At 66.5% G+C, this 56520-nt stretch carries 48 protein-coding genes (2 of these 48 only partly in view); 26 read left to right on the top strand and 22 right to left on the bottom strand.

Features of this window, described 5'->3' with window-relative positions:
* The 3 genes from ACFFJ6_RS03605 to ACFFJ6_RS03595 form a co-directional block, all read left to right on the top strand.
* Nucleotides 1-676, top strand: the end of a protein-coding gene (locus ACFFJ6_RS03605; RefSeq protein ID WP_378384446.1) for a D-alanyl-D-alanine carboxypeptidase family protein. The gene continues 743 nt to the left of window position 1, outside the view; only the last 676 of its 1419 coding nucleotides appear in the window; its start codon lies off the left edge, out of view; its stop codon occupies nucleotides 674-676.
* Between the two features lie 234 nt (nucleotides 677-910).
* Nucleotides 911-2599, top strand: a complete 1689-nt coding sequence (locus ACFFJ6_RS03600) for a long-chain fatty acid--CoA ligase (protein WP_378384444.1) — start codon at nucleotides 911-913, stop codon at nucleotides 2597-2599.
* Nucleotides 2600-2793: 194 nt separating this feature from the next.
* On the top strand, nucleotides 2794-3279 hold the full coding sequence (locus ACFFJ6_RS03595) for a peroxiredoxin (protein ID WP_378384442.1): 486 nt from the start codon (nucleotides 2794-2796) through the stop codon (nucleotides 3277-3279).
* A gap of 134 nt (nucleotides 3280-3413) precedes the next feature.
* On the opposite strand, the gene rnhA is transcribed toward ACFFJ6_RS03595, so the two are convergent.
* The 3 genes from rnhA to ispH all read right to left on the bottom strand — a co-directional run bounded on the left by rnhA (nucleotide 3414) and on the right by ispH (nucleotide 5917).
* Complete coding sequence (gene rnhA, locus ACFFJ6_RS03590) at nucleotides 3414-3878, bottom strand: ribonuclease HI (RefSeq protein WP_378384440.1); 465 nt, start codon at nucleotides 3876-3878, stop codon at nucleotides 3414-3416.
* Nucleotides 3875-4855, bottom strand: a complete 981-nt coding sequence (locus ACFFJ6_RS03585) for a homoserine kinase (RefSeq protein WP_378384438.1) — start codon at nucleotides 4853-4855, stop codon at nucleotides 3875-3877. The genes rnhA and ACFFJ6_RS03585 overlap by 4 nt, the downstream gene beginning before the upstream one ends.
* Nucleotides 4856-4951: 96 nt before the next feature.
* The gene (ispH, locus tag ACFFJ6_RS03580; protein ID WP_378384436.1) at nucleotides 4952-5917 is read right to left on the bottom strand and encodes a 4-hydroxy-3-methylbut-2-enyl diphosphate reductase; all 966 of its coding nucleotides are present in this window, start codon (nucleotides 5915-5917) and stop codon (nucleotides 4952-4954) included.
* Between the two features lie 257 nt (nucleotides 5918-6174).
* On the opposite strand from ispH, the gene ACFFJ6_RS03575 reads away from it, so the two are divergent.
* A complete protein-coding gene (locus tag ACFFJ6_RS03575) occupies nucleotides 6175-6882 on the top strand; it encodes a DUF1013 domain-containing protein (RefSeq protein WP_378384434.1) in 708 nt (235 codons plus the stop codon).
* A 267-nt stretch (nucleotides 6883-7149) separates the two neighbouring features.
* On the opposite strand, the gene ACFFJ6_RS03570 is transcribed toward ACFFJ6_RS03575, so the two are convergent.
* Both ACFFJ6_RS03570 and ACFFJ6_RS03565 read right to left on the bottom strand, forming a co-directional pair.
* Nucleotides 7150-7500 carry a hypothetical protein gene (locus ACFFJ6_RS03570; RefSeq protein ID WP_378384432.1) on the bottom strand — a complete coding sequence of 117 codons (351 nt, stop codon included), beginning with the start codon at nucleotides 7498-7500 and terminating at the stop codon, nucleotides 7150-7152.
* A 495-nt stretch (nucleotides 7501-7995) separates the two neighbouring features.
* Nucleotides 7996-9438: a KAP family P-loop NTPase fold protein gene (locus ACFFJ6_RS03565; protein WP_378384430.1), complete on the bottom strand. Its 1443-nt coding sequence runs from the start codon at nucleotides 9436-9438 to the stop codon at nucleotides 7996-7998.
* A gap of 854 nt (nucleotides 9439-10292) precedes the next feature.
* On the opposite strand from ACFFJ6_RS03565, the gene ACFFJ6_RS03560 reads away from it, so the two are divergent.
* Complete coding sequence (locus ACFFJ6_RS03560) at nucleotides 10293-11573, top strand: sensor domain-containing diguanylate cyclase (protein WP_378384428.1); 1281 nt, start codon at nucleotides 10293-10295, stop codon at nucleotides 11571-11573.
* Nucleotides 11574-11716: 143 nt separating this feature from the next.
* On the opposite strand, the gene ACFFJ6_RS03555 is transcribed toward ACFFJ6_RS03560, so the two are convergent.
* Nucleotides 11717-12361 carry a hypothetical protein gene (locus ACFFJ6_RS03555; protein ID WP_378384426.1) on the bottom strand — a complete coding sequence of 215 codons (645 nt, stop codon included), beginning with the start codon at nucleotides 12359-12361 and terminating at the stop codon, nucleotides 11717-11719.
* Nucleotides 12362-12683: 322 nt separating this feature from the next.
* On the opposite strand from ACFFJ6_RS03555, the gene ACFFJ6_RS03550 reads away from it, so the two are divergent.
* Nucleotides 12684-13958 carry a cyclin-dependent kinase inhibitor 3 family protein gene (locus tag ACFFJ6_RS03550; protein WP_378384424.1) on the top strand — a complete coding sequence of 425 codons (1275 nt, stop codon included), beginning with the start codon at nucleotides 12684-12686 and terminating at the stop codon, nucleotides 13956-13958.
* Between the two features lie 351 nt (nucleotides 13959-14309).
* On the opposite strand, the gene ACFFJ6_RS03545 is transcribed toward ACFFJ6_RS03550, so the two are convergent.
* From ACFFJ6_RS03545 to exbB, 3 genes are read right to left on the bottom strand one after another with little or no spacing between them, the layout of a single operon-like run.
* Nucleotides 14310-15206: an energy transducer TonB family protein gene (locus ACFFJ6_RS03545; RefSeq protein ID WP_378384422.1), complete on the bottom strand. Its 897-nt coding sequence runs from the start codon at nucleotides 15204-15206 to the stop codon at nucleotides 14310-14312.
* Nucleotides 15203-15643 (bottom strand): TonB system transport protein ExbD, encoded by a 441-nt coding sequence (gene exbD, locus ACFFJ6_RS03540; protein WP_378384420.1) that lies wholly within the window; start codon nucleotides 15641-15643, stop codon nucleotides 15203-15205. The genes ACFFJ6_RS03545 and exbD overlap by 4 nt, the downstream gene beginning before the upstream one ends.
* 3 nt (nucleotides 15644-15646) lie before the next feature.
* Nucleotides 15647-16441: a tonB-system energizer ExbB gene (exbB, locus tag ACFFJ6_RS03535; RefSeq protein WP_378384418.1), complete on the bottom strand. Its 795-nt coding sequence runs from the start codon at nucleotides 16439-16441 to the stop codon at nucleotides 15647-15649.
* A 460-nt stretch (nucleotides 16442-16901) separates the two neighbouring features.
* Between exbB and ACFFJ6_RS03530 the strand changes: the two genes are divergently transcribed.
* The 3 genes from ACFFJ6_RS03530 to ACFFJ6_RS03520 are packed head-to-tail and all read left to right on the top strand — an operon-like array spanning nucleotide 16902 to nucleotide 20105.
* Nucleotides 16902-17750, top strand: a complete 849-nt coding sequence (locus ACFFJ6_RS03530; protein WP_378384416.1) for an enoyl-CoA hydratase — start codon at nucleotides 16902-16904, stop codon at nucleotides 17748-17750.
* 3 nt (nucleotides 17751-17753) lie between these two features.
* On the top strand, nucleotides 17754-18890 hold the full coding sequence (locus ACFFJ6_RS03525) for an acyl-CoA dehydrogenase family protein (protein WP_378384414.1): 1137 nt from the start codon (nucleotides 17754-17756) through the stop codon (nucleotides 18888-18890).
* 18 nt (nucleotides 18891-18908) lie between these two features.
* Entirely contained in the window at nucleotides 18909-20105 is a 1197-nt protein-coding gene (locus tag ACFFJ6_RS03520) for an acyl-CoA dehydrogenase family protein (RefSeq protein WP_378384412.1), read from the top strand.
* 116 nt (nucleotides 20106-20221) lie between these two features.
* Here the strand turns inward: ACFFJ6_RS03520 and ACFFJ6_RS03515 are convergent, their stop codons facing one another.
* From ACFFJ6_RS03515 to iorA, 6 genes are read right to left on the bottom strand one after another with little or no spacing between them, the layout of a single operon-like run.
* Nucleotides 20222-21556, bottom strand: a complete 1335-nt coding sequence (locus tag ACFFJ6_RS03515; RefSeq protein ID WP_378384410.1) for a phenylacetate--CoA ligase family protein — start codon at nucleotides 21554-21556, stop codon at nucleotides 20222-20224.
* A 23-nt stretch (nucleotides 21557-21579) separates the two neighbouring features.
* Entirely contained in the window at nucleotides 21580-22137 is a 558-nt protein-coding gene (locus ACFFJ6_RS03510) for a 2-oxoacid:acceptor oxidoreductase family protein (protein ID WP_378384408.1), read from the bottom strand.
* A gap of 13 nt (nucleotides 22138-22150) precedes the next feature.
* Entirely contained in the window at nucleotides 22151-22981 is an 831-nt protein-coding gene (locus tag ACFFJ6_RS03505) for a thiamine pyrophosphate-dependent enzyme (protein WP_378384406.1), read from the bottom strand.
* 1 nt (nucleotide 22982) lies between these two features.
* Nucleotides 22983-24143 (bottom strand): 2-oxoacid:acceptor oxidoreductase subunit alpha, encoded by a 1161-nt coding sequence (locus ACFFJ6_RS03500; RefSeq protein WP_378384404.1) that lies wholly within the window; start codon nucleotides 24141-24143, stop codon nucleotides 22983-22985.
* Nucleotides 24140-25084: a 2-oxoacid:acceptor oxidoreductase family protein gene (locus tag ACFFJ6_RS03495; RefSeq protein ID WP_378384402.1), complete on the bottom strand. Its 945-nt coding sequence runs from the start codon at nucleotides 25082-25084 to the stop codon at nucleotides 24140-24142. The genes ACFFJ6_RS03500 and ACFFJ6_RS03495 overlap by 4 nt, the downstream gene beginning before the upstream one ends.
* Nucleotides 25081-26904 carry an indolepyruvate ferredoxin oxidoreductase subunit alpha gene (iorA, locus tag ACFFJ6_RS03490; protein ID WP_378384400.1) on the bottom strand — a complete coding sequence of 608 codons (1824 nt, stop codon included), beginning with the start codon at nucleotides 26902-26904 and terminating at the stop codon, nucleotides 25081-25083. Before iorA ends, ACFFJ6_RS03495 begins: the two co-directional genes overlap by 4 nt.
* Nucleotides 26905-27166: 262 nt before the next feature.
* On the opposite strand from iorA, the gene ACFFJ6_RS03485 reads away from it, so the two are divergent.
* From ACFFJ6_RS03485 to ACFFJ6_RS03475, 3 genes are all read left to right on the top strand, one after another.
* Nucleotides 27167-27433 (top strand): immunoglobulin domain-containing protein, encoded by a 267-nt coding sequence (locus ACFFJ6_RS03485; RefSeq protein WP_378384398.1) that lies wholly within the window; start codon nucleotides 27167-27169, stop codon nucleotides 27431-27433.
* 175 nt (nucleotides 27434-27608) lie between these two features.
* Entirely contained in the window at nucleotides 27609-28532 is a 924-nt protein-coding gene (locus ACFFJ6_RS03480; protein WP_378384396.1) for a CHAD domain-containing protein, read from the top strand.
* Between the two features lie 28 nt (nucleotides 28533-28560).
* Nucleotides 28561-29349 carry a hypothetical protein gene (locus ACFFJ6_RS03475; RefSeq protein WP_378384394.1) on the top strand — a complete coding sequence of 263 codons (789 nt, stop codon included), beginning with the start codon at nucleotides 28561-28563 and terminating at the stop codon, nucleotides 29347-29349.
* Between the two features lie 199 nt (nucleotides 29350-29548).
* Here the strand turns inward: ACFFJ6_RS03475 and ACFFJ6_RS03470 are convergent, their stop codons facing one another.
* The gene (locus tag ACFFJ6_RS03470; protein WP_378384392.1) at nucleotides 29549-30562 is read right to left on the bottom strand and encodes a CBS domain-containing protein; all 1014 of its coding nucleotides are present in this window, start codon (nucleotides 30560-30562) and stop codon (nucleotides 29549-29551) included.
* Between the two features lie 33 nt (nucleotides 30563-30595).
* Nucleotides 30596-31702 (bottom strand): cyclic nucleotide-gated ion channel, encoded by a 1107-nt coding sequence (locus ACFFJ6_RS03465; RefSeq protein ID WP_378384390.1) that lies wholly within the window; start codon nucleotides 31700-31702, stop codon nucleotides 30596-30598.
* A 373-nt stretch (nucleotides 31703-32075) separates the two neighbouring features.
* On the opposite strand from ACFFJ6_RS03465, the gene ACFFJ6_RS03460 reads away from it, so the two are divergent.
* Complete coding sequence (locus ACFFJ6_RS03460) at nucleotides 32076-32708, top strand: hypothetical protein (protein WP_378384388.1); 633 nt, start codon at nucleotides 32076-32078, stop codon at nucleotides 32706-32708.
* 315 nt (nucleotides 32709-33023) lie between these two features.
* On the opposite strand, the gene ACFFJ6_RS03455 is transcribed toward ACFFJ6_RS03460, so the two are convergent.
* Nucleotides 33024-34634: an ABC transporter substrate-binding protein gene (locus tag ACFFJ6_RS03455; protein WP_378384386.1), complete on the bottom strand. Its 1611-nt coding sequence runs from the start codon at nucleotides 34632-34634 to the stop codon at nucleotides 33024-33026.
* 266 nt (nucleotides 34635-34900) lie between these two features.
* On the opposite strand from ACFFJ6_RS03455, the gene ACFFJ6_RS03450 reads away from it, so the two are divergent.
* The 10 genes from ACFFJ6_RS03450 (at nucleotide 34901) to ACFFJ6_RS03405 (ending at nucleotide 47863) form a co-directional block, all read left to right on the top strand.
* Entirely contained in the window at nucleotides 34901-36031 is a 1131-nt protein-coding gene (locus ACFFJ6_RS03450) for a M20/M25/M40 family metallo-hydrolase (RefSeq protein WP_378384384.1), read from the top strand.
* Nucleotides 36032-36202: 171 nt separating this feature from the next.
* Nucleotides 36203-37144, top strand: coding sequence for an ABC transporter permease (locus tag ACFFJ6_RS03445; protein WP_378384382.1), 942 nt, complete (start codon nucleotides 36203-36205; stop codon nucleotides 37142-37144).
* Nucleotides 37145-37154: 10 nt separating this feature from the next.
* Nucleotides 37155-38045 carry an ABC transporter permease gene (locus tag ACFFJ6_RS03440; protein WP_378384380.1) on the top strand — a complete coding sequence of 297 codons (891 nt, stop codon included), beginning with the start codon at nucleotides 37155-37157 and terminating at the stop codon, nucleotides 38043-38045.
* Between the two features lie 121 nt (nucleotides 38046-38166).
* Nucleotides 38167-39819, top strand: a complete 1653-nt coding sequence (locus ACFFJ6_RS03435) for an ABC transporter ATP-binding protein (RefSeq protein WP_378384378.1) — start codon at nucleotides 38167-38169, stop codon at nucleotides 39817-39819.
* A 152-nt stretch (nucleotides 39820-39971) separates the two neighbouring features.
* A complete protein-coding gene (locus ACFFJ6_RS03430) occupies nucleotides 39972-41480 on the top strand; it encodes a M81 family metallopeptidase (protein ID WP_378384376.1) in 1509 nt (502 codons plus the stop codon).
* Nucleotides 41481-41763: 283 nt separating this feature from the next.
* Entirely contained in the window at nucleotides 41764-42717 is a 954-nt protein-coding gene (locus tag ACFFJ6_RS03425; protein ID WP_378384374.1) for an alpha/beta fold hydrolase, read from the top strand.
* A gap of 160 nt (nucleotides 42718-42877) precedes the next feature.
* A complete protein-coding gene (locus ACFFJ6_RS03420; protein WP_378384372.1) occupies nucleotides 42878-43930 on the top strand; it encodes a hypothetical protein in 1053 nt (350 codons plus the stop codon).
* Nucleotides 43931-43945: 15 nt separating this feature from the next.
* Nucleotides 43946-45055, top strand: a complete 1110-nt coding sequence (locus ACFFJ6_RS03415; RefSeq protein WP_378384370.1) for an AAA family ATPase — start codon at nucleotides 43946-43948, stop codon at nucleotides 45053-45055.
* Nucleotides 45048-46427 (top strand): vWA domain-containing protein, encoded by a 1380-nt coding sequence (locus ACFFJ6_RS03410; protein ID WP_378384368.1) that lies wholly within the window; start codon nucleotides 45048-45050, stop codon nucleotides 46425-46427. The genes ACFFJ6_RS03415 and ACFFJ6_RS03410 overlap by 8 nt, the downstream gene beginning before the upstream one ends.
* Nucleotides 46428-46462: 35 nt before the next feature.
* Nucleotides 46463-47863 (top strand): carotenoid oxygenase family protein, encoded by a 1401-nt coding sequence (locus ACFFJ6_RS03405; protein ID WP_378384366.1) that lies wholly within the window; start codon nucleotides 46463-46465, stop codon nucleotides 47861-47863.
* Nucleotides 47864-47883: 20 nt separating this feature from the next.
* Here ACFFJ6_RS03405 and rsmD read toward each other — a convergent pair whose 3' ends face one another.
* Nucleotides 47884-48447: a 16S rRNA (guanine(966)-N(2))-methyltransferase RsmD gene (rsmD, locus tag ACFFJ6_RS03400; protein WP_378384364.1), complete on the bottom strand. Its 564-nt coding sequence runs from the start codon at nucleotides 48445-48447 to the stop codon at nucleotides 47884-47886.
* A gap of 166 nt (nucleotides 48448-48613) precedes the next feature.
* Nucleotides 48614-50890 carry a pseudouridine synthase gene (locus ACFFJ6_RS03395; protein WP_378384362.1) on the bottom strand — a complete coding sequence of 759 codons (2277 nt, stop codon included), beginning with the start codon at nucleotides 50888-50890 and terminating at the stop codon, nucleotides 48614-48616.
* Between the two features lie 170 nt (nucleotides 50891-51060).
* On the opposite strand from ACFFJ6_RS03395, the gene ACFFJ6_RS03390 reads away from it, so the two are divergent.
* Nucleotides 51061-51507 (top strand): nucleoside deaminase, encoded by a 447-nt coding sequence (locus tag ACFFJ6_RS03390; protein WP_378384360.1) that lies wholly within the window; start codon nucleotides 51061-51063, stop codon nucleotides 51505-51507.
* A 921-nt stretch (nucleotides 51508-52428) separates the two neighbouring features.
* Here ACFFJ6_RS03390 and ACFFJ6_RS03385 read toward each other — a convergent pair.
* Nucleotides 52429-53409 carry a magnesium transporter CorA family protein gene (locus ACFFJ6_RS03385; RefSeq protein ID WP_378384358.1) on the bottom strand — a complete coding sequence of 327 codons (981 nt, stop codon included), beginning with the start codon at nucleotides 53407-53409 and terminating at the stop codon, nucleotides 52429-52431.
* A gap of 371 nt (nucleotides 53410-53780) precedes the next feature.
* On the opposite strand from ACFFJ6_RS03385, the gene ACFFJ6_RS03380 reads away from it, so the two are divergent.
* The gene (locus ACFFJ6_RS03380) at nucleotides 53781-54461 is read left to right on the top strand and encodes a L,D-transpeptidase (protein WP_378384356.1); all 681 of its coding nucleotides are present in this window, start codon (nucleotides 53781-53783) and stop codon (nucleotides 54459-54461) included.
* 543 nt (nucleotides 54462-55004) lie between these two features.
* Here the strand turns inward: ACFFJ6_RS03380 and ACFFJ6_RS03375 are convergent.
* Nucleotides 55005-56033 (bottom strand): extensin family protein, encoded by a 1029-nt coding sequence (locus ACFFJ6_RS03375; protein ID WP_378384354.1) that lies wholly within the window; start codon nucleotides 56031-56033, stop codon nucleotides 55005-55007.
* 117 nt (nucleotides 56034-56150) lie between these two features.
* Here ACFFJ6_RS03375 and ACFFJ6_RS03370 point away from each other — a divergent pair, with 117 nt between their 5' ends.
* Nucleotides 56151-56520, top strand: the 5' end (the start) of a protein-coding gene (locus ACFFJ6_RS03370; RefSeq protein WP_378384352.1) for a fatty-acid--CoA ligase. The gene runs 1259 nt beyond the window's last position; only the first 370 of its 1629 coding nucleotides appear in the window; the start codon lies at nucleotides 56151-56153; the stop codon falls past the right edge of the window.

The raw sequence follows: 56520 nt of genomic DNA, 5'->3' as shown, positions 1-56520 counted from the left end.
GCTCGGCGCCAATTCCGGTCAGGACCGCGCCGTAAAAGCGGCCCAGCTGCTGGAGCGCGGCTTCTCCGCCAACACGCTCGCCTGGCTGACGCCGTCGCTCGGCACCGTGGACAATCTGGCGCCGATCGACGCCACCCCGCCGAACCTGCGCGACGAGATGTGCGGCCCGAAGCGCAAGCGCCCGGCCAGCGACGAGGACGAGCAGGTCGCCGGCGTGATCGCCGCGGGCGAAACCGCGCTGTCGATGTTCTCGCCGCCCGCGCTCCGCCCGGTCGACATGATCGCCGCCGCTCCCGCGCCGACCGAACCGGTCATCGTCTACACCGGCCCGACCCGAACCGGCGCAGCGCTGATCGCCGCGACGGCCCACGACGCCGATCGGCAGGCCGCCGAAGGCAAAAAGAAGAAGACCGCCAAGAAGAAGGGTACCAAGCCCGCGGCGGAAGCCAAGGAAGCCGCCGCCAGCGAGAAATCGAACGGCCGGACTTCGGTGACGATTGATACCACCAAGCCAAAGGCGACCGCGGCGAAGCCGACGGCCGCGAAGCCTGCATCTCCCAAGCACGCCAGCACCAAACCGGAGGCCGGCGCCGACAAGCCAGCCGCCAAGCCCAAGCCCAAGGCGGCCGCGAAACCCGCGGCGAATGCCAGCAGCGAGGCCAAGCCCGGCACGTGAGCGGCGTGCATCGGCCACGGTCCTCCAGTGTTAACTTAGCTTGACGGCCGGCAGCATGCGGCGGCCGGTCAGCTTGCGTTCGTCGGCGGCTTCCCCCAATACTCGCTCAGTAGTATTCGGCTGACATTCGACAGCTCGACTTGCCGCGCCTTTCGGCCAATTCGCCGCGGCAGGGCGATGTGCGACAATCAATAACGCGGGGCTTCGCGCTCCCGGCGATGTGAGGAAAACACCATGGAGCGGATCTGGCTCAAGCACTACCCGCCGGGCGCGCCGGCTGACATCGACGTGACGCGCTATCCGTCGCTGGTCGAGCTGTTCGAAGAGAGCTTCAAGAGCTTCGGCGACCGCAAAGCCTTCATCTGCATGGACAAGGCCATCACCTATCGCGAGCTCGACGAGATGTCGGTCGCGCTAGGGGCCTATCTGCATGGCAAGGGTCTGCAGAAGGGCGCGCGCGTCGCGCTGATGATGCCCAACGTGCTGCAATATCCGGTGGCGATCGCCGCCGTGCTGCGCGCCGGCTTTGCCGTCGTCAACGTCAACCCGCTGTATACGCCGCGCGAGCTCGAGCATCAGCTCAAGGACTCGGGCGCCGAAGCCATCATCGTGCTGGAGAATTTCGCCAACACGGTTGCGCAGGTGATCGGCAGGACCTCGGTGAAACACGTCATCGTCGCCACCATGGGCGACCTGCTCGGCTTCAAGGGCGTCATCGTCAATCTGGTGGTCCGCAAGGTCAAGAAGATGGTGCCGGCCTTCTCGCTGCCGGGCGCCGTCAGCTACAACGACGCGGTCGCGGCCGGTCGCAACCAGAAGTTCACCAAGCCGGCGATCGGGCCGAACGACGTCGCGTTCCTGCAATACACCGGCGGCACGACCGGCGTGTCCAAGGGCGCCACGCTGCTGCACAGCAACGTCGTCGCCAACGTGCTGCAGAACGACGCCTGGTTGCAGCCGGCGCTGGACAAGCCGCCGAAGGTCGATCAGCTCTTCATCGTCTGCGCGCTGCCGCTGTATCACATCTTCGCGCTGACGGCCTGCTACCTGCTCGGCCTGCGCGCCGGCGGCGTCAATCTGCTGATCCCGAATCCGCGCGATATGCCCGGGTTCATCAAGGAACTGTCGAAGTACCAGGTCAACAGCTTCCCCGCCGTCAATACGCTGTACAACGGCCTGCTGCATTCGCCGGGCTTCGACAAGCTGGACTTCTCCAAGCTGAAGATCTCCAACGGCGGCGGCATGGCAGTGCAGCGGCCGGTCGCGGAATCCTGGCTGAAGATGACCGGCTGCCCGATCGCCGAAGGCTATGGCTTGTCGGAAACTGCGCCGGTGCTGACCTGTAACCCGGCGACGGTCACCGAATTCAACGGCACGATCGGCATTCCGGTGCCCTCGACCTATCTGTCGATCCGCGACGACGAGGGCAAGGAAGTGCCGTTCGGCACCGCCGGCGAAATCTGCGCCAAGGGCCCGCAAGTGATGGCCGGCTATTGGAATCGCCCGGACGAGACCGCGCTGGTGATGACCGCCGACGGATATTTCCGCACCGGCGACGTCGGCATCATGAGCCCGGACGGCTTCACCAAGATCGTCGACCGCAAGAAGGATATGATCCTGGTTTCGGGCTTCAACGTCTACCCGAACGAAGTCGAGGAAGTGATCGCCAGCCATCCCGGCGTGCTGGAATGCGCCGTGATCGGCATTCCCGACCAGCGGACCGGCGAGGCCGTGAAGGCGTTCGTGGTCAAGAAGGACCCGGACGTCACGGCCGAGGACATCATCAAGTTCTGTCACACCGAGCTGACGAACTACAAGGTGCCGCGCCACATCGAATTCCGCACCACGCTGCCGAAGACCAATGTCGGCAAGATCCTCCGCCGCGAACTGCGCGACGAGAAGAAGGGCCAGGCTGCAGCGTGACTGCTGCCTCGCAACCGTCATTCCGGGTTCGCTCACTGCGCGAGCGCCCCGGAATGACTGCATTTGAGGCTGTACTCCTTCGCAAGACGACGAAGGCTCAGGGCAAGTCTGAGCCAGCCCGCACGCGTCCCAATGTTGTCAGTGTCATGCCCGCAGGCTAGAACCGGTCGCACCTATTCAGGGAGAGACCGCAGATGACCATCAAGGTTGGCGACAAATTGCCGAGCGCGACGTTTCGCGTCATGACCGAGGACGGGGTTCAGTCCAAGAGCACCGACGACATCTTCAAGGGTAAGAAGGTCGCGCTGTTCGCGGTGCCCGGCGCTTACACCGGAACCTGCCACAAGATGCACCTGCCCAGCATCTTCCTCAACGCCTATGCGATCAAGGACAAGGGCGTCGACAGCATCGCCATCGTCTCGGTCAACGACGCCTTCGTGATGAACGCCTGGAAGCGCGACACCGACCAGCGCGACGAAGCGATCTTCCTCGCCGACGGCAACGCCGAGTTCACCAAGGCGATCGGCATGGAAATGGACGGCTCGGGCTTCGGCCTCGGCACGCGTTCGCTGCGCTATTCGATGCTGGTGGACGACGGCGTCGTCAAGCAGCTCAACCTCGAGCCGAATCCCGGCAAGGTCGAAGTCTCCGGCGGCGACACGCTGCTCGGGCAGCTGTGAACTGAATTAACTACACGAAGTTCGTCATCCTGAGGTGCGCGCGCTCTCGCGCGCGCCTCGAAGGATGAGCCGCGGGCACTCATGTCAGTCATCCTTCGAGGCTCGCTGCGCTCGCACCTCAGGATGACGGCGAACTACTTCACTCGCGCCTTCATCCGGTTTTCCGCCAGCCCATCCCGCGCCAATTGATCGGCGCGTTCGTTTTCGGCGTGGCCGGCGTGGCCTTTGACCCAGTGCCAGCGAACGGTGTGGCTCTTCAGCGCGGCGTCGAGGCGCTGCCAGAGATCGACGTTCTTGACCGGCTTCTTGTCGGCGGTCTTCCAGCCGTTGCGCTTCCAGTTGTGGATCCAGCTGCCGATGCCGTTCTTGACGTATTGGCTGTCGGTATAGAGAGCCACCGTGCACGGCTTCTTCAGCGCTTCGAGCGCCGAGATCGCCGCCAGCAGCTCCATGCGATTGTTTGTCGTTTGCGGCTCGCCGCCTTTGAGCTCTTTTTCGACGTCGCCGAATTTCAGGATGGCCCCCCACCCCCCGGGGCCGGGGTTGCCGGAGCAGGCGCCGTCGGTGTGGATGATGACCGGCTTCGCCTCGTCGCTCACGCCACCGCTCCCGCAGCTTCGACACCATAATCGCGGATGGTGGCGACAGTTTGCTGGAAGCGCAGCTTGCGGACGTATTCCAGCGGATCCTTCGGCTTGACCAGCGCGCCTTCCGGCACGTCGAGATAGTCCACCAGCCGGGTCAGCAGGAAACGCATCGCCGCGCCGCGCGCCAGCAGCGGCAGCGCCGCCTGCTCGGCTTCGCTCAGCGGCCGGGCGCGCTGATAGGCGCTGAGCAGCGCCCGCGCCTTGGTGGCATTGAAGGCGAGATCCGGCTCGAAGCACCAGGCGTTCAGGCAGATCGCCACGTCGTAGGCCAGGATGTCGTTGCAGGCGAACGGGAAGTCGATCAGGCCCGACAGGGTGTCGCCGATGAAGAACACGTTGTCGGGAAACAGATCGGCATGGATCACGCCGGTCGGCAGTTGCTGCGGCCAGCAGCCTTCGAGATGCGCCAGCTCGGCGGCGATGAAGTCGCGCAGGCCGGGCTGAATCTCGTCGGCGCGCGAGGCCGCCATGTTGAACAGCGGCCGCCAGCCGCCGACCGACAGCGGGTTGCTGCGATAGTGCGGGAAATCCAGGCCGGCGAGATGCATCCGGGCCAGCGCCTCGCCGACGCCGGCGCAGTGCACGACGCCGGGGCGGCGCGGCCAGACGCCTTCGAGGAAATTGATCACCACCGCCGGGCGGCCCGACAGCGTGCCGCAGATCGTGCCGTCGCGGGTCTTGGCCGGCTGCGGGCAGCTGACGCCGCGCGCGGCCAGATGCGCCATCAGCGCCAGGAAGTACGGCAGGTCGTCTTCGGCGACGCGCTTTTCGTACAGCGTCAGGATGAAGCTGCCGCGGGTGGTGTGCAGCAGGAAGTTGGTATTCTCGACGCCCTCGGCGATGCCCTTGTAGGACAACAGGTCGCCGAGATCGTAGGGCGCCAGAAATGCGGCAAGGTCGTCGGCGGCGACGTCGGTATAGACCGCCATGGCGTGTCCCGGTGAGCGAGGAATCGTGGCGGCTTGGTAGACCAATGCGGCCGGCAATGAAAGGGCGGGCCCAGGCGGCCGGCCCCTTCCCCACCGCTACTCGGCGGCGGCGTCCGGGCGCAGCACGCGCGGCAGCGGGAAGAACTCGTTCTCCTCCGCGGCCGACACCGTCTCGACGCTGAGTTCGAAACGCTCGGCGAAGGCGCCCATGATCTCCTCGACGATCACCTCGGGGGCCGAGGCGCCCGCGGTGAGGCCGAGGCTGGTGATGCCCTCGAACTGCGCCCAGTCGATGTCGGAGGCGCGCTGCGCCAGCACCGACACCTTGCAGCCCTCGCGCTCGGCGACCTCACGCAGCCGCTGCGAGTTCGACGAATTCGGCGCGCCGACCACGATCATGGCATCGACCACCGGCGCCACCTTCTTCACCGCCGCCTGGCGGTTGGTGGTGGCGTAGCAGATGTCTTCCTTGTGCGGCCCGGAGATGTTCGGAAAGCGATCGCGCAGGATCGCCACGATACCGGCGGTATCGTCGATCGACAGCGTGGTCTGGGTCACAAAGGCGAGATTGTTCGGATCCTTGGGGGTGAAGCTGGCGGCGTCGGCCGCCGTCTCGATCAGCGTCACCGCGCCGGGCGGCAGCTGGCCGAGCGTGCCGACCACTTCCGGATGATGCGAATGGCCGATCAGCAGGATCTCGCGGCCGCGCTTGAAGTGGATCGCCGCCTCGCGGTGCACCTTGGTGACCAGCGGGCAGGTCGCATCGACCGAGAAGAAATTGCGCTTGATGGCGTCTTCGGGAACCGATTTCGGCACGCCGTGGGCGGAGAACACCACCGGGGCGGATGTGGCCGGAATTTCCTCCAGTTCCTCGACGAAAATCGCGCCCTTGGCGCGCAGGCTGTCGACCACGTATTTATTGTGGACGATCTCGTGCCGGACATAGACCGGGGCACCGTACAGCGCCAGCGCACGCTCGACGGTGTCGATCGCCCGCACCACCCCGGCGCAGAAACCGCGCGGTGAGCAGAGCACGATCTTCAGAGGCGGTTTGGCCAGCATTTTACGCGATCCGGGAAGCTTGCCCACATGCCGCCGGCGGCGGCCACCCGGCAACACCTCGTGGCGTTGCGAGTGTTTCGTCTTGGTCAAGGAATTGGGACGGCATTGCGGTCCTGTCAAGGCCGTTGGCGCCAGCACTTTAGCAGGACCATTGCGCGTATCGCCTCAGGCAGCATATATAAGCGCCAATTCCCGTCATCGCCGATGACCCGCCTTGCCTCAGAAGTCCCAGGGGCAAGGGACAAAGGAGATTTGCCATGAGCAACGCACCGCTGATGCCGAAGGCCACCGCCGTCTGGCTGCTCGACAACACGGCGTTGTCGTTCGACCAGGTCGCCGACTTCACCAAGATGCACCCGCTGGAGATCCAGGCGATCGCCGACGGCGACGCCGCCCAGGGCATCAAGGGCATGGACCCGATTTCGACCGGCCAGCTCACCCGCGACGAGATCGAAAAGGGCGAGAAGGACCCGGACCACCGCCTCAAGCTCGCCGAGAGCAAGGTCGTGCTGCCGCAGGCCGCCAAGAAGAAGGGCCCGCGCTACACCCCGGTGTCGCGCCGCCACGAGCGCCCGAGCGCGATCCTTTGGCTGGTCCGCAATCATCCGGAACTCAAGGACGCGCAGATCATGCGCCTGGTCGGCACCACCAAGACCACGATCGCCTCGGTGCGCGACCGTACCCACTGGAACGCCGCGACCCTGACCCCGATGGATCCGGTGACGCTCGGCCTGTGCTCGCAGCTCGACCTCGACTTCGAGGTGCAGCGCGCCGCCAAGGAGAAGCCGACCGACACGCAGTACGGCGGCGCCACCCTGCTGCCGGCCTCCGAGACCACCCGCAAGGACGAGTACGAGCCCTCCTCCGGCAAGAGCGAGGACGACCTCAACGTCGACGCCGTGTTCGCCAAGCTCAAGACCATCGGCGGCAAGAAGCACGACGACGAGGACGAAGAAGGCTTCTGAGCCGGCGCAGCGGGCGCGCCTCCCACCCTCGTCATCGCCCGCACCACCCACCCACGTCATCGCCCGGCTCGACCGGGCGACCCAGTATCCCAGGGCGTCCGCGGCTGAACGCGAAGCCTCTGGAATACTGGATCCTCCGCTGTCGCGGAGGATGACGAACAGAGAGCAAGGCCGCGCCCCATTCGTAGGATGGGGCGAGCGCAGCGAAACCCGTCGCTGCCCGGCGCAGCGCGCGCCTGCCCGCTCCTCGCGATCGTCCCCGCCCGATCACCGCTGCGCCGCGACCGCCTGCCAATGCCGCTGCAACGCTTCGTAGTACGCCTCGATCGCGGCGGTTTCCTCGGCGAGCGGCCAGGCGTTGTGGCCGACGCATTGCGTGGCGTCGGTGCGGCAGCACCGGGCGCGGCGGCAGACCTTCAGTCGGCACCTGCGCCAACCGCCCAGCGAATCCGACATCCGCCGGCGCACCGCGCGTTTGCTGCGCTCACGATCCTCGGCGCGCAGCGCTTGCAGCATCTCGGCCTCGGCGACCGCGCGCGCCCTCTCCGCCTCCCGGTCGCGCCGCGCCAGGAATTCGTCGTCGTAAATCACCTCGACGTCGTCGACATCACCGGCCATCGGCCTCTCCTGTCTTGCTGACGATGTGCTGAAAAGCAGGCACGGCGATGCGTTGTCGGCTGTGCGCCGGCTCGGCCGTCCCGGTTGGCCTCCCCCAAAGAGGGAGGCGGAGCGCCGAAAGGCGCAACCTTGTTAGTAGTGCCGCAGCACTGCGCGCCGGATCGCCGGCGATCAGCGCCGCGAAACGCCTTTCGACGCTCCACCGTGGCGACTTTGCGCCTCAGGGCCGTGCTTCCGGGCACAGGCACGGGTAATCAAACCCGACGGATCCGGCGGGATTTCTCCGCCTTCACCTGTGCCCGTCCAGCCAACTAACAAGTGGCAGACCCCCGTAGTGGGGCCGGACGGCGACCCGAGTGCGCAGGGTGACGTCCACCCCACGCCCGCAGGCGCCACACCCCGCCCCGCGACGACCAGCGTCCCGGATCGCGCCCCTCGATGGGGCGGAGTGACTAGGTATATAAACCTAGGTTGTAAGATTGTCAAGCATGGGGATCAATTGAGGCGCCCGGCGCTCCGTATGAGGAATGGATAGCTGTGCATGATTGTCAATTCCGGATCAAGCGGATTGAAACTACTGAAATTAAGCCTGACAAATTCATCATGAAACTTAGTTATCACCCATCGCCTCCAATCATCGCCCCGATTTTCAACAATATCCTTAAGCGGATTCTGACCGTATAAAACAAAGGCTTGAAAGAGATCAATTGAATCGACCCTATCAACTGCAACACCGGAATAACTGTTACCGATCTGAACGAACCATTTCCTCGGCTTTTCACGTCGCAGGTTCAACGCTTCTGCGAATTGGTTAGTAAACGCCGGCGTCAACCCCATTTGGCACCCCAAGACCATTGGAAAAAGTACCGTTAGTTCGACTGGAATACTCTTGTTCCAGGCAGAACCTATGCTGCGGATTATGTCATAAGACCGCTGAATATCTCTTGGACCAAAAGCAAACTGCTTGAAGCCATCATTTAGATAAGCTTCAAGACCAACATCGAGCGGCAGACAAAAGCGTTCAAGCACGATAGGTTTTCGAACCAGCAGATCTTCCAAGAATGCGCGCTTCTCCGCTCGGTCCAGCGAATAGCTCTGGTCAAAAAATCGATGAAGGTAACGCCTCCCATCAAAATTCACTCCATACACAGCCCCCATAGCTTGGGCCAATTGATCGGCATCAGTTGCAATTACAAATGCCACATCAGGCATATCAAACAGATGCTTGATACGCTCCAACAATTCGATAGCGTAATTTGGCCTGCAACGATCTAGCTCATCCACTAAAATATAGAGTGGCGTCTTGTCTTCAGCCCGAAGCTTAGAGACGAAATCGCCGAGGTGTGATTTGAAGTTTTCGACCGTCTTTTTATTACGCCGAAATTTTTCGAGGAGCGCACTCGCCTCTGCCTCGATAAATTTATCGAAGGTCCGCTCAATTTCCTTACCCGCATCTTTTGCGGATTCTTTCGCGGAATCGCCTAGTATCTGAACCATTTCATCAAGGGCTGCTCCACCAACGTATCTCTTGGCTGTCTGAGCAATTAATCCCTTGGTCCCAGCCACAGCCAATTCACCACCCGCTGCAACCACCTTCCGGAAGGTCCTCTTCGCGGCCTGCGAAACGGACGGGCTACTTGATACGGCACGCTCTATACCGTCCATAAACGCGAGCAACGGATCTTCAGAATAATCGTCCGTCCAGGCGTTTATAAATGCGGCGGCCCGCCCAATTGATGCTAAGTGATTCCGGAACCGCTCAAGGAAGTAAGTCTTTCCTTCTCCCCAGGGAGCATCTAAATTCAGGACAAATGATTTTGGTCCATCCGTTAATCGCCGCTCAGCTAATCGACCGTCAATAAAAGAGATCAGAAATTCGGCCTCGCCTCGCCTTTCGAAGGCATCGCCGCGCCATATTGCGGATATTTCATCCTCCATGATTGCCATCCATTCGCAAAAAACACCCCGGCGAATATGAATCCGCTCGATTAATTTGGAATATCAACAATTCTGTAGTCGACAACCCTTCTCAGCTACCACTTAGCAAGCGTAGCCCGGGTGAGCGTAGCGACACCCGGGGACGACCGCTCCCCGCATGTCGCTTCGCTCATGCGGGCTACGGCGTTCACGGCTCCCTCCTCTATCGTCCCAGCTCGTAGAGCGGATGAGCGCAGCGTAATCCGCCGCCTTCATCGAAGTCACGTATCGCCGGGCTACGCCTTCGACTAACCCGCCCTACGAATTACTCCGGACGAGACTCACTGCTCGCGGCGCCCTGACCCCAGCCCTCTCCCGCAAGCGGGAGAGGGAGCGCGCTGCGGCTTGGGGCGGGATCTATTTCTCTCGCAGCAGGCCCTGGGTCGTCGCGCATGTCCGTTGCCGGAGCGCAGCCCGTCGCCGAGCGCGGCATAACCTCTCCCGCTTGCGGGAGAGGTCGGATCGCGCAGCGATCCGGGTGAGGGCACTCCTCTCCACGAACGCGGACTCACTGCCCGCGTCGCCCTCACCCCCTCTCCCGCGAGCGGGAGAGGGGGCGCGCTGCGGCTTGCGGAAACTGGCGTTTGCCACCTGGCGACCGCGCGGTCCGGCAGCGCGATGCGCGACTTGGCAGTCGAAGAGAGGCTGCGTTTCAGCCGTGCCCGCCCGTTCTGAAGCCGCCAGGACAGGTAGCGGAATTTTAAGTCATGACGCCTTTAATACCCGGATACCTACGCCTTACCCCCCTCAGATAACGCGAGAGACTTCGGACCTGAGCGCTGCGCAGGGGCAGATTCGCGTTCTGGAGATTTGTGATGGATGGCCCGACCGAACTCCAGAACCTCGTCAACAGCATCGAGGCGAGCGTCGCTCTCGTCGGCAGAGACGAAGGGGGAGTTCTCGTCGTTCGCGCGTGCAACGACAAGTTCCTTCGGATGTTGGGACGGGGCCAGCCAGCCATCGGTTTCTTCCCGGTGCCGTTCGACGCCGTGGTCCCGAACTATGCGCGACCAGCCTTCCGCGACAAGCTGCAGGAATGCTTCGCGACGGGCGTGCCGCAGGAGGTGGAACAGGCTTATGACCTGCGCGAAGGCACCTACTGGTGGCGTCTCTCGCTGAAGCCGTTCCATCACACCGATGGCGGGACTGCCGTGACCGAGATTCTTATCACGGGCCTCGACATTACCGCCAAGATGCTGCTGAGACAGGAACTCGAGATATCGACGTCCCGGTTCCGCTCGGTGGTCGACGCCGCCTACGATGCCATCATCACCGTCGACCAGCAGCATAACATCACTCTTTTTAATCGCTCGGCCGAGACCTTGTTCGGGTACCAGGCCGCCGAAGTCCTGAACCAGCCGATCGAGCGATTACTGCCGGAGAAGTTCCGCACCAACCACCGCCAGTATATGCAGCAGTTCACCCGCTCTCCTGTCCATTCGCGCCAGATGGACGAACGCAACCGGGTCTACGGTCTGCACCGCGACGGCACGTTGCTGCCGGTGGAGATCGCCATCTCCAAGATCAGTGTCGGTGGAGTGCAAGAATTCACCGCCGTCATCCGCGACATCACCGATCGCGTGCGCCTGATGGATTTGCTGCAGAAGCAGGCGGTCACAGACGAACTGACCGGACTGCCGAACCGGCGCGAGTTCCTGGAGGTGGTCGGCGACGTGCTCGCCACAGATGCCGACCTGTCCGTGTTCATGCTCGACATCGACCATTTCAAGAAGATCAACGACAACTATGGGCACGATATCGGCGACGACGCGCTGCGCGCCCTCTCCCGCGTGGCGATGGCCTCTACGCGCGCCGAGGACATCTTCGCCCGCTGGGGCGGTGAAGAGTTCGTCGCGGCCTTGCCGGGCGTCGGCTTGGAACAGGCGACGGCGCTGGCCGAGAAACTGCGGCTGAGGATCGCGCACGAGAACGTCCGGCACGACTGGAAGACCGGCGGACCTGTGGCCTTCACCGTCAGCATCGGCGTCGCTGAGCGCCAGCCCAAGGAGCGCGATGCCAACGAACTGATCCGGCGGGCCGACCAGGCGCTCTATCGGGCCAAGCATGCCGGCCGCAACTGCGTCCAGGTGAACTGACGTCGTTGGCCGACGATACGGCTAATCCGGCCGACCATGTGGTCCGGATTCAACTCACTGCCCGCGTCGCCCTCACCCCGGCCCTCTCCCGCAAGCGGGAGAGGGAGCAGGCCGTGCCCGTAGCGGGCTGATCACGTGAGCGGCTACGCCAGCTTGTTGACGCCGGAGGTCGTGGTCGCTGTGGTGGTCGCGGGTGGGTACTTCGTGGCCGGGACGACGAAGGATTTGAAGCCAGACTGGACGATGATCCGGCCGCTCTTGCCGTCCTCGGTCGAAAGCTGCGCCTGGCCGAACATGATGACGTTCTTGTAGACGAGGCCGGTGCCCTCGCGGGTGATGCCGTTGATCGTCGTCGAGACCTTCGCCTCCTTGCCGTCGATCGACAGCACGCGGAAGCTCGACGTGCCCTGGGTGTCGTCGGAGTGACCGCCCCAGCTGCCGACCAGCATGTTGGTCTCGGTCGCGGGCTGCTGCTTCTCGAGAAACGCACTGGCCTTGCCGCCGCCGGCGGAGAACACCAGCGCCGCGGTCTTGCCGTTCTTGGTGCCGATCGTCACGTTGCCGAAGGTGAGCGTGCCGTCCTTGACCGACGCGACGCCGCGCTCGGTGCGGCCGTGATGGGTGTATTCGATCTGCGCGGTGGCGCCGCGGATGTTGATGACCTTGAAGCCGACGTCCTGGCCGTTGCCGGCCCACTTGCCCTTCCACTCACCGACCAGCCGGCTGAGGCCGTACATCCGCTCGGCGGCCGGCGAGATCTGATTGGTGGTGGACGTAATCGCTGCCATGGCGCAATCCGCGCCTCCGCTGAAATCGCTGGCCTGCCGATGCGCCGCGCGGGCCGCATCGCAGGATGGAAACAAACAGAAACAAACCCAGCATTGGTTAACGCGGGTTAAGGAGGGGTTAACGTGCGTTAAGTGCGACGCAGCGCCGCGCCCGGCCCCGGTGAGGCTGAACTGATCGCTGCGGCGACGCGCGGCGGTTTGATCCAGCGCAGGGCGATCGCGGCTGCGGTCGCAAGGATGCGGAAGTGCGGCGGGCCCGCCACGACGCGCGGCTTGTCGTGGCGTGCCATGCGCGCGGGCGAACGATTGGCGGAGACCTGGTTTGCGGGATGCTTCCGGCTGGACGGTGATCGGCGGACAGGCCGGGTCGACGCCGGCGGCGCTGGTCGCCGATGGCGACGGCCGCGCGTGGTACGTCAAGACGCCGCCGAGCGACGATCATGCCCGCAACGAGCTACTCGCCAACCGGCTGTATCGGCTGGCCGGCACCGCGGTGGCGGAGGTCGAGCTGGTGCGGCGAGGCGGCGCGCTGGCGGTGGCGAGCGCGGTGGTGCGCGGCGCCTCGCTCGGCGAAGCGCTGTCGTCCCCCGCCCCCGGCGTCGCCGCCGCGGTGTGCCGCGACTTCGCCGTCGATGCCTGGCTCGGCAATCGCGACGTGCTCGGCGCCGACCTCGACAATGTGCTGGTCACCCGCAGCGGCGCGGTGGTGCGCATCGACCAGGGCGGCGCGCTGGCGTTTCGCGCGCGTGGCGCCGTGAAGACAGATTTCGGACCGGCCGCGACCGAGTTCGACACGCTGCGCGATCCGCGCAGCAATGCGGTGGCGGCGAGCGTGTTCAGCGCGATGACGCCGCACGCGCTGGCGGCGTCGGTCGCCAAGGTGGCGGCGATCAGCGACGCGGCGATCGGCGAGACGGTGAGCGGCGTGCTCGGCGACACGCCGCCCGCGCAGGCGATGACCGCGCTGCTGATCGCGCGGCGGGACGATCTGGCGCGGCGCGTGGCCGAGGCCGGCGCGCCGGCGCCGCGGGCCCGGCGGCTGGCCGGGCTGCGTACCAGCACGACGCATCCGCTGCAGATCGCCGAAGTCCGCGCCAGCCCGGCGCACGGCCGGATCGGCATCACCTTCTGCCCCGGCAAGCACGACGCCACCGCACTGACCGGCGGCTGGGCGCGCGACCTCGGCGCCGATCTCGACGCCATCCGCGATTGGGGCGCCAGCCTGGTGATCACGCTGGTCGAGCCGAGCGAACTCGCGCTGCTACGCGTGCCGCAACTCGGCGAGGAAGTGCAGCGCCGCGCGATGCGCTGGCTGCATCTGCCGATTCCGGACTATCACCCGCCGACCGCGGACTTCGAACGCCGCTGGGCAAGCGAGGGCCGCCCCATCCGCCAACAGCTCCGCGACGGCCACGACCTCGTCGTGCATTGCAAAGGCGGCCTCGGCCGCGCCGGCATGATCGCGGCGCGCCTGCTGGTCGAACTCGGCGTGCCGCCGCTCGAGGCGATCGCTCAGGTCCGCAAAGCCCGCGGCCGCGGCGCGATCGAAACCAGCGCCCAGCAGGCAGTGGTGGAACGCGCGACGGCGATCGATTAGTTGGAGAGAGGCCGTGCCCGCGTCGCCCTCACCCCAGCCCTCTCCCGCACGCGGGAGAGGGAGCGCGCTGCGGCTTGGGGCTGGGGCTATGATCAGCTCGTAGTCACGGGCCTCGCGCCGAGCACGGCGCAACCTCTCCCGCTTGCGGGAGAGGTCGGATCGCGCAGCGATCCGGGTGAGGGCACTCCTCTCAAAGAGTGGCTGAGTCGGTGCCCGGGGCGCCCTCACCCCAGCCCTCTCCCGCGAGCGGGCGAGGGAGCGCGCTGCGGCTTGGGGCGGGGACTCGGGTTACACGACTCGTCATGGCCGGGCTTGTCCCGGCCATCCACGTCTTTCTCCGATGCGGTGCTGTTAGCGCAGTGAGAAGTTCACCGGGACGGTGAAGCTCAGCGAGGACTGCGTCATCTCCGGCGGGAACGATGGCAGCGGCTGGGCGCGCTGGATCATGGCCATCGTTTCGGCATCGAGCGCGGGGTGGCCGGTGCTTCGGGCGAGGCGGCTGCCGAGGACGTGGCCGCTGCGGCCGACGGTGAAGCTGAGCATCGCGGTGCCCTGCTCGCCGGCGGCTTTCGAGCCGGAGGGATATTGCTTGTAGCGCGCCAGATGCGCGGCGAGCCGATCGCGATAGGACGGCAGCGCGGCCGCCGCCGCGGCGCGGCCGGCCTGCGGCGAGGATTGCAGCGATGCCTGACGCTCGGCGAGCGGCGCGGCGGTGGTGCGCGGCGCCGGCGGCTCGCGCGATTCCGGCTTCGGCTCGGCGCGCGCCGGCTTGCGCTTCGGCTCCTCGCGCGCGGTCCGCTTCGCCTCCGGCTTGACGGGCTTGCTGATCGGCTTCGCCGCCTCGGGCTGCTTTACGGGCTCGGCCTGCTGTGCTTGCGGCGGCAGCATGACCTCGGGCGCCGACGCGACCGGGACAGGCACAGCCTGCGGTTCGACCTGCGGCTGCGCTTGCAGCGCGGTCGGCTCCTTGGCGGGTTTCTCCGGCTCGGCCCGCTCGGCCTCCGGCTGCGCCTGCTGCATCTGCGGTCCCGGCGCAAGGTCCTGCGGCTGCAGCGCGGGTGCGGCGGGCGCCGGCGACAGATCGACCATGATGGCCGGCATTTCGACGCCGGGCGGCGGGGCTTGCTGATACCAGGCGAGCGCCGCAGCGATCAGCAGCAGGTGCGCCGCGACGATCGCGATCGCCGACGCCATCCATTGCGAGGCGCGGCCGCGTCCGGGCTCGTCGTGCAGCGCGTACACGTTCATGGGCTGTCACGCCCGTCGAGGCCGACCAGCGCGACCTTGAGATAGCCGGCGTCGCGCAGCAGGTTCATCACCGCCATCAACTCGCCATAGCTGACCGCCTTGTCGGCGCGGACGAAGATGCGCTCGTCCTTGTTGCCGTTCGTCGCGCCCTGCAGCGCGGCGTCCAGCGCATCGCGCGCGACGGGCGTTTCGCCGATCGCCAGCGTCAGGTCGGATTGCAGCGTCAGATACACCGGCTTGTCCGGGCGCGGCTGCGGCGCCGCCGTGCTTGCCGGCAGGTCGACGCCGAGATCGACGGTGGCGAGCGGCGCCGCCACCATGAAGATGATCAGCAGCACCAGCATCACGTCGATGAACGGCGTGACGTTGATCTCGTGCGCGACCGCGAGATCGTCCTCCGCGGCCTGCCGCCTCCTCACGCCGAGCCGCACGCCCATGCCCTACTCCGCGGCCCGCGCCATCAGCCGCGCCGAGCGGCCGCGATCGCGGCTGACCAAGAGCAGCACCTGCGCCGAAGCGTCGCCGAGCAGCGCGCGATAATTGGCGATCTGCCGGACCAGGTAGTTGTAGATCACCACCGCCGGCACCGCGGCGACGAGGCCGAGCGCGGTGGCGAGCAGCGCCTCGGCGATGCCCGGCGCCACCACGGCGAGATTGGTGGTGTGCGCTTCGGAAATGCCGATGAAGGCATTCATGATGCCCCACACCGTGCCGAACAGGCCGACGAACGGCGCCACCGCGCCGATGGTGGCGAGGATGCCGGTGCCGCGCGTGATCTTGCGCGACATCGCCGCTTCAGTACGCTCCAGCCGCAGCGCGACCCGCTCCTTGAAATCGTCGTCGAAATTCCAGCCGGAGAGCTGCGCTTCACGCGCCGCGGTCTGGATCAGCTGCCCGACGCCGTCCTTCGCCTCGGTGCTGCGCAGCTCGGCCAGCGTGGTGTCGGTCTCGAGCTGAGCCAGCGCCGCGCGGGCGCGCGCGGTCTCGCGGCGGAGCTCGATGGTCTTGGACAGCCACACCGTCCAGGTCGCCAGCGAGGCCACGGCGAGCCCGACCATCACCACTTTCACGACGATGTCGGCGGCAGTGAACATACCCCAGGGCGACAGATCGCGCGGCAGCGTCGCCAGCGCGTTCGCCGCCTCCGCGCCCGACGGTGCGATCAGCAGCGCCGCGGCCATGAGGCCGAGCGCGGGCTTGCGGATCATCGGGGCAACGCGGAACTGCGGCATCATCCACTCTTGGCGGGGAACACAGGGCCGGGACCTATCGCACGGATCGGCGCAGCGAAAAAATCAAATCTGGCCGGCGCTTGGCCCGCCCCTCACCTGTCGCATAGCCACGCGGCGTGCGGATTGTTCTGGCTCAAAGCGGGATCGGGTCGTCATCTGGTGCACCCGGCTCAACCCATCCACATGCACCGAGTCCTCATCCTGAGGAGCCCGGCGCAGCCGGGCGTCTCGAAGGATGGGGCCACGCATCCGTTCGCGGCCCATGGTTCGAAACCGCGCTCCGCGCCTCCTCACCATGAGGTTGTGCGTGCGGCGAAAGCTCGAATGTCTTCGCTACTGCGCCGCCGTGCGGAATAAGCTCGCTGTGCCGCATCAGTTCGGATTTGCGGTCGCGCCGCCGACCTGCCAGACTATCCGGAACAACACCCGGCGCACGCCGGCACAACAAGAAACGGGAGGATGCATGGGCGCCTATGAGACGCTCGTGGTCGAACGTCCCGATCCGGCGGTGGCGCGGATCGTGATGAACCGGCCGGAGGCGCGCAACGCGCAAAATCTGCAGATGACCTACGACCTCAACGCAGCGTTCGACGATGCGGTGCAGGACGATACGGTCAAGGTGATCATTCTCGCCGGCGCGGGCCCGCATTTCTCCGCCGGGCATGACCTGCGCGCCACCACCAAGAACGAAGCCGGCATCGACTTTGCGCCGGTCGGCGCCTGGGGCGGCTTCCGCGAGCCCGGCGCACATGGGCGAATGGCGCGCGAGCAGGAGATCTATCTGCAGATCACACGGCGCTGGCGCAATCTCGCCAAGCCGACCATCGCCGAGGTGCACGGCAAGTGCATTGCCGGCGGGCTGATGCTGGCCTGGGCCTGCGACCTGATCGTCGCCGCCGACAATGCCGAGTTCTGCGATCCGGTGGTGACGATGGGCGTGTGCGGCGTCGAATGGTTCGTGCACCCGTGGGAACTCGGCCCGCGCAAGGCCAAGGAGCTGCTGTTCACCGCCGATAGCTGGAGCGCGCAAGACGCGTACCGGCTCGGCATGGTCAATCACGTGGTGCCGGCCGCCGAACTATCAGCTTTCACCCTGGCGCTCGCCCAGCGCATCGCCGCCAAGCCCGCCTTCGCGCTGAAGATGACCAAGGAGGCGGTCAACCGCTCGGTCGATATTCAGGGCCAGCCGGCCGCGATCGATCAAGCGTTCGCGCTGCATCAGCTCTGTCACGCTCACAATCTGCAGGAGTTTGGAATGATCGTCGATCCGTCGGGACTGCATCCGTCGGTGCGCAAACAGGTGAAGGTGTAAGCGATGGATCTCACGCCCAGTGACGAACAGCGGCTGCTGCGCGAAAGCGCCGACCGCTTCATCGCCGAGACCTACACGGCCAAGCTGCGCGAGCACAACGCCAGGGAGCCGTTCGGCTTCAGTGAGGCGATCTGGAAGCAGTTCGCCGATCTCGGCTGGCTGGCGCTGCCGCTACCCGAACAGCATGGCGGCATCGGTGGCGGCGCGATCGAAGTCGGCATCCTGATGGAAGCGTTCGGCCGCGGCCTCGTCAGCGAGCCGTATCTGTCGACCGTGGTGCTCGGCGCCGGCCTCGTCGCCGAACACGGACGCGACGAACAGAAGGCGGCGCTGCTGCCGCAGATTGCCGAAGGCACGCTGCGACTGGCTTTCGCCCATACCGAACGCGCCGCGCGCGCAAACCTGTCGCGCGTCGACACCACGGCGCGCAAGGACGGCGATCACTACGTGCTCAACGGCGCCAAGGTCGCGGTGCTGGACGGCGGGTCGGCCGATCAGCTGATCGTCCCGGCGCGGCTGGCGAACAACGGCAGCGGCTCGCTGCGGCTGTTCCTGGTGCCGCGCGATGCGGCCGGCCTGACGCTCGCCGACTATCCGCGGCTCGGCGGCGGACGCGCCTGCAATCTGACGCTGGAGGATGTGCGCGTGCCGGCCGACTCGATGCTCGGCGCCGACACTGATGCGTATCCGGCGGTCGAGGCCGTGGTCGATCGCGCGCTCGCCGCGATGTCGGCCGAAGCGGTCGGCATGATGCAGACCCTGACCGACAAGACGCTCGACTACACCAAGGTGCGCAAGCAGTTCGGCCGGCCGCTCGCGGCCAATCAGGTGATCCGGCATCGCCTCACCGACATGTCGGTGCAGGTGGACGAGGCCCGTTCGATGGCTCTGCGCGCGGCGCTGAAGGCGGATGCCGACGCCGCCGAGCGCGGCCGCGCCGCCTCCGGCGCCAAGGCCAAGATCGGCAACGGCGCACGCTTCGTCGCCGAACAATCCGTGCAGTTGCACGGCGGCATGGGCGTCACCGATGAACTCGACGTCGGCGCTTACTTCAAACGTCTGCTGGCGTTCGAGACGCTGTTCGGCGGCAGCACCCACCATTATCGCCGCCACGCCGCGCTCAGCGGCCGGCCTGTTTAAGCAAAGCGAGGCATCGATATGGATATGACCTTCGGCGAAGCCGAGCTCGCCTTTCAGCAGGAAGTCCGCGACTTCATCGCGGCCAACCTGACGCCCGACATGAAGCGGGCGGAGTCTTTGAATGCGTCCGTGTTCTCCGAGCCGGAGACCGGCGTGCCGTGGCAGCGCGCCCTCAACGCCAAGGGCTGGGGCGCGCCGGGCTGGCCGGTCGAATATGGCGGCACCGGCTGGACGCCGGCGCAGCGCTGGATCTTCGAGACCGAGTGCGCCCATGCGGGCGTGCCCTCGCCGACGCCGATGGGCGTCAAGATGGTGGGCCCCGTCATCATCGGCTTCGGCTCGCCGGAGCAGAAGAACTACTTCCTGCCGCGGATTCTGTCCTGCGAGGATTATTGGTGCCAGGGCTATTCGGAGCCGGGCTCGGGCTCGGACCTGTCGTCGCTGAAGACCCGCGCGGTCCGCGACGGTGATGAGTACGTCATCAACGGCACCAAGATCTGGACCACCCACGCCCACAACGCCAACATGATGTTCGCGCTGGTGCGCACCAGCGACGAACCGCGCCAGCAGGACGGCATCAGCTTCGTGCTGATCGACATGAAGAGCCCCGGCATCACCATCCGGCCGATCCTCACCATCGGCGGCGACCACGAGGTCAATCAGGTGTTCTTCGACGACGTCCGGATTCCGGCGTCAAACCTGGTCGGCGAGGAAGGCAAGGGCTGGACCTACGGCAAGTATCTCTTGGAATTCGAGCGCGGCTCCGGCATCGCCTCGGCCAAGCTGCGCAAGGCGCTGCACCGGACGGCGGCGCTCGCCGAGTCGGAGGCGACCGGCCGGGCGATCGAGGATCCGGACATCGCGATCCGGATGTCGGAGGCCGAGGTCGATATCGACGCGCTGGAAATGACCGAGCTGCGCGTGCTGTCGGCACTGCAGAACGGCCAGAACCCCGGCGCGGTGTCGTCGATCCTCAAGCTGCGCACCAGCGAGATCTATCAGGCGGTGAGCCGGCTCGGCGTCGACGTCATCGGCACCGACGGCCTGTATGTCGAACCGACCCGCCCGCTGCACCGCCTCAACGCCCCGCCGGCGATTCCCGAGGACGAACTCGCCATCATGCCGACGCACCTCAACGGCCGCGCCTACACCATCTTCGGCGGCACCTCGGAGATCCAGCGCGACATTATCAGCAAGCTGGTGCTGGGGCTGTAACGACCAAGACCAGCCCCACTCCGTCATTGCGAGGAGCGCAGCGACGAAGCAATCCAGCGCAATGCAACTGGGCTTCTGGATTGCTTCGCTCCGCTCGCAATGACGGGGAAAGGTGATCAGATATTCCGCTGATCCTTCACCCGCACCGCCTTGCCCTGCGAGCGCGGGACGTCGCCGGGCGACTTCACCGCCACCCTGCAGGTGACGCCGATCAGCGACTTGATGTGGTGCGTCACCTCGGCGGCCTTCTTGGCGAGCGCCGCCTCGTCACGGGGCGCGTCCGGGGCGATCTCGACTTCGACCGTCATGGCGTCGAGCGCCTTGTCGCGCGTCAGTACGATCTGGTAGTGCGGCGCGATGCCGGGGAAGCCGATCAGCACCGACTCCACTTGCGACGGATAGACGTTGACGCCGCGGATGATCAGCATGTCGTCGTCGCGGCCGGTGACGCGCATGATCCGGAGGTGGGTGCGGCCGCAGGCGCAGGGCTCGGTGCAGAGGCTGGTGATGTCGCGGGTGCGATACCGGATCATCGGCAGCGCTTCCTTGGTCAGCGTGGTGATCACCAGCTCGCCGACCGATCCCATTGGCAGCACCTGCAAGGTTTCCGGATCGATCGTCTCGAACAGGAAGTGATCTTCCCAGCCGTGCAGGCCATTCTGCGCCACGGCGCATTCGCAGGCGACGCCGGGGCCCATGATCTCCGACAGACCGTAGACGTCGACCGCCTTGATGCCGAGCCGCGCCTCGAGATCGCGGCGCATCGCATCGGACCAAGGCTCGGCGCCGAACAGGCCGACCCGCAGCGGCGCGTTGCGCAGATCGACGCCCATCTGCTCGGCGACTTCGGCGATGTTCAGCGCATAGGACGGCGTGCAGCACAGCGCGTTGGCGCCGAAATCGGCGATCAGCCCCACCTGCCGCTCGGTGCCGCCGCCCGACGCCGGCACGACCGTGCAGCCGAGCCGCTCGGCGCCGTAATGCGCGCCGAGGCCACCGGTGAACAGGCCATAGCCATAGGCATTGTGGACGATATCGTCCGGCGACACCCCGGCGCCGACCATCGAGCGCGCCATCAGATCGGCCCAGACGTCGAGATCGTTGCGGGTGTAGCCGACCACGGTCGGCTTGCCGGTGGTGCCCGACGAGGCATGGATCCGCGGCATCTGATTGCGCGGCACCGCGAACATGCCGAACGGGTAGTGGTCGCGCAGGTCGGTCTTCTTGGTGAAGGGAAACTTCGCGATGTCCGCGAGCGACGTCAGGTCGCCCGGCTTGACGCCCGCTTCGTCGAAGCTCCGGCGATAGTGCGGCACGTCGCGATACGCCCGCTCGACGATCTTGCGCAGCCGCTCGAACTGCAGCGCCGCGAGCTGCGGCCGCGGCATGGTCTCGATGAGGCGGTCGTGCATGTAAACGGCGGGTTCACGCAATGCGGGCTGGGCGCTCATCGAAACGATCCTTTGTCGGAAAATCAGGAGGCCGCCGCAACGGCGGGCGCCTTGGCCAAGTCGTAGCCGGCGGCGAGCGCGTCCAGGTTGAGGTCGAGGAAGCCGCGCGGCGACGAGGCGCGCACCACCTGCTCGATCGATTTGTGCTTGCACAGCCCGGTCAGCTCGATCAGCGCCGCGAGCGCGACGATGTTGGTGACGCGTTCGCTGCCGAGCTCGATCGCGGTGCGGCTGAGCGGCAGCGACAACTGCTTGCCATCGCCGGCCGGCAGTTCGGGACACAGCCGCGTATCCGCGATCACCAGCGCGCCGGCTTTCAGCCGCGGCCAGGACGGCTTCACCGCGATCTTGTCGAGCAGCACCAGATAGTCGAATGCGACCGGCAGCGGATAGTCGACCTCGCCGGCCGCGACCACCAGGTCGGCGTTGCAGAAGCCGCCGCGCGAGGTCGGCTCGTAGGTCTGCGACTGTGCGACGTGGCGGCCTTCCAGCGCCAGCGCGTCGGCGAGCAGCTTGGCGCTGAGCACCAGGCCCTGCCCGCCGGTGCCGCCGAAGCGCAGTTCGATCCGGGATTTCGGCATCGTCTCGCTCCTGTTACTTGGCGGCACGCGCGGCGGCGGCGGCGCGCAGCGCAGCGCCGTATTCCGGGCGATGGTTGCGGGCGAGCACGCCGGTCGGCAGGTCTGTCGAGCGGAACGGTTCGTCGACGCTGTCGCGATACGCCGACGGGCGCATGTCACTCTTCTGCCGCAGCACCATCTCGGACGACGAGCCCATGTCGTTCTTGCGACCATACACCTCGGTGCAGTCCGACAGCACCTCGATGAAGGCGAAGCCCGGATGCCGCAGCCCGTCCTTGATCAGTTCCTTCATCTTCGGCACGTGGCGCGTCACCTCGCGGCCGACGAAGCCGGCGCCGGCGGCGATCGCCAGCGCGCAGGCGTCGAAATTCGGCTCGGTGTTGCCGTGCGGCGTGGTCGTGGTCAGCCGCGTCTCGGACGTGGTCGGCGACACCTGGCCGCCGGTCATGCCGTAGATCTCGTTGTTGAGCATCAGGCAGGTCAGCTTGAGATTGCGCCGGCAGGCATGGATCAGATGGTTGCCACCGATCGCCAGGCAGTCGCCGTCGCCGGTGATCACCACGACATGCAGATCCGGCCGCGCCAGCGCGAGGCCCGTCGCATAGGCCAGCGGCCGGCCGTGCGTGGTGTGAAAGGTGTTGGCGTCGATATAGGCCGACAGCCGGCCGGCACAGCCGATGCCGGACACCACCGCGAGCTTGTCGCGGTCGATCTTCAGTTCGTGCAGCGCCCACAGCAGCGCGCGCAGCGCCATGCCGTGGCCGCAGCCGGGGCACAGGAAGTGCGGCATCATCTCCTTGCGGAGATAATCGCGGACGTCGAAATGCGGCGCGTCGCGGAACATCTCAGACCTCCGTGGCGAGCTTGGTGGCGGCGGCGACGATTTGCGCCGGCGTGATCGGCTCGCCGCTGATCAGGTGCAGGCCCTCGACGCGGCGATCGCGCAGCAGGCGCTCGATCTCGAGCCGGAGCTGGCCGATGTTGAGTTCGGGCACGAGGATCGCCTTGGCGGTCCGGGTCGCCTCGCGCAGCGCGATCTCCGGGAACGGCCACAGCGTGATCGGACGGAACAGCCCGACCTTGTGGCCCTCGGCACGGCAGGCATCGACGGCGCGGCGCGCAGCGCGGGCACTGATGCCGATCGCGACGATCACCACCTCGGCATCTTCGCAGCACACCGCCTCGTAGCTGTCGATCAGGTCGCGATGCTTCTCTAGCTTGGCATAGAGCCGGCCGAGATTGCGCGTCACCGTCTCCGGATCCTGCGATGGGAAGCCGCTCTCGCTGTGCGTCAGCCCTGTCGTATGCGTGCGATAGCCGTCGCCGGGGCGCGGCATCGGCGGCACTAGATCGCCGCCCGCCGCATAAGGCTTGTAGCTCTCGCGCGGGCCGCTCGCCCATTTGCGGGTGGCGTGCGCCGGCGGACGGCCGCCGAGCGCCACCGTCTCCGACGACTGCGCGATCACCTGATCGTACAGCAGGATCACCGGCGTCCGGCAGGTCTCGGCGAGATCGAACGCGCGGAGCGTCTCGTCGTAGATCTCGCGCGCCGAGGCCGGCGCCAGCACGATCATCGGATAGTCGCCGTGGCTGCCGTAGCGGGTCTGGAAGATGTCGGCCTGCGACGGCCGCGTCGGCATCCCGGTCGAGGGACCGCCGCGCATCACGTTGACGATGACGCAGGGGATCTCCGCGCCGGCTGCGTAGCCGATATTCTCCTGCTTCAGCGAGAAGCCGGGACCGGATGTCGCGGTCAGCGCCTTGACGCCGCCCATCGAGGCGCCGACCACCGCGGCCATCGCGGCGATCTCGTCTTCCATCTGGATGAACACGCCGCCGGCCTTCGGCAACAGCACCGACAGCCGCTCGGCGATCTCGGACGACGGCGTGATCGGATAACCGGCAAAGAACGTGCAGCCGGCGTCGATCGCGCCCTGGGCGCAGGCGGCGTTGCCGGACAGCAGCTTGGCGGCGGGCTTGGCGTGCGAACGATCGATCGCGTTCATCGCGCCGCCTCCATCATCGCTTCGGTGTCGAGATGGACGCGGATCGCGAAGTCCGGGCACAGCCACTCGCACAGCCGGCAGCCGGTGCATTTCTCCGGCGCCGTCATGGTGGCGATGCGGTCGGCGTTCAGTGTCAGGCAGCGCTCCGGACAAAGCTTGACGCAGATCTCGCAGCTCTTGCACCAGGCGTCGGTGATTTCGAGCCGCGCCGAATAATGCGTATGAACCGGCGCGGCTTTGGGCGCCGCGTTGCCTGTGGGCGGCGCGGTCTTGGCCCCGACGATCCAGTTGCGGCCGAGCTCGAACGCTGCGGTGTTCACCGCGATGGTCTTCTTCGGCACGAAGCTGGTGACCGTCTTCTCCCATTCGGGCAGCGAGAATTCGAGCACGGTGGACAGCGCGCCGAGCAGCACGACGTTGGCGGCGCGGTCGTTGCCGAGCTCCTCGGCCATCCGCGTCGCATCGATCGCGTAGGCCTCGGAGACATAGGCCGAGACCTGCTCGGCGGTCTCGGTCGAATAGCGCAGCGGCGCGCCGAGGCGGCGGTTGAGGCAGGCGAACGGCGGCACGATGCGCTTGGTGTCGCAGATGAACACGCCGGTGTCGCGCTTCAGATGCGGCAGCCAGCGCAGGCCTTCGGCCCATTCCAGCGCGATCAGCACGTCGGCCTCGCCCTTGGCGATGGTCGGCGACCAGACCCGCTGACCGAACCGGACGTGGCTGAACACGGTGCCGCCACGCTTGGCCATGCCGTGGACTTCGCTCTGCTTGACCTCGAAGCCGTGCGCCTGCGCCAGCGCCGCCAGCACCTTCGACACCATGATGACGCCCTGGCCGCCGACGCCGACGATCAGCACGTTGAACGGCTCGGCTAGCGCCGCGTTGAAGGCGAAAGGCTCGCTGTCCGCGCCGAGTGCGGCGACCTTGCTCTGCTCGTTCATGGCGTCACCGGAGGCGTTGCAATCTTGATGCAGTCGATGGTGCAGACCTGGGCGCACAGCGTGCAGCCGATGCACAGCGCCGGATCGATCTTGATCCGGTGGCGACCCTCGAACCATTCGTCGCTCCAGGTCAGCGCCGGGCAGCCGAGGTTCATGCAGGACTGGCAGGCGGTGCACTGGCTGGCATTGATCTCAAGCGGCGGCCCTTTGATCTTGATCGGATCGAGCACGCAGGGCCGGTTTGAGATCAGCACCGCGACGCCCCGATAGGCAATCGCCTCGCGCAGCGCCTGATGCGTGGCGGCGAGATCGTAGCTATCAACCGTCTTGACCCACTGCACGCCGCAGGCGCGGATCAGCGCTTCGTAGTTGATCTGCGGCGCCGGATCGCCGCGCAGCGTCCGGCCCGTGCCCGGATGTTCCTGGCCGCCGGTCATCGCCGTGATGTGGTTGTCGAGCAGCATCACGGCGATGTTGGCCTGGTTGTAGACCGCGTCGATCAGCGCCGGGATGCCGGCGTGCAGGAAGGTCGAGTCGCCGATGGTGGCGACGACCGGCTTGGTCTCGCCGGCCTTGGACATGCCGACGGCGTTGCCGATCGACGAGCCCATCGCCACGCAGGTGTCGATGCCGCGCAGCGGATCGAGCACCGCCAGCGTGTAGCAGCCAATGTCGCCGGCGACGCGGGCGCCGGAGGCGCGCACAGCCATGAAGCTCGAGGTGTGCGGACAGCCGGCGCACAGCACCGGCGGCCGCACGATCGGCTCAGGCACCCAGGCGTTGAGCGACGGCGGCGACGGCAGGATCCCGGCCTGCACCAGGCCGGCGCGCACCACTTCGGGCGAGAACTCGCCGGCGCGCGGGAAGAAGCGCTTGCCCTCGACCTTGATGCCGAGCGACGCGATCTCCTTCTCGATGATCGGCTCCAGCTCCTCGACCACAAAGACCCGATCGACCGAGCCGCAGAAGTCGCGCAACAACTGTTCGGGGAGCGGCGAAGACGCGCCGAGCTTCAGCACGGTGGCGTTCGGCAGCACTTCGCGCACATAGGGATAGCAGGTGCCGGCGGTGACGATGCCGAAGCTGGGATCGCCGGTTTCCCACTGGGTGATCGCCGAAACCGCGAAGTACTCCTTCAGCTTGGCCTCGCGCTCCAGCACGGCGACATGACGGCCGCGGGCATGCGCCGGAATCATCACGTTCTTGGACGGCTTCTCCAGGAACACCCGGGCCGGCACCTCGCAGCGTAGGCCGACCGAGACGGTGCTGCGGGTGTGCGACAGCCGCGTGGTGCTGCGCACGATCACCGGGGTGTCGAACTGCTCGGAGATGTCGAAGGCGAGCTTGGTGAATTCGTAGGCCTCCTGCGCGTCGCTCGGCTCCAGAATGGGAAGCGTTCCGAGCAGGCCGTAGATCCGGCTGTCCTGCTCGTTCTGCGACGAGTGAATGCCGGGATCGTCGCAGACGATCAGCACCAGCCCGCCATTGACGCCGATATAGGCGAACGACATCAGCGCGTCGGCGGCGACGTTGAGGCCGACATGCTTCATCGCACACAGCGCGCGCGAGCCGGCGAACGAGGCGCCGATCGCCACATCCAGCGCGACCTTCTCGTTGGTCGACCATTGCGCGTGCAGGTCTTCGGCCGGATAGGTGCCGAGGTTTTCGAGGATCTCGGTGCTCGGCGTGCCCGGATAGGCGGCGGCAACGCGGACGCCGGCTTCCCACGCGGCGCGGGCGATCGCTTCGTTACCGGTGAGCGGGCGTAGCTCCTTGGGCTCGCCCTTCAGCGTCGTCGCAGCTTGCCAAGGTGTATGCATGAAGAGCTCCCCCCAAGCGCGCGCCGCTGCGGCGATTAGATTAGCTGTAAAGGGGCCCTGTTTCCCAAATTTACCTTCTGACGTATTTGAGCTAAGTCAACGGGCATGCCGATCGTGATGATCACTACGACGACGGACTAATCGTGCCGCCACGGCATTTGTGCAGAATCACTTCGGGTGCGCTGCAGCGAGAGCGCTGTTAGCAGGAATGGATCGCAACGCGATCGCACGGCCTAGAACTTTGGTTGACAGTGAGGACGGAATGACGACGGTCCCCGACAAGCATGTCGAAGCGCGCATGGCCCGGATCGAGGCCGCGGTTCAGCGGATGCAGCTTTTCATCGTGATGGTGGTCGGCATCGTCGCGATCCTGTGGTGCCTGGATCTCGCGGTGCGCCTCAATCCCGATCCGGACTCGCTCGTCTGGTTCTACGGCGGTCAGGCGGTCGCGGCGCTGGTCGGCATGGGAATCGCGTTCGCGGCCGCCAAGCTGATCGGCTATCCGCTGCAGGTTCTGCAACGCGCATAGTGAGCCGTTCACCACGCCGCGCGACATTTTTCCACGGCGCGGCGCGCCTGCGGGGCCCATTTCGGCCGGAAAGCTGCTAGATTGTCGCGGCGGATGGGTGCCGCTGCGGGATAATATGCGTCGAGTTGTCAAGAAAGCTGTGTCCGCTCCGCGCGTTGCGGGGCGTCGAACGGCTGTGAAACGTGCCTCGCCGGCGCCACTCAAGCCGGCTTCCGATACGATCGTTCTGGATTCGGACAAGACGACAACCGAGGCGTTCCGAGCAATCACCACCGCTCTGATCGGTCGCATCGCGGCGCAGCAGGCTCTGGTGCAGCAGCGCGACCCGGTCGGCGTCCACCAGATGCGCATCGCGCTCCGCCGGACGCGGGTCGTCATCACCATCTTCGCCGCGCTGGTGCACGGGCCCGAGACCGAACGGCTGAAGCGGGAGCTCAAGTGGCTCACCGGCCGGCTCGGGCCGGCGCGCGACCTGCATCTGATGGATCTGAGGCTGCAGGAGGCGGGCGGCGTCGGTTCGGCCGCATTCCGCAAGCGCGTCGCGGCCGACCGCGCCAGCGCCTTCGCGACCGCGAGCCGCACCGTCACCGACAAGCGCTTCGCCAAGCTGCTGGCCGATCTGCAGCGCTGGGTCGACGCCGCCGACAAGGCCCAGACCGCGCAGGACGTGCCGGACATGGCGAGGACATTCGCCAAGCGCACCCTGAAGCGTCGCGCCCGCCATCTGATCGGCAAACTCGACCGGCTCGAAGAGCTGGACGACGAGCAGCGCCACCGGGTGAGGATCGCCGCCAAGAAACTGTATTACGCGGCCGGCTTCTTCGAGAGCCTGTTCGCCGGACGCAAGAGCGGCAAACGGCTGGCGAAGTTCAGCACGCGGCTGAAGAAACTGCTCGACGCGCTCGGCGTTCTGAACGATGCCGCCGTGCAGCGCGATCTGGCGGCGAATGTTGCAAGTAAGTCGCAACGCAAGACGGCGAGCGCCGCGAAGGCGGCCGAAGACGTCGCAGCCGACAGTGATGCGGCACGGGACGATCAGATGAAGGCGGCGCTGAAGGCCGCGCGCAGGCTTGCAGACACGCCGCTTTTCGGTGAATGACCACGCAGCACAACCGCTGATGGACCCGATGCAGCCAGACACCCACCCACTTGTCGATGCGGCAACGACCTCGCGCTTCGCCGTGACCCGGCGATGGCTGGCGCGCATCTCCGGCTGGTCGGCGAAGGCGACATTCCGGATCAAGCGTGGAGCGCCGGAGCTGACGATCGCCGAGCTCGGCAAGAGCTGGCCCTTGACCGAACCGCAGCGCGCGACGCTGCTGCAGCTCGGCGCCAGCAAGCCGGGCGCGGCGTTCATCGACGAGAAGGTCGGCGACATCAATCGCGCCGCATTCCATCGCTCGGCCTTCGTGCTGAACGCCGTCATCCATCTGCTGTTCGTCGATCTTGCCGCGCAGCTGTTGCTGTCCTTGTGGGAGCTGAAGGCCGTTCTGGTGATCGGCAATCTGCTGCTGGCACTGCTGGCGCATTGGCAGATGCGCACGCATTTCCGTGCGCTGCTGGCCGGGCCACGCGCGCTGCCAAAGAAGCGACGGATGTGGGGGCTGCTCTCCAACCCGCGCTACAACAAGGCGGTCAAGAAAAACTCCAAGCCCTATGCGCGCAGCGCCTGGAAGGAGAAGACGCTGTACCGCACGGCGTATTTCGGCAATGCGGTGCTGATCTTCCTCGGCTCGCAATTCATCCTGCCGCCGGAGCGGCTGATCTTCCCGTTCGGATTCCTGATCGGCAAGATCACCGGACTGATCACCACCATCGTGGTGTTCTTCAACGGCTGGCGCGGCATCCGCGCCGGCGACGATGCCCGACTGGCCCGTGAACGCGAAGTCTCGGTGTATCGCAATTTGAAGATCTGACTGCAAAGGCACGACCTCATGGTGAGGAGGCGCGCAGCGCCGTCTCGAACCATGGGCCGCAAGTACCCGTGGCCTCATCCTTCGAGACGCCCGGCTTTGCCGGGCTCCTCAGGATGAGGAGTCAGTGCCTCTGGAAAGGCCGTATCATTTCAATCACTCGACGACGCGCTCTAACTGTGCAGCAGCACGCACGCGTCAATCAATCCTCGTGCTTGGCCCAGCTCAGGAACAGGCCGATGTCGCCGGGGATGCCGTCGGGGAAATCGACGACGCGGGCGGTCAGGCTGAAGCCGTGCGGACGGAGCTCGGCTTTCCAGCGCAGATAGATGTCGGCCGCCATGCCGCGCAGCGTCGACGGCCATTCCGGGTCCGGCACGTTCACGGCGCGGCCGTGGTCGGTGCACAGCTCGGCGGGAAAGCGCAACAGAAGATAGTCCGCCTCGCCCTTCTTGGCCATGGCACGGGCGTTGTGCATCATGTGCTCCCACGCCTCGTCGGTGAGATGCGCCTCCAGCATCTGGCTGGCCTGACGGTGATGCTTCTCCTCGGCGACGCGCTTCGCTTCGCGTCGTTGCTCCTCTTCATGCCGTTCGTGCTCGGCGCCGAGCTGCTGGAACGCAGCGGCGGAAAATTCGTCGGCTGCGGGATCGTGCGGCGGTTGCGGCGCGGCCACTTCGCCACGGTGCGACAGCGCTTCGAGCTTGTCCGAGGCGACCGGCCGCAGGTGGCCGTCGTCGTGCACCGGATCGCGCGGATGCGCATGCGCCGGGGCGGCCAGCGTCTTCAGCAGATCGGCGCGGCTGACGATGCCGACCACGCGCCCGTCGCGCAGCACCGGCACGCGCTTGATGTTCTTCTCGTAAAGAAGATCGGCGATCTCGGCGATCGGCAGGTTCTCGTCGATGGTCAACACCGGCGACACCATGATCTGGGCGGCGGTGCGATGATCGGATTTGAGGAATTGCAGATAGTCCGGATGCACCTCGCCGCCTTCGGACAGCATCTGCAGCCACCAGTCGCGGCGCGACTCCCGCGCTTTCTCGTTGCGCGGCATCAGGTCGCCTTCGCTGATGATACCGAGCGGCGCGCCATGCTCGTCGACCACCGGCACCGCGCTGATGCCGTGCGCCAGCAGCGTCTCCGCGACTGCGTGCACCGACGCGTCGGGCCGCACCGTCACGATCCGGGTGGTCATCACGTCTGCTGCTTTCATGCTTACGTCCCTCACTGTCGAATGCGATCGCCGTCATCCTGCGGTGCCGTCATTCCGATCGCGCCGCAGTCTAGCTTCGGTTTCGATCAGATTGACGAATTCGGGCCGCCGCCCCGCGAGATCGTGAAGATCGGCGATGTCCAGCACCAGCAGCACGCTCGGCTTCGTCGCCACAACTGTGGCGGTGCGCGGACCGCCGAACAGCAGCGACATCTCGCCGAAGAAACTGCCGGGCCCGAGCACCACGGGCTTCGGCGCGATGTGGACGGTCGCTTCGCCGGAAACGATGAAGTACATGGTGTCGCCAGGATCGCCCTTGCGCATCACCACGGTGCCGGCCTCGACGTCGCGCGATTGCAGCAACCGTACGATATCGGCGACCGCGGCGGCGCCGAGATCGCGAAACAGCGGCACGCTGATCACCAGCTCCCAGGTGCGCAGGAAGTGCCGGCGCTGCAGTTCCTCGGCGAAGGCGGTGGCGATGATGCCGGCGTGCAACGCGAACATCACGATGCCGCCGACCATCACCCAGCCGGCCAGCAGGCGCCCCCAGATCGTGGTCGGCACAACATCGCCATAACCGGTGGTGGTCAGCGTCGCGATCGCCCACCACAGCGTCCGCTCGATGCTGCCGAACGCCTGCGGCTGGGCGCCGCGCTCGAACACATGGGCGAGCGTCGCGGCCGTCAGGGTGACCACCACGAACAGCCCGGCGATGCTGAACAACGCGATGCGACTGCGCACCATCACCCGCCAGAACAGAGACAGCCCGTTGGCGTGGCTGATGTAGCGTAGCGTCCACACCAGCGCGAACAGCCGTGCGTCGTGCGGTACCGGCGCCAGCGCCCAGCCCAGCGGGAGAGCCGCCGCGCAGACGAAATCGACCATGCCGTTGCTGGATGCGAGGTACTGGTGCGAGCGCCGCTGCGCGGCCGCCTTCCAGAGGTTGACGATGAACACGGCCGCCAGCACCGCCGCCACGGCCAGCATGACCTGCCCCAGGATCTCGTCGAACCGGGCATCGACGTCCGGCGCGGTGCCCAGCACCATGGCGACGACGCCCGCGGTGGTGAGCGCGTTCGGCAGCAGCCACGACAGCCGACGCCAGCGGCGGGATGGGATCGAGTCGATGCGTGTCATCGGGGCGATGGCGGCTCGCCGGGTCGTGGCTTGTTAGAGAAAGTTAAACCGCTTCGCGTCACCCTGCCTGTTGATCTGGATCACGGCGCCGGAACTGTCCTGGGGGGACGCGGATTGACGAGGTCGGGGTCGTCGCATCGCTGCGCCGGGAGGGTGAATGCCGCGGGGTGGAAACCATATCCCGAAGCATGATCCGCTCACGATGACGCGAGCAACAAAGCTGTGCTACACGTCGCTCTCGGCCGGCGCGAGGTTTTGATTTACCTCAACCTGACCATTTCGGCGCATGTTCTTTGATATTCGACAATGAAGTTTGCGGTGAGCACCCCCTATACACGCCCGCCGCGCATGGCACGGATGGAAAGACAGTGACATGGAGTATCTCTCCGCGATCGGGCCGCTTCTGATCCTCATCTTCTTCGGCGGCGGCCTCGTGATAGTGGCTTACCTGGCGTTCGACGATATGCGCACGCGCGGGCTCTCCTGGAGCGGGGGCTCGTTTTCCGCAACGATGACGTCGATGACCGAGCGGCTGAAGGGCCTCCCGGCCGGCCCGGCCATTGTCGGCGCGGCGATCGTGGTCGGCGCCCTCGTGGTTTACGTGGCGGCCGGCAGCATGGATCATGCCCCGGTCGCGACCGTGACCGCAGAGGACAGCGCGCCTGCCGAACCCGCATCGGCACCGGCACCCGCCGCCATTGCCGCTGCGCCAGCGGCGGAGAAGCCTGCCGTAACCCCGGCGCCCGCAGCCGCGCCATCGCCAGCCGCCAGCAATGCGATGGCCAGCATGGCGACGCCCGGTGCGGTGCGCACCGTGACCTCGTCGAGCTGCGGCTCGAACGGCTGCCCGGTGTCCTGCAACGCGGACGAAACACTGGCCTCTGCCTATTGCATCAGCGGCGGCACCGCCCGGCTGACCGATCAGCTTCAGGTCAAGGACGGCTTGATGACGGCCCGCTGCAGCCCGAGCGCCAGCAGCATCTCGGTGTCCTGCGCACGCAAGTAACGCGTTTCGCCCTCGGCGATACGAAGCCCGGCCTCGCGCCGGGCTTTTTGTTGCAGCTGGTCGCACGCCCCTCCCGTCATTGCGAGGAGGCGCAGCCGACGAAGCAATCCAGCTCCGTGCACTGCGCTGGATTGCTTCGCGGAGCCTGTCATCGGGCGGCGCTATGCGCCGACCCGTTGGCTCGCAATGACGGGGGAGACGCTCCCCTCCCCCACGTGTGCTGCCAATCCTCAACAGCACTTCGCCGTCCCGCGGAGACGGAACGGCGAAGGTCGGTCTGGTGATGTTGTCGTCGCGGCGACCGGTGCCGCGCCGCTATTCCTTCTTGTCGATGTTCCAGAACACCGGGGTGGCGGGGCCGTCGAGCACGCCGGTGAGTTCGTTGCGCCACACGCTCGGCGCCTTGTACTGGCCGAGCGGGATGTACAGCACCTCGTCGTAGACTTCCTTCTGGATCTCCTCGGCGAGCTTCTTCTGCTCCTCCGGAGACGTCGAGCGGGCGAACTTGTCGCGCAGCTGCTCCACCTTGGGATCGTCCGGCCAGCCGAACCAGCCGCCGTTCTTGCCCTTGCCGCCGGTCGAGACGTTGGCGACCGGATTGAGAATGTCCGGGCCGGCCCAGTTGGTGAAGAACATGTTCCAGCCGCCGTCCTTGGGCGGCTTCTGGCTGGCGCGACGCGTCACCACGGTCTGCCAATCGGTCGCCTGGAAGTCGACCTTGAAGCCGGCCTCGCGCAGCAACTGCGCCGCGACGATCGGTTGGGCCTTCAGCGCGCCGACGTCGCCGGGCGCCATCAGCGCGATCGGCGTGCCGTCATAACCGGACTCGGCGAGCAGCTTCTTGGCCTCGGCCATGCCGTTGCCCTTGACCAGCGTCTCCGATCCGACGTCGGTCGCGAGCGGCGTGCCGCAGCCGAACACGGCGCCGCACACCGTGTAGTATTCAGGATTGCCGACCAGCGCGTCGAGCACCGGCTTCTGGCTCATCGCCAGGAACGCCGCGCGGCGAATCTTGACGTTGTCGAACGGCGGATACAGGAAGTTCATCCGGCCGAGCGTCTGGAAGCCGAGCGGGCTCAGCGTGTGGATCGTCAGTTCCTTGTCCTGCTTCAGCACCGGCAGGATGTCGAACGACGGCGCCTCGACGAAGTCGATATCACCGGACTGCAGCGCGTTGATCGCGGTCTGCCCGTCCGCCATCGTGATCCACTCGACGCGGTCGACCTTCACGACCTTGCCGCCGGAGGTCCAGCTCGGCGGCTCCTTGCGCGGCACGTAGTCCGTGTTCTTGACGTACACCGCCTTGACGCCCGGCTGGAATTCAGCGGCGACGAATTTGAATGGACCGGAGCCGATCTGCTCGGGGATCGCCTTGTCGGCCGGCGTTTCGGCGATGCGCTTCGGCATCATGAACGGCACCAGTGACGACGGCTTGCCGATCGACTCCAGCACCAGGCCGTAGGGCTCCTTCAGCTTCAGCGTGATGGTCTTCGCGTCGGTCGCCTCGAGGCTGGCCGTGAAGTCCATCAGCTTCTGGCCCATGCCGTCCTTCTGGCCCCAGCGCTTCAGCGAGGCGACGCAGTCTTCCGCCGTCACCGGCGTGCCGTCGTGCCACTTCAGTCCGTCGCGCAGCGTGAAGGTGTAGGTCAGCTTGTCGTCAGACACTTTCCAATCCGCCATCTGCGGCTGGACCTTGAAGTTCGCATCCATCGCCAGCAGCGTGTCGTAAACCATGTAGCCATGGTCGCGCGTGATGTAGGCGGTGGTCAGCCCCGGATCGATCACGCGCAGATCGGAATGCATCACCGCGTGAATGGTCTTGGCATCGGCAAGTGCGGGGAGCGTCAGCGACGCTGCGAGCGCGAGCGCCGGCAGCATGAATTTGGACGCAGCTACTGAACGCAGCCAATGCGACCTATGCAACATACGATGTTCTCCTGGCGTGAAACTGATCAACAGCAGATGATTGCTTGGGCAGGACGACAGATTTGACGGCACACAACAATGCGACGCCGCGCAGTTATTGCGCGTTGCAGCACCGTGACTATCAAGACTTGCACCAAGCGTGCCAAGCGTCAATCCGGTCGCCGCAGGCCTGCATGCCGCTCCGACGCCGAGGCGGCACGCATGTTTCACTTTACAAATGCGCTCGCAATCTTTCTCGTAGCCGCCGTCCCAACCGCGAGTAGCCCATGAACCCTGCCAATTTGCCGTTTGATTCCGAAATGATGCTGCAAGGACTGCGCGCCTGGGTTGAGTGCGAGAGTCCGACCTGGGACTCCTCCGCAGTCGAACGCATGCTCGATCTTGCTGCGCGCGACATGGCGATCATGGGTGCGTCGATCGAACGCATCGCCGGACGGCAGGGTTTCGCAGGCTGCGTGCGCGCGCGTTTTCCGCATCCGCGAATGGGCGAACCCGGCATCCTGATCGCCGGCCATCTCGACACCGTGCATCCAGTCGGCACCATCGAGAAGCTGAAGTTTCGCCGCGAGGGCAACAAGGCGTTCGGCCCCGGCATTTTCGACATGAAGGGCGGCAACTACCTGACGCTCGAAGCGATCCGCCAGCTCGCACGCGCGTCGTTCACCACGCCGCTGCCGATCACGATACTATTCACGCCCGACGAGGAAGTCGGTACGCCATCGACCCGTGACATCATCGAGGCCGAAGCGGCGCGCAACAAATACGTGCTGGTGCCGGAACCGGGACGCCCGGACAACGGCGTCGTCACCGGCCGCTATGCGATCGCCCGTTTCAACCTCACCGCCACCGGCAAGCCCAGCCACGCCGGCGCCACGCTGTCGTCGGGCCGCTCGGCAATCCGCGAAATGGCGCGGCAGATCCTGGCGATCGACGCGATGACCGGCGACGACTGCACCTTCAGCGTCGGCATCGTGCACGGCGGCCAATGGGTCAATTGCGTCGCCACCACCTGCACCGGCGAAGCGCTCAGCATGGCCAAGCGGCAGGCCGATCTCGATCGCGGCGTCGAGCGCATGCTGGCGCTGTCCGGCACCAGCAACGACGTCACCTTCGAAGTCACCCGCGGCGTCACGCGCCCGGTGTGGGAGCCGGACGCCGGCACGATGGCGCTGTATGAAAAGGCATCCGCCATCGCCGCGCAGTTGGGCATGAGCCTGCCGCACGGCAGCGCGGGCGGCGGCTCGGACGGCAACTTCACCGGCGCGATGGGCATTCCGACACTCGACGGCCTCGGCGTGCGCGGCGCCGACGCGCACACGCTGAACGAGCATATCGAAGTCGACAGCTTGGCCGAACGCGGACGATTGATGGCCGGATTGCTCGCAACGCTCGCATGATAGCGCGCGGCGCAAACCGGGTCGGTTGCGCCGCGTTCCATGGCATGGGAATTGCTCATTCTTCAGCAGCAGATCGCATCGTTCTGCAGCACGGACACAGGCGATAATGACGAACAGCATCACGCGGATAAATTTCGCTAATCGGCAGTCTGCTTCAACGATGGAGCGTCGATGCTCGGCTATCTGATCCGCCGCATTCTTGCGGCCATCCCGGTGATGGGCGTCGTCGCGCTCGTCGTATTCCTGCTGCTGCGACTGACGCCCGGCGATCCGGCCGCGATCCTCGCCGGCGACAACGCCTCCCCCGAACAGCTCGCGCGCATCCGCGCCTCGCTCGGCCTCAACGAGCCTCTCTACACCCAGTTCTTCAGCTGGATCGGCAAGCTGCTGCACGGCGATCTCGGCGTCTCGCTGATTTCACAGGTGCCGGTGCTGCAGATGATCGGCCAGCGGATCGAGCCGACGATCAGCGTCGCGATCTCCACCCTTCTGCTCTCGATCATCATCGCGGTGCCGCTCGGCGTCATCGCCGCATGGAAGCACGGCACCTGGATCGACCGCTTCGTGATGGCGCTGTCGGTGATCGGCTTCTCGGTGCCGGTGTTCGTGATCGGCTATGTACTGATCCAGATCTTCGCGATCGACCTGCGCTGGTTTCCGGTGCAGGGCTTCCGCACGATGTCGCGCGGCTTCGGCCCGTTCTTCGAACGGCTGGTGCTGCCGACGCTGACGCTGTCCTTCATCTACATCGCCCTGATCGCCCGTATGACGCGGGCAGCGATGCTCGACGTGCTCGGCGAGGACTATGTCCGCACCGCGCGCGCCAAGGGTATCACGGAAAGCCGCGTGCTGCTGCGCCATGCGCTGCGCAACGCCGCCGTGCCGGTGATCACCGTGATCGGCACCGGCTTCGCGCTGCTGATCTCCGGCGTCGTCGTCACCGAGAGCGTGTTCAACCTGCCCGGCATCGGCCGCCTCACCGTCGATGCGGTGCTGGCGCGCGACTACCCGGTGATCCAGGGCATGATCCTGCTCACCTCCGGCATCTACGTCGCCGTCAACCTGCTGATCGACGTAGCGTACACGCTGCTCGATCCGCGGATCAGGTATTAGGGGAACCACAATGGCCATCGACAGCCTCCCCGAATCCTCGATGCCGATCACGCGGCCGTTCGGCCAGAAGTTCGGCTTCCTGTACTCCAGCCCGATCATCGCCGCCGCGTCGATCTGCCTGGCGCTGGTGGTCGCCTCGGCGATCTTCGCGCCGTGGCTGGCGCCGCACGATCCGCTGCTGCTGGCGCCGGCGCAGCGGCTGAAGCCGGCAAGCGCACAGTTCCTGCTCGGCACCGACGCTTATGGCCGCGACGTGCTGTCCCGCATCCTGTATGGCGGACGCGTCTCGCTGCTGATCGGCGTCGGCGCCGCGATCGTCAGCATCGCGATCGGCCTCGTGGTCGGCCTGCTGTCCGGCTTCTTCAAATGGCTCGACGCCATCATCATGCGGCTGATGGACGGCCTGATGGCGATCCCCAGCATCCTGTTGGCGATCGCCGTGGTGTCGCTGTCAGGTGCGAGTCTCACCACCGTGTTGATCGCCATCACCATCCCGGAGATTCCGCGCGTCGCGCGTCTGGTACGCTCGGTGGTGCTGACGGCGCGAGAGGAGCCTTACGTCGAAGCCGCGATCTCGGTCGGCTCAAGCCTGCCGAAGATCATGGCGCGGCATCTGCTACCCAACACGGTCGCGCCGCTGATCGTCCAGGGCACCTATATCGCGGCCTCGGCGATCCTCACCGAAGCGATCCTGTCGTTCCTCGGTGCCGGCATCAGCCCGGAGACGCCGACCTGGGGCAACATCATGGCCGAGGGCCGGACGCTGTTTCAGGTCAAGCCGTCGCTGATCTTCTGGCCCGGCGTGCTGCTGTCGATCGCGATCCTCAGCGTCAACCTGATCGGCGACGCCGCGCGCGACGCGCTCGATCCCCGCATGAAACAGCGCGAGGGTTCGCGATGAGCACCGAACCGTCACAGCTTGATCCGTCATTGCGAGGAGCGAAGCGACGAAGCAATCCAGAACGCCGTGCTGGGAGCGCTGGATTGCTTCGCTTCGCTCGCAATGACGTGGAGATATCCCGATGACCGACAACGTTCTCGAGATCGACAATCTGGTCGTGCGGCTCGGCAAGAGCGGCGATGGCGACAAGGTGATCGACGGCATTTCGCTGAACGTGCGCCAGGGCGAAACGATGTGTCTGGTCGGCGAAAGCGGCTCAGGCAAATCGGTGACCTCGCTCGCCACCATGGGCCTGTTGCCGAAGGGCTCTCTGCATGCCTCGGCCGGGCAGATCCGGCTCGCCGGCGAGAACGTACTCGCGGCCAGCGAGCGGCGGCTGCGCCAGCTCCGCGCCAGCCAGATGGCGATGATCTTCCAGGAGCCGATGACCGCGCTCAATCCGGTCGTCCACGTCGGCAGGCAGATCGACGAGGTGCTGCGCTTCCACACCGATCTCGGCGCGCGCGAGCGGCGGCGGCGCATCCTCGACATGATGGAGCAGGTCCGCCTGCCCGATGTCGAGCGCATCTTCGCTTCCTATCCGCATCGCCTGTCCGGCGGGCAACGCCAGCGCATCATGATCGCGATGGCGCTGGTGCTCGAACCCAAGCTGCTGATCGCCGACGAGCCCACCACGGCGCTCGACGTCACCACCCAGAAGCAAATCCTGACGCTGATCCGCGAGCTGCAGCACGCCCACGGCACCGCGGTGCTGTTCATCACCCACGACATGGGCGTGGTCGCCGAAATCGCAGACCGCGTCGCGGTGATGCGCACCGGGCGGCTGGTCGAAACCGGCCCACTCGACACCGTGCTGCGGCAGCCGCAGATGGACTACACCCGCAAGCTGCTGTCGGCGGTGCCGAGCTTGGTGCCGCGCGCGCCGCGTGAAACCGAGGCGCTGTCGGTGGTGCTCGAAGCCAACGAACTCGGCAAGGTGTATCGCGAGCGATCCTTCCTCGGCGGACACCGCGAAGTGATCGCCGCGAAGGACGTGACGCTGACGCTGCACAAGGGCCGTACCCTCGGCATCGTCGGCGAAAGCGGCTCGGGCAAATCCACGGTGGCGCGCTGCATTGTCCGGCTGATCGATCCGACCTCGGGCGGCATCCGCCTCGCCGGCCGCGAGATCTCCGATCTGTCACGCCGGCTGCTGCGGCCGCACCGCAAGAAGATCCAGATCATCTTCCAGGATCCGTATCGCTCGCTCAATCCGCGCGTCAGCATCGGCGAGAGTATCGCCGAGGGGCCGATCAACTACGGCATGCCGCATGCCGAGGCGATGGCCAAGGCACGCCAACTGCTCGAACTGGTGCATCTGCCCGCGGATGCGATCTCGCGCTTTCCGCATCAATTCTCCGGCGGCCAGCGCCAGCGCATCGCGATCGCCCGTGCGCTGGCGCTCGATCCCGACGTACTGGTCGCCGACGAAGCGGTGTCGGCGCTCGACGTCTCGGTACAGGCGCAGGTGCTCGACCTGCTCGACGAGATCCAGACCCGGCTCGGCATCGCCCTCTTGTTCATCACCCACGATCTGCGCGTCGCGGCGCAGATCTGCGACGACGTCGCGGTGATGGAGAAAGGCCGCGTCGTCGAACAGGGCCCGGCCGCCGAGGTGCTGACCAATCCGAAGCAGGCCTACACCCGCCAACTGCTCGAAGCCGCCCCCGGCCGCCACTGGGACTTCGCCAACTTCCGCCCGGTGAATGAAGCACCGGCGGCGATGATGAGTTAAGTACCGACCTCTCCCCTATTCGTTCCAGGGCGCGAGCCCGGCTCGCGAACCCGGAATCCATGACCGCCGCCAGGGGATATGGATTCCGGGCCTGCGCACCAAGGGGCGCATCCCAGAATGACGAACGTTAAATCAGCAAGAGAACCACGATCATGACCCGCATCGCCGTCGGCGGCTTTCTGCACGAGACCAACACCTTTGCGCCCACCAACGCGACATGGGAGTCGTTCGTTCACGGCGGCGGCTGGCCGGCGATGACGACGGGCGCCGACGTACTGAAGGTGATGCGCGGCATCAATGTCGGCCTCGCCGGCTTCGTCGGGGAAGCGGAGCGCCACGGTTGGGAGCTGATCCCGACCATCGCCTGTGGCGCCAGCCCATCGGCCCACGTCACCGAGGATGCGTTCGAGCGTGTCGTGAAAGTGATGATCGACGGGATCGCGAGCGCCGGCCCGCTCGATGCGGTGTATCTCGATTTGCACGGCGCAATGGTGACCGAGCATCTCGACGACGGCGAAGGCGAGATCCTGGCGCGCGTCCGCGACGTGATCGGGCCCGATCTGCCGCTGGTGGTCAGCCTCGACCTGCACGCCAATGTGACCCCGCAGATGGTCGAGCACGCCGACGCGCTGATCGCCTACCGCACCTATCCGCATGTCGACATGGCCGACACCGGCCGTGCCTCGGCGAAACATCTCGCGCTGCTGCTGAGCAGCGGGCGGAAGTTCGCCAAGGCGTTCCGGCAATTGCCGTTCCTGATCCCGATCTCGTGGCAATGCACCTTCGACGAGCCGACCAAGGGCATTTACGACAGGCTCGCCGCACTGGAGAGCGACGCGGTGCCGACGCTGTCGTTCGCGCCGGGCTTTCCGGCCGCGGACTTCCCCGACTGCGGCGCCAGCGTGTTCGCCTATGGCCGCACCCAGGCAGACGCCGACGCGGCGGCCGACACGATCGCCGCGCTGGTGATCGGCCACGAGAATGATTTCGACGGCCCGATCTATTCGCCCGATGACGGCGTGAAGCTGGCGATGCAGCTTGCGGAGGGCGCAACCAAACCGGTGATCATCGCCGACACCCAGGACAATCCCGGCGCCGGCGGCGACTCCGATACCACCGGGATGCTGCGTGCGCTGGTCCGCAACGACGCGCAGCGCGCTGCGATCGGCGTGATCTATGATCCGGAATCGGCGAAGGCGGCGCACGACGCTGGCGTCGGCGCCACGGTGCGGCTCGCGCTCGGCGGCAAATCGGGCGTCGCCGGCGATGCGCCGTATGAGGAGAGCTTCGTGGTGGAGCGGCTGTCGGACGGTCGCTTCGTCGCGCCGGGTCCCTACTATGGCGGCCGCGAAATGGAGATGGGCGCGTCGGCTTGCCTGCGGATCGGCGACGTCCGCGTGGTCGTGTCGTCGCACAAGGCGCAGCTCGCCGATCAGGCGATGTATCGCTATGTCGGCATCGAGCCGACCGAGCAGTCCGTTCTGGTGGTGAAGAGCTCGGTGCATTTCCGCGCCGACTTCCAGCCGATCGCCGAGCGGCTGCTGATCTGCGCCGCGCCGGGCGCAATGCCGGCCGACCCCGCCTCGCTGCCGTGGAAGCGCCTGCGCAAAGGCGTGCGCGTGAAGCCGAACGGGCAGCCGTTCGTGGACGCCGCCAGCTGACCGCGGCATCCATCCAAAGGTGAGCATTGCGCTGAGGACTACGCGATCCGAATTGCGCCATGCGCGTTCGTCGCGTGGATTGACGTCAACGTAGTCTGACTCATCGCGTGCTCAACAGCTCAGTGACGCTCGCTCCGGGTGTGCGCATGCGCGCGGCCCACCGCGCTCTTCACGTACGCCGATACCATTTTATCGATTAGTTCCGTTCTGCGCAGACAACATTGGAACGGATCAGGTTCCATTTCATTTGCACACCAAACGACACGGTCGAAGGGGATCGCAAATGTCCGTCAGCAGCACAGAAACACTCGAAACCAGCAAGACCGGGCGAGCCTATACGAGGTCGAACCTCGCCAACCCGGTCGCGGGCACGCGGACCGATATCACCACCAAGGTTGGACGCCTGGCCACCTACTCGCTCGGCTTCGCCGCGAACGAGGATAACGTACGGCCCTTGTTGCTGGTCCATAGCGTCAACGCTGCGGGTTCGGCGTTCGAGATCAAGACGCTGTACGATCACTACGCCAAATATCGCCCGGTGCATGCAGTCGATCTCCCCGGCTTCGGTCAATCGGATCGCGACGATCGCGAATACACCGCACGCATCATGACCGACGCCGTGCATGCCGCGATCGCGCGCGTGCAGGAGGTCCACGGTCCGCAGCCGATCGACGTGATCGGGCTGTCGCTGTCGTGTGAATTCGTCGCACGCGCGGCGGCGGAGAACCCGGGCGCCTTCAATACGCTCGGCCTGATCAGCCCGACCGGCTTCGAAGGCAAGGCCCGTGACGAAAGGGTGCCGACCACGCGCGGCCAGAGCTGGCTGCTCGGTACCCTGCGCTTCAAGCTGTGGGATAGCGGCTTCTTCAAGCTGCTGACCGCCAAGCCGGTGATCCGCAAATTCCTGGAGAAGGCGTGGGGCTCGAAGAACATCGACGAGTCGATGCTCGAATACGACTACCATACTACCCATCAGCCGGGTGCTCGCTACGCACCTTACTATTTCGTCTCCGGCTTCATGTTCAGCAAGGACATCCTTACGATCTACGAATCACTCAGGCTGCCGGTCTGGATGGCGCACGGCACGCGGGGCGACTTTGTCGACTATCGCCACAAGAGCCGCGTCGCCGGGCGTTCAAACTGGACCATCGTCAAGTTCGACGCCGGCGCGTTGATGCACTTCGAGATCCTCGATCAGGTGGTAAAGTCGTACGATCAGTTTCTCGCACTGTCGTGACGGCCTGACAAAGCAGGAGCGCCGCACGCGGATGTGAAGCGGCGCTCCCTGTGATCAGTACATGGGTTTTGTTTTCGGGTTGCAATCAGCAGCATGAGCGCGGTTAACTGAAAATGCCAATCATGTGACGCGACTCTCCATGCGGAGGTGTTGATCGAGAATGAACTACGCACGGCTTCTCGCCGGCCCTGCCGGCCCGGACACACCGCCGACTCATCCATTGACGCACCACGAGATCCTCACTCTGGTGCAACCGTTCACGCGGCGCGATCTGCACGTCGATCTCGCTGCCAGCGATCGCATCAACAGGCGGCTCATTTTCAAGACGCTCGTCCACGACGAGGCCGACGCCGCCGGAATCGACGCCCACGAAATCCTGCAGCTCGACAATCCCCGCTCCGGCTTCAGCGTGCTGACGCGAACACTGACGCTCGACTGCGGTCTTGCGGCGACACTCGAAACGCAAGGCGAAGAGCCAGGCGCATTGCTGGCGCGGATCGAAACGATCCGGCCACATCAGCAATTCCGCTCCGTCGAAGGCACCACCGTGGCCCTGAGCTATCGTCTGACGCCGCGCACCGGCACCGACCTGGCCGACCCTGCGGCGGTCGATCGCGAACTGCTGCGCGGCGAGGCGCGAATCGCCGGTTTCACCATCGTGCTGCGCGCGCCGCTGGTCCGCGGCTATCCGGCCGAGATCGACATCACGCCGCAAGCCGCAGGCGTCAAGCTGCCGGAAGATCTGCTCGCGGTGATGGGCTGGGCGTGGTCGCCGCTGCGTAGCAGCAAGGCCGGCTGGAGCGGCAAACTCAAGGCACGCGGCAGCGGACCGGAGCTGAGCCGCGCGATCGAGGCGCGGTTCGAGCAGACCATTGCGCATCTCACCCGCACGCTGTCGCAGCCGCCGGCCGTCTATCACGCCACGCAGGCGCGGGCCCGCTGGGGCGTGGCGCTGCGCCGTGCGCTGCCGCTGCTGTTTTTCGCCAGCCTGATCGTCGGCGCCGCAGGGCTGACGCTGGTCGACATCCCGCAGGACTCGATCATCAATCTGCTGCTGATGGGCGCGCCGCCGCTGCTGATGATCGGCGCTTTCGGCATGCGCGACATCCCGTCGATGGAGATCCCGCCGCTGCCGCGCCGCATCGACCACGCCACCTGGCATCCACAGGGCGAGGCGGCGGGCTCGCAGACACTCGACGTTCAGCCGACCTAAGCGAGGACCCGATCGATGCACGGCAACCCGATGAACATCCCCCCGGTCTCGATCGCGGCCGCCAAGGCGGCGCTGATCGAGCAATATGCCGAGCCGACGCTGCGGCGCCGCGCCTCGATGCTGTGGGGGACGCGCGGGGTCGGCAAGTCCTCGGTGGTGCGCCAGGTCGCCGAGCACTACAAGGTGCCGGTGGTCGATCTGCGGCTCACCACGATCGAGCCGGTCGACATCCGCGGCGCGATCTATGCGGACGAGAATCTCGCCAAGACGGTGTGGTTTCCGCCGGAATTCCTGCCCTCGCCCGATCAGCCCGAGGGCCTGCTGTTTCTCGACGAACTGACCGCCGCCGATCAGCGCCTTCAGATCTCGGCCTATTCGCTGATCCTCGACCGCCGGGTCGGCAACTATCAACTGCCCGATGGCTGGCTGGTGGTCGCGGCCGGCAATGCCAGCTTCCACGGCGCGATCAGCCACGACATGGGTACCGCGCTCGCCGACCGGATGTTCCACTTCAACGTCCAGACTGCGATCGACGCTTTCCTCAGCCACGCGATGGCGCGGGAATTCGCGCCGGAAGTGATGGCGTATCTGAAGGTCCGCCCCGACAAGCTCGACGACACGCAGGCCCAACTCGCCGGCGACCACCTGATCGGCGCCAGCCCGCGCGGCTGGGAGGACATCTCCAACGTGCTGAAGTCCGGCCTGTCCGACTCCGCCAAGCGGCTGTTCGTGCAGGGCCGGATCGGCGCCGCCAATGCGGCGGAATTTTTCGGCGTGCTGCGCGAGATCAAGGCCGGCACCGATGTGCTCAGGCTGCTCGCCGCGAAGCCGGGGTCCGAGACCGCAGCGCTGCTGCCGAAGACGCTCGATGCGCTGTACGGCATGCTGTACGGCCTGCTGGCTGCGAGCACCGACAAGGACACGCTGGCGCGGGCGCTCGAAATCATCGAGCAACTGCCGGATATCCGCGGCGCGGTGCCGCTGCCAATCCGCGAGGCGCAGACGCTGGCGATGGAGCTTTTGATGCAACGCGCGCTGGAGAACGGCCTCGAAGCCGCGATCTTCGACAGCCCGGCCTACGCGCGCTACGGCGAACGCCGGCAATTGGAAGCGCAGGATGCCTGAAGCCGCGGCGCTCTACAGTCATCGCGGGACCCGCGCCATTCAGCGCATGGTGGAGTTCGCGCCATCGACCGGCGGCCTCGCGCTGTGGGTGCGCCATCAGGATCTGCCTGCCGACGGCAACGAGCCCGCGTGTCCCGCCGTCACCGACGGCACCACCGTGTATTACAGCCCCGCGTTCGACAGGCTGCCGATCGCCGAGCAGGCCGGGCTGGTCGCCCACGAGGTGCTGCACATCGCGCTGCGCCATCCGCAACGCTTCGTCGAATTGCAGCGGGTGATCGGCGACGTCGACCTCGAACTCTACACGATCTGCGCCGACGCCATCGTCAACTCGACGCTGGCGCATCTCAGCTGGCTGAAGCTGCCGGCCAAATCGGTGATGCTGGAGCAGCTGCTGGCCCAGGCGCTGAAGCGGGAGCAGCCACCCGAAGCCGCTCTGCTGGAATGGGACGTCGAGAAGCTCTACCGCGCGATCGACGATCGCGGCCAGACGACAAGTAACGGCAAGCAGAAATCGAAGGAAGACTCGCGTTCGGGCTCCGAGGCCGATGCGTCCGGCAGCGGCGGCCGTAACCCGTCTCAGGCCCAATCCAATTCAGAGAAAGAGAGCGCCGAGCAACGCGCCGACGGTTCGCGCTCCGCCAAGGTGCGCGAACTCGGCGCCGGCGGCGCGCGCGATCTCATCCCCAATGCCGAGTCGCAATCCGCGCCGGAGGCCGAGGCCGAACATGCGCGCGACTGGAGCGAACGCATCCTGCGGGGCCATGCCGGCGACGGCGCGTTCTCGATGCTACGCACGCTGATCGCCGATCTGCCGCGCACCCGCACGCCGTGGGCGCAGGTGCTGCGCGTGCAACTGGCGCGCGGGCTGGCGAAGAAGCCGTCGCTGACCTGGTCGCGGCCGGCGCGCTCCTACATCGCCAATCAGGGCCGCGCCGGAAACCACCGGATGCCGTTCGAACCGGGATTCTGCGCGACCAAAAACGAGCCCCGGCTGGCGCTGATCATCGACGTCTCCGGCTCGATCGACGATCGGCTGATCGAGCGTTTCGCCAACGAGATCGAGACCATCTTGCGGCGGCAGGAAGCGGGCCTGGTGCTGATTATCGGCGACGAGCGCGTTCGTCAGGTCGAATTCTTCGAACCCGGCCGCCGCTTCGTGCTAAGCGAAATCGAATTCTCCGGCGGCGGTGGCACCGATTTCACGCCACTGCTCGCCGAGGCCGATCGGCACAAGCCCGACATTGCCGTGGTGCTGACCGATCTCGAAGGCCCGGCGGATTTCAAGCCGCGCTGGCCGGTGATCTGGGCCGTGCCCGAAACACACGCGCAGGCGACGCAGCCGTTCGGCCGTTTGCTGACATTGAACTGATCGAGGACGGCGACGAAGACCGTCAGGAGCACGCCATGCTACAGGTGATCGGAATTCCGGATGCGTGCGACAATCTCGCGCCGATCCCGATGGAATGCGACGCGCCGTTTCTGCCCATCAAGGGCGAGCTGCCGCGCGAACTGAACGGCACGCTGTATCGCAACGGCGCCAACCCGCAATTCGCATCGAAGACCGCGCACTGGTTCTTCGGCGACGGCATGCTGCACGCCTTCAAACTGGAGAACGGCCGCGCCAGCTATCGCAACCGCTGGGTGCGGACGCCGAAATGGCTGGCCGAGCACGATGCCGGCCGCCCGCTCTACGGCGAATTCAACATGAAGCTGCCCGATGCGCCGCGCTCCGCGCCCGACGACGGCAACGTCGCCAACACCAACATCGTGTACCACGCCGGCAAGCTGCTGGCGCTTGAAGAAGCGCATCTGCCGATGGAAATCGAGCCGGGCACGCTGGCGACGCGCGGCTATCACGACTATGGCGGCGCGCTGAAGGGGCCGTTCACCGCGCATCCGAAGATCGATCCGGCGACCGGCGAGATGCTGTTCTTCGGCTACAACGCCGCCGGTCCACTGAAGCGCACGATGTCGTTCGGCGCCATCGACGCGGCGGGCCACGTCACGCGATTCGAATACTTCAAGGCGCCCTATGCGGCGATGGTGCACGACTTCATCGTTACCGAGAACTACGTGCTGTTTCCGATTTTGCCGCTGACCGGCAGCCTGTGGCGGGCGATGCGCGGCAAGCCGCCTTACGCCTGGGATCCGGGCAAAGGCGCCTATGTGGGCGTGATGAAGCGCTCCGGCTCGACGCGCGACATCCGCTGGTTTCGCGGCGACGCCTGCTTCGTCTTCCACGTCATGAATGCGTGGGAGGACGGCACGCGGATCGTCGCCGACGTGATGCAGTCGGAAGTCGCGCCGCTGTTTCCGCATCCGGACGGCCGCCGCACCGATCCGGACAAGGGCCGCGCCCGGCTGTGCCGCTGGACCTTCGATCTCGCCAGCAACACCAGCGGCTTCACGCGCAACTATCTCGACGAGATCAGCGGCGAATTTCCGCGGATCGACGAGCGCCGCGCCGGCCTGCCCAGCACACACGGCTGGTACGCCTGCGCCAGCCCGGAAACACCGATGCTCGGGATGCTGACCGGCCTCGTGCATGTCGACGGCCAAGGGACGCGACGCGCGCGCTATCTGCTGCCGGCCGGCGACACAATCGGCGAGCCGGTGTTCGTGCCGCGCACGCCGGATGCCGCGGAAGCCGATGGCTGGCTGCTGACCGTGATCTGGCGCGGCTGCGAGAACCGCAGCGATCTCGCGGTGTTCAACGCCGCCGATATCGCCGCCGGGCCGATCGCGCTGGTGCAACTCGGCCATCGCGTGCCGGATGGCTTTCACGGCAACTGGGTGGCGAGGTGATCGGCGCAGCGAGCGGATCGTTACGCACTGGCGCCGAACCGCAGGATGGTGAACTCGGTGTCGTCGTAGGCCCGACGCTCCAACTCGGTGAAGCCGTCAGGCGTCACGAAACCCGCATCCCTGGCTTCCTCGACGATCACCAGCGCGTCCGGCAGCAGCCAGCCGCCGTCGCGAAGTGAAGCCAGCGCCTTGTCGGCGAGCTGCATCCGATAGGGCGGATCGAGGAACACCACGCCGAACGGCTCGACCGGATGCGCGGGCCCGAGATTGGCGGCGTCGCGGCGATACACCTTGCTGACGCCGCCGAGCCCGAGCGCCTCGACATTGGCGCGCAGCAGTGCGCGCGCCTCGGCGCCGTTGTCGACGAACAGCACGAACTTGGCGCCGCGCGACGACGCCTCGATGCCGAGCGCGCCGGTGCCGGCGAACAGATCGAGCACCCGCGCGTCGCTGATCGGATCCTCGTAGGCATGCATCAGGATGTTGAACAGCGACTCGCGCAGCCGATCCGCCGTCGGCCGAATCTCGCGCGACGACGGCGCCACCAGATTGCGCCCCCGCAACCGCCCGCCAATCACACGCATGGAATGTCTCGCGTGTCGAAGGGGCGCCCGCTTACTTCATCGTCGTCATGGCCGGGCTTGACCCGGCCATCCACGACCAAACGCACGACCGTGTCTCGCGGCGTGGATCGCCGGGTCAAGCCCGGCGATGACGGCAGGTTTTGAGGTTGCGCCACCACGACGACAACTACTCCTCGCGCGGCGCCAGGTCGCGCTTGCCGTGGTAGCGGCGGGCGGGGCCGCGCGACGGGTCGCGGCGCTCGCCGGTGCCGGTGCGCTCGACCTTGATCTTGCGGCCCTTGCGATCCTCGACCGCGCCGCGCTTCGTCGGCGGCTTCTTCTTCGGCGCCGGCGCAGCTTCCTCGCCTGCGGCGACCACGCGGGCCGGCCGCTTCGGCTTGATCTCGCTCGGCGACGGGCCGGCGAAATCGCAGCCGGCGAGCTCGACGATCTTTTCGCCGAGCTGCTCGCGCAGCACCCGCGTCTTCACTTCCTCGACTTCGCCTTCGCCGAGTTCGAGCAGCTGGAACGGGCCGTAGGAGACGCGGATCAGCCGGTTCACCTCGAGGCCGAGATGCGCCAGCACGTTGCGGACCTCGCGGTTCTTGCCCTCGCGGATCGCGAACACCAGCCAGACATTGGCGCCCTGGTCGCGTTCGAGCCTGGCGTCGATCTCGCCGTATTTGACCCCGTCGACCTCGATGCCGTTCTTGAGTTCGTCGAGCTGCGCCTGGGTGACTTCGCCATGGGCGCGGACGCGGTAGCGGCGCAGCCAGCCGGTTTCGGGTAGTTCCAGCGCGCGCGCCAGTCCGCCGTCATTGGTGAGCAGCAGCAGGCCCTCGGTGTTGAAGTCGAGCCGCCCGATCGAGATCAGCCGCGGCAGATCTTCGGGCAGATGATCGAACACCGTCGGCCGGCCTTCTGGATCGGCATGCGTCGTCATCAGCCCGCGCGGCTTGTGATACAGGAACAGCCGCGTCCGCTCGCGCTCCGGCAACGGCTTGCCGTCGATGGTGATGACGTCGGACGGCGTCACGTCGAGCGCCGGACTATCGATCACCTTGCCGTTGACGGCGACGCGGCCTTCGGTGATCCAAGCCTCGGCATCGCGGCGCGAGCACAGCCCGGCGCGGGCCACGACCTTGGCGATGCGGTCGCCGGGCTTGGCCGACGCCTTGGCGGCGCGGCGGTCGGGCTTGCCGCGTCCGGCCTTCTTGTCGAACTTGCCGCGCTCGCCGGCCGGCCGCTCGCGATAGGCGCCGCGGCCGCCGAATGCCGGCCGCTTGGCGAACACCTTGCTGTCGTCTTCGTTGTCGCGGCGCGGCCGCTCGAAGCCGCGGCCTTCGCTGCGCGGACGATCTGACGAACGCCCTTCGCCGCGCGGATGCTCGTGCCAGTCGCCGCTGCGCTCGCGGCGTTCGAAGGCCGGCCGTTCGTCGCGGCCGAACCGCGGTCGCTCGCCGCCACGCTCCTCGCGCGGACGATCGAACCGCGGCTTGTCGAAGCCGCCTTTGCGCTCACCGCGCTCGCTACGTTCACCGGGCGCGCTATCGCGCTTCTGCCAAGGCTTGTCGCTGCCGCGATCTACGCCGCGCTCCGGACGGTCGCCAAAACTCTTGCGCGGCCCGCGATCCGGTGCGCCGCGGCCGAACTTCTTGTCGCCACCGTCGCGCGGCGCGGTGGGACGCTTGTCGCCGTCTTCGCGGCGCTGATACGGTCGCTTCTCACCGCCGTCGCGCGGCTTGCGATCGCCGAACGGCTTATCGCCAAACTTCTTGTCGCCGAACTTTTTCTCGCCGAAGCGGCCGGCCGGACGCGCATCGTCGCGGTCGCGGCGCGGGGCGCGGTCGTCGCGCTTGAAGGGACGGTCGCCGCCGCGGTCGTCGCGCGGCGGGCGCGGCGTATAGGCCCGCTTCTCGCCGCCTTCGCGCGGGCCGAACGATCGCTTCTCGCCGAACTCCTTGCGCGGGCCGCGCTCGGCGCGGTCGCCGCTGCGGGCCGGGCGCTCGTCGCGGTTGAAGCGCGGGCGCGGCGTGTCGCCCTCGGCGCGGCGCGGCCGATCGGCAAAATCGCGACGCGGCGCGGTGCCGTCGCGCTTGAACGGGCGGTCGCCGCCGCGATCGTCGCGCGGCGGGCGCGGCGGGCGCGGCGTGTAGGCGCGTTTCTCGCCGCCCTCGCGCGGACCGAACGAGCGCTTGGCCTCGCCGTCGAACGGTTTCTTCGCATAAGGACGATCGCCGCGCGCCTCGCCGCCACCCTCGGCGCGCTTGGCGAATTTTTTCTCGGGGCCGCGCGCGGCGCCCGAACGGCCTTTGCCGCCGGCGCCCTTGGCGCCGAAGCCACCTTTCCCGCCGAAACCACCCTTGCCGCCACCGCTCCTGCCGCCGCCCGCAGCCTTGCCGCCGCCGGGCCGATCGCGGCGGCCGCGCGCTGAAGCGTTGTTTTTGTCGGTGTCGCGGGGCATGAGTGGTCTTTCTTCAGGGATCCGTCGGGATCGGCAATGGGGCTCAGGCAGGAAACGGGCTCGCGCCAGGGTCGCTCGCGCTCTCATCGAAGGCGCTCGGGTCCCGCAAAACCGGTATCCACTGTTGCTGAATGGGCTCTCCTAGCAGAGTTTTCGCGGCGAGACGAGCCATGACGACACACTCTTTCATGGATTTGGCGCTGCAGGCGGCGCAAATGGCCGCCGACGCTGGCGAAGTCCCGGTCGGCTGCGTCATCGTCCGCGCCGGCACGGTGATCGCCACCGCCGCCAACCGCACTTTGACCGACCGCGACCCGACCGCCCACGCCGAACTGCTGGCGATCCGCGAAGCCGCCCGACAGCTCGGCAGCGAGCGGCTGACCGATTGCGACCTCTACGTCACGCTCGAGCCGTGCACGATGTGCGCCGGCGCAATTTCCTTCGCGCGGATCCGGCGACTGTATTTCGGCGCGTTCGATCCGAAAGGCGGCGCGGTCGAGAGCGGCGTCCGCTTCTTCAACCAGCCGACCTGCCACCACGCCCCGGAAATCTACTCCGGCGTCGGCGAACGCGAAGCCGCGGCGATGCTGCGGGCGTTCTTCAAGGTGCGGCGATGAAGCCTGTGCCCCGGACGCTGCGCAGCGCCCCGGGACACAGTTCGATGTCATTGCCGGGCTTGACCCGGCAATCCATCCTGTTCGCAACAATCGTCCTCCTAGCGCGCTCCGCGCGCGATGGATCCGCGGGTCAAGCCCGCGATGACGGCTGTCGGTGGAGCGAATTCGTTGCCTCTCCGAGATCTCCGATTCAACTATCAAACAGCCACGCGCATTCCTCCTCGCGGCTCCGCTGAGCCCGAGTTGTGCACCCGTCGCTGTCACAGCGAGGGGTGGGGGCGCGCCGGTCGGCGCGGGTTGGTGGTGGTTCTCGCGAGGGCTTGCGTCCTCGCGCAACGCCTTCCGGCGCGCCCACCGCGGCGCTTTCTGTCTTCGGGCCCGTGCTTCCGCGGGCAGGCAAGGGTAATGAAACCCCACGGATCCGGCGGATTACGCCGCCTTCGCCTGCCCCCGTCCAGCGAACTAACAAGTCGCAGAGCCTCGTAGTAGGCCCGGACGGGTCCCCGACGCCTCCCGGACGTGTGCTTGCGAGGCACAGCGCGCAGGACGCCGCGTCCACCCGACTGCGCTGACCAGTGTCAGCTTCGCCGGGCCATCGTTCCGGACCGGTTGCCCGGCCCGCCGATCTGTCCCGCTTGTACGACGCCTCGCGAAGCGCCCCTCACGGACAGGACGACAGGGACTATAGTCATAATAGGAATTTTGTCAAGCGCCGTAGCCCGGATGGAGCGCAGCGTAATCCGGGGCCGCGCCGGCTTTGTAACTTGCCGCCGGACACGTCACCCGCGGCCCCTCGATTACGCTGCGCTTCATCGAGGCTACGGGTACGGCGCCCCGGAATGACGAAGTGAAGGGATGTGACGCGGCTTCGACGCGTCGCAAGCTGACGACGCTACAGATCGCCTGCTACTCACGGCGTTCCTACAACCACTTCTTCCACTTGAAGAACATATACGGCAGCACGGCGGCCATCAGCATCATGCCGAGCGCCATGGTGTAGCCGTGGGCCCATTCGAGTTCGGGCATGAACTTGAAGTTCATGCCGTAGACCGAGGCGATCAAAGTGGGGGGCATCAGAACGACGGCCATCACCGAGAACAGCTTGATGATGTTGTTCTGCTCGAGATTGACGACGCCCAGCATGGCGTCGAGCACGAAGGTGATCTTGTTCGACAGATAGCTGGCGTGGTCGGTCAGCGAGATCACGTCGCGCTGCATGGTCTTGAGCTGGGTGCGGCTGTCCTTCGGCCATTTCAGGCCCTCGCCCTCGACGGTGAGGAAAGCGACAAGGCGGCCGATCGACACCAGACTCTCGCGGACCTTGGAGACCAAGTCGCCCTTGCGGCCGATCGCGATCAGGATGTCGGAATAGCGCTTGGGGTGGCCGGTGCGGGCGGCGCCCTCCGGCTCGAAGATCTCGCGGCTGACGTCGTCGACCTCCGAGCCGGCGCGCTCGAGAATGTCGGCGCAGCGGTCGATCACGGCGTCGAGCAGTTCGAGCAGCACGGTCTCGCCGGTGGCGCCGAAGGACGGCGTGCGGGCCAGCCGGTTCTCAACCACCGGGAACGGCCGCGGCTCGTCGTAACGCACCGTCACCAGCCGGCGGCCGGCGAGAATGAAGGTGACCGGCGACAGCCGCGGCGACGTGGTGTCGGCGCCGCACATCAGGCTGGCCGTCATGTAGCGGGCGCCGTTCTCGATATAGAGACGGCTGGAGATCTCGATCTCCTGCATGTCCTCCCGGGTCGGCACCGCGATGCCGGCCAGCTTCTCGACCGCGCGATCCTCGTCGGCCGTCGGCCGCTCGAGATCGATCCAGACCGAGTCTTCCGGCAGGGCATTCAGATCGATGGGCTCGGCGCGCTTGAGAGCGGAGTCGGTGGGAGCGAAGAGCGCGAGCATGAGGACTCCGGTGCTGGCGGGGAGTGACGGCGGAGGTGGCACTGGAGTGCCGTAACTGCGCCGGGGTGGCAAGCTCCGCCCGCGCCCGTCATGATGGTTTTCATCGGCATGGCAAAGACGCGGGACAGATGCGGCGGGTCCGCAACAGCGGGTGCCGCGAAGTTCATCATCTACTGCCGTTCTGCGGCAGAAATGCAACAACGCTGCGCCACCGTACGGAACCCCTCGCACTAATGCTGGTAAAGCGGCCGCTTTCAGCGATACTAAAGCCTAGGAATCGTCGCTGAAACGCGGCCCTCGTCCGGCGCGGCTGACGCGCAATGCTGATCAGGCGCGCAGCTTGGGGCGCGCTACTCTGAAATGGAACGATAATGGCGTCTCTTGGAAAGAAGCTGGGGCTGCTCGTCGGCGCGGGCCTGCTGTTGTCCGGCTGTATGCAGGCCACGACCTATCAGGAGACCTCGGCGGCGGCGCTGAAGCCGCGCGACAAGGAGCTGCTGTCCAAGGTCTCCTATGTGAAGACGCCGGTGCCTGAAGCGTTCCGCCGCGCCATCGTCGACTATCACCGCAAGGAAGCGCCCGGCTCGATCGTGGTCGATTCCGACAACCACTACCTGTATTACGTGCAGGAAGGCGGCAAGGCGATCCGTTACGGCATCACCGTCGGCGAAGAAGCGATGGCCTGGTCGGGCATCGCCAAGGTCGGCGCCATGACCGAGTGGCCGGCCTGGCATCCCACCCCCAGCGAAATCTCCCGCCTCGGCGTGCCGAAGTTCGTTGCCCCCGGCCCGGACAATCCGATGGGCTCGCGCGCGATCTACCTGTACTCGGGCGGCAAGGACACGCTGTTCCGCATCCACGGCACCAACCAGCCGGAATATATCGGCGCCTCGATCTCCTCGGGCTGCATCCGCATGACCAACGAGGACGTCATCGACCTGTACAACCGCGTCAAGATGGGCGCGATCGTCGTGGTGCTGGAGCCGAAGCACGGCGACTCGCCGTACAACTCCAAGATGGCGCTGCAGGGCGGTTCGTCGTCCTGGCAGTAAGCCTTCGGACAGAAGTTTAGGCCGCGCACAGCGCAGCCGTTCAGTTGAAAAGCGCCGGCTGGTCCGGCGCTTTTCTATTGTCGGAAGCGCCCACCTCGCGCCGCAGCGCGCTCCCTCACGCACTGCGCGCTCCCTCTCCCGCTTGCGGGAGAGGGTTGGGGTGAGGACGACCCGGGCAGTGAGTCCGCGTTTCGTGGAGAGCCCTGCCCTCACCCGTCCCGGCTTCGCTGCGCTCCGCCGGGCCAACCTCTCCCGCAGGCGGGAGAGGTTGCGCTGTGCCTCTGGTCCGGCGCTTCTCTCTGTTATCGCAAGCGCTATTCTCACGCACTGCGCGCCCCCTCTCCCGCTTGCGGGAGAGGGCTGGGGTGAGGGCGACCCGGGCAGTGAGTCCGCGTTTCGTGGAGAGCCCTGCCCTCCCCCGTCCCGGCTTCGCTGCGCTTCGCCGGGGCCGACCTCTCCCGCCGGCGGGAGAGGTTGCGCTGAGCTCGCGGCTCGTCTGATCGAAACCTCGCGTCAACGCTGAGCACGCCGGGCAACGGGGGCCTACCGTCGTTCGGATGGCCGATCGTCCCGTGGCTTCCTCAGCTTGGCCTTCGCCTTCTTAGTGGCTACCGGCGGCGATGCCGGCTGGGCGGCTTGCTCGGCCTGCTCAGGCTGAGCCTGCTCCGGCTCCGCCTGCCCTGGCTGAGCCGGCTCCGGCTCGCGGCTGCGCTCGCGCTCCGGCGGGCGGTCGGCGGCGACTTCACGCGGCGGTGCTTCGTCCGGGCGCGGCGCCGGGAACAGCGGCGCGATCTGCGGCAGCGGCTCCCATACGTCCCACTGGCACATCCGGTAATCCCTGCGCCGCTGCGCGAGGTCCAGATGGATGTGGTCCTCGTGATAACCGTCGGAGCCGGGGCCGAGCACGGTGGAGAAGCGGTCGCACACCGACTGGCGCACGCTTTCGCGGATCGCGCGCGGGCTGGCGCGATCGGTCAGCGACACCATCCGGCCGCTGGTGAGCTTGAGGCCGCGAATGTCGATCGCGTTCGCCTTGCCGTGCTCGCTGAGCTTGGCACCGCGCACCCGGTTGCGGCCGCGGCACTCGTAGGAATCGAAATTATCGAGGGCCGCGAGCCGCGATTCCAGCGACGTTGCCAGCGGCGCCACGTCGGTGCGGACCCACTCGGCGAGCTCCGCCGCCATCGGGCAGCGCAGGATCGCAGCCGGCGTCACCGCGACGCGGTTGCCGTCCGGCAGCACGATCGCTTCCAGCCGCACCAGATCGGTGCCGCCGCAACCGCCGGGATCGTTGATATCCGCAATGCTCGGCGCGATGGCGATCTGCTCGGTCAGCGCCAGCCGGCACGCGCTCGGCGGCTTGGGCTGCGGCTTCGCGGCCTCGGCCTGCGCAGGCGCAGACTGCTGCGCTGGTTCGCCGGCCGGCTCGGCGGAGTCCGGCCGCTGCTCGGCGCCCGCGGCTGCGCGATCCTCGACCGGCTGTGGCGCCGCGGCCGGACGCGGCTTCGGCAGAGGAATCCGGTCCCGTGCCTGCGCGGTCGGCGAGCCGAGCGCCACCAGCGCGATCAGCATCGCCCGTGCCGGCGCTTTGCCGCGGAACAGATTGCGACAGAACAGTTTTCCGCGAGCCGCGACCGCGCTAAGGTCGCGGCCAATCCCAAGGGGATAACAATCAGGAGGACAATTCGGATGCTTGGACTGATGCAAGACTGGCCTTTGCTGTGTCATCGGATCATCGAGCACGCGGCCCGGATCCACGGCAACCAGGAGGTGGTGACGCGCTCGGTCGAGGGTCCGATCGTCCGCACCACCTATGCGCAGATCCATCAACGGGCGCTGAAGGTGAGCCAGATGCTGGACCGCGCCGGCATCAAGCTCGGCGACCGCGTCGCGACGATCGCCTGGAACACCGCCCGGCATCTGGAATGCTGGTACGGCATCATGGGAATCGGCGCGATCTGCCATACGGTCAATCCGCGGCTTTTTCCGGACCAGATCGCCTGGATCGTGAATCACGCCCAGGACCGCGTGATGATCACCGACCTCACCTTCATCCCGG

The sequence above is a fragment of the Rhodopseudomonas telluris genome (assembly GCF_042432815.1).
Classification (GTDB): Bacteria; Pseudomonadota; Alphaproteobacteria; order Rhizobiales; family Xanthobacteraceae; genus Rhodopseudomonas; species Rhodopseudomonas telluris.
This window is presented reverse-complemented; position numbering and strand designations above follow the sequence as displayed.

What these genes read in the sequence shown, in the direction of transcription:
- ACFFJ6_RS03420 (WP_378384372.1), top strand. Translation starts at nt 42,878, where the DNA reads ATGAACTACGCACGGCTTCTCGCCGGCCCTGCCGGCCCGGACACACCG.
- ACFFJ6_RS03565 (WP_378384430.1), bottom strand. Translation starts at nt 9,438, where the DNA reads ATGGAGGATGAAATATCCGCAATATGGCGCGGCGATGCCTTCGAAAGG.
- ACFFJ6_RS03375 (WP_378384354.1), bottom strand. Translation starts at nt 56,033, where the DNA reads ATGCTGATCGCGCTGGTGGCGCTCGGCTCGCCGACCGCGCAGGCACGG.
- ACFFJ6_RS03445 (WP_378384382.1), top strand. Translation starts at nt 36,203, where the DNA reads ATGCTCGGCTATCTGATCCGCCGCATTCTTGCGGCCATCCCGGTGATG.
- exbD (WP_378384420.1), bottom strand. Translation starts at nt 15,643, where the DNA reads ATGGGCGTGCGGCTCGGCGTGAGGAGGCGGCAGGCCGCGGAGGACGAT.
- ACFFJ6_RS03435 (WP_378384378.1), top strand. Translation starts at nt 38,167, where the DNA reads ATGACCGACAACGTTCTCGAGATCGACAATCTGGTCGTGCGGCTCGGC.
- ACFFJ6_RS03380 (WP_378384356.1), top strand. Translation starts at nt 53,781, where the DNA reads ATGGCGTCTCTTGGAAAGAAGCTGGGGCTGCTCGTCGGCGCGGGCCTG.
- ACFFJ6_RS03500 (WP_378384404.1), bottom strand. Translation starts at nt 24,143, where the DNA reads ATGAACGCGATCGATCGTTCGCACGCCAAGCCCGCCGCCAAGCTGCTG.
- ACFFJ6_RS03450 (WP_378384384.1), top strand. Translation starts at nt 34,901, where the DNA reads ATGAACCCTGCCAATTTGCCGTTTGATTCCGAAATGATGCTGCAAGGA.
- ACFFJ6_RS03475 (WP_378384394.1), top strand. Translation starts at nt 28,561, where the DNA reads ATGCAGCCAGACACCCACCCACTTGTCGATGCGGCAACGACCTCGCGC.
- ACFFJ6_RS03395 (WP_378384362.1), bottom strand. Translation starts at nt 50,890, where the DNA reads ATGCCCCGCGACACCGACAAAAACAACGCTTCAGCGCGCGGCCGCCGC.
- ACFFJ6_RS03600 (WP_378384444.1), top strand. Translation starts at nt 911, where the DNA reads ATGGAGCGGATCTGGCTCAAGCACTACCCGCCGGGCGCGCCGGCTGAC.
- ACFFJ6_RS03560 (WP_378384428.1), top strand. Translation starts at nt 10,293, where the DNA reads ATGGATGGCCCGACCGAACTCCAGAACCTCGTCAACAGCATCGAGGCG.
- ACFFJ6_RS03415 (WP_378384370.1), top strand. Translation starts at nt 43,946, where the DNA reads ATGCACGGCAACCCGATGAACATCCCCCCGGTCTCGATCGCGGCCGCC.
- ACFFJ6_RS03440 (WP_378384380.1), top strand. Translation starts at nt 37,155, where the DNA reads ATGGCCATCGACAGCCTCCCCGAATCCTCGATGCCGATCACGCGGCCG.
- ACFFJ6_RS03545 (WP_378384422.1), bottom strand. Translation starts at nt 15,206, where the DNA reads ATGAACGTGTACGCGCTGCACGACGAGCCCGGACGCGGCCGCGCCTCG.
- exbB (WP_378384418.1), bottom strand. Translation starts at nt 16,441, where the DNA reads ATGATGCCGCAGTTCCGCGTTGCCCCGATGATCCGCAAGCCCGCGCTC.
- ACFFJ6_RS03520 (WP_378384412.1), top strand. Translation starts at nt 18,909, where the DNA reads ATGGATATGACCTTCGGCGAAGCCGAGCTCGCCTTTCAGCAGGAAGTC.
- ACFFJ6_RS03505 (WP_378384406.1), bottom strand. Translation starts at nt 22,981, where the DNA reads ATGTTCCGCGACGCGCCGCATTTCGACGTCCGCGATTATCTCCGCAAG.
- ACFFJ6_RS03515 (WP_378384410.1), bottom strand. Translation starts at nt 21,556, where the DNA reads ATGAGCGCCCAGCCCGCATTGCGTGAACCCGCCGTTTACATGCACGAC.
- ACFFJ6_RS03570 (WP_378384432.1), bottom strand. Translation starts at nt 7,500, where the DNA reads ATGGCCGGTGATGTCGACGACGTCGAGGTGATTTACGACGACGAATTC.
- ACFFJ6_RS03460 (WP_378384388.1), top strand. Translation starts at nt 32,076, where the DNA reads ATGGAGTATCTCTCCGCGATCGGGCCGCTTCTGATCCTCATCTTCTTC.
- ACFFJ6_RS03525 (WP_378384414.1), top strand. Translation starts at nt 17,754, where the DNA reads ATGGATCTCACGCCCAGTGACGAACAGCGGCTGCTGCGCGAAAGCGCC.
- ACFFJ6_RS03555 (WP_378384426.1), bottom strand. Translation starts at nt 12,361, where the DNA reads ATGGCAGCGATTACGTCCACCACCAATCAGATCTCGCCGGCCGCCGAG.
- ACFFJ6_RS03485 (WP_378384398.1), top strand. Translation starts at nt 27,167, where the DNA reads ATGACGACGGTCCCCGACAAGCATGTCGAAGCGCGCATGGCCCGGATC.
- ACFFJ6_RS03390 (WP_378384360.1), top strand. Translation starts at nt 51,061, where the DNA reads ATGACGACACACTCTTTCATGGATTTGGCGCTGCAGGCGGCGCAAATG.
- ACFFJ6_RS03385 (WP_378384358.1), bottom strand. Translation starts at nt 53,409, where the DNA reads ATGCTCGCGCTCTTCGCTCCCACCGACTCCGCTCTCAAGCGCGCCGAG.
- ACFFJ6_RS03585 (WP_378384438.1), bottom strand. Translation starts at nt 4,855, where the DNA reads ATGGCGGTCTATACCGACGTCGCCGCCGACGACCTTGCCGCATTTCTG.
- ACFFJ6_RS03495 (WP_378384402.1), bottom strand. Translation starts at nt 25,084, where the DNA reads ATGAACGAGCAGAGCAAGGTCGCCGCACTCGGCGCGGACAGCGAGCCT.
- ACFFJ6_RS03455 (WP_378384386.1), bottom strand. Translation starts at nt 34,634, where the DNA reads ATGTTGCATAGGTCGCATTGGCTGCGTTCAGTAGCTGCGTCCAAATTC.
- ACFFJ6_RS03470 (WP_378384392.1), bottom strand. Translation starts at nt 30,562, where the DNA reads ATGAAAGCAGCAGACGTGATGACCACCCGGATCGTGACGGTGCGGCCC.
- ACFFJ6_RS03530 (WP_378384416.1), top strand. Translation starts at nt 16,902, where the DNA reads ATGGGCGCCTATGAGACGCTCGTGGTCGAACGTCCCGATCCGGCGGTG.
- ACFFJ6_RS03465 (WP_378384390.1), bottom strand. Translation starts at nt 31,702, where the DNA reads ATGACACGCATCGACTCGATCCCATCCCGCCGCTGGCGTCGGCTGTCG.
- ACFFJ6_RS03405 (WP_378384366.1), top strand. Translation starts at nt 46,463, where the DNA reads ATGCTACAGGTGATCGGAATTCCGGATGCGTGCGACAATCTCGCGCCG.
- ACFFJ6_RS03595 (WP_378384442.1), top strand. Translation starts at nt 2,794, where the DNA reads ATGACCATCAAGGTTGGCGACAAATTGCCGAGCGCGACGTTTCGCGTC.
- ispH (WP_378384436.1), bottom strand. Translation starts at nt 5,917, where the DNA reads ATGCTGGCCAAACCGCCTCTGAAGATCGTGCTCTGCTCACCGCGCGGT.
- ACFFJ6_RS03410 (WP_378384368.1), top strand. Translation starts at nt 45,048, where the DNA reads ATGCCTGAAGCCGCGGCGCTCTACAGTCATCGCGGGACCCGCGCCATT.
- iorA (WP_378384400.1), bottom strand. Translation starts at nt 26,904, where the DNA reads ATGCATACACCTTGGCAAGCTGCGACGACGCTGAAGGGCGAGCCCAAG.
- rsmD (WP_378384364.1), bottom strand. Translation starts at nt 48,447, where the DNA reads ATGCGTGTGATTGGCGGGCGGTTGCGGGGGCGCAATCTGGTGGCGCCG.
- ACFFJ6_RS03425 (WP_378384374.1), top strand. Translation starts at nt 41,764, where the DNA reads ATGTCCGTCAGCAGCACAGAAACACTCGAAACCAGCAAGACCGGGCGA.
- ACFFJ6_RS03430 (WP_378384376.1), top strand. Translation starts at nt 39,972, where the DNA reads ATGACCCGCATCGCCGTCGGCGGCTTTCTGCACGAGACCAACACCTTT.
- ACFFJ6_RS03575 (WP_378384434.1), top strand. Translation starts at nt 6,175, where the DNA reads ATGAGCAACGCACCGCTGATGCCGAAGGCCACCGCCGTCTGGCTGCTC.
- ACFFJ6_RS03510 (WP_378384408.1), bottom strand. Translation starts at nt 22,137, where the DNA reads ATGCCGAAATCCCGGATCGAACTGCGCTTCGGCGGCACCGGCGGGCAG.